A 47,255-nucleotide genomic window follows, 5' to 3' on the forward strand; every position below is an offset into this window, starting at 1 on the left:
TTCCACTCAGGTCGAACAGGGTAAGCGTGGCGTCATTGCGGCCCAGGCGGATGCCGATAGTATTGAAGCCACGGGTTTCGGTGACAATAGAGATAGCGCGGCGGCCGCCGGTAGAGGCCTGCTGATCCACTTCTTTGATCAGGCCGCGCTCTATCATCTGGCGAGTAATTTTGGTGACGCTGGCGGGCGCTAGCTGGCTATGTTCGGCAATCTGAATGCGCGATATAGGGCCTTGCCGATCGATAAGCCGGTAAACGGCCGCGCTATTGAGTTGCTTAACAAGATCGACATTTCCTATTTGAGCCTGGCCGCCAGTGGTCATTCAGTTTCTACTCGCTTAAGACTTCGTCACCATTAACGACAGTCTGGATTATTTGATAGTCACGGGTGAACACCGTCAGGTTCGCGACTTTTCCAGCTTCGACGGAACCTAACTTATCCTCCACACCCATAGCGCGGGCTGGATACAGCGTTGCCATCCTGATCGCCTCATCCAGCGCAATGCCGACATGTTCGACGCTGTTCGCGACAGCTTCAATCATGGTCAGCGCAGAGCCGCTGAGCGTGCCGTTTTCGTCAACGCAGAGTCCATCCCGATAGTATATTGTTTTTCCTGCAAAAATGAACTGGTCAATCTGCGCACCCGCCGGCGCGGTGGCATCGGTGACCAGGATTAGCCTGTCGCCTTTAAGGCGTTTTGCATTACGAATATTAACGTAGTTGACGTGTAAACCGTCGGCGATGATGCCGCAGTAGACGTTTGGCGAATCAAAAAGCGTACCGATTAAGCCCGGCTCACGGCCGGTCAGCGGTGGCATAGCATTATACAGATGGGTGGCGAAACTGATGCCGGCGGCTATACCCTGGCGCGCCTCTTCGCTGGTGGCATAGGAATGACCAGCGGAAACGACGATACCGGCCTGATGCAGCTGGCGGATCACGGCAGAATCAACCTGTTCCGGTGCCAGGGTGATTTTGGCAATAACGTCGCTGTTTTCACACAGATAATCGACCATCGCTTTTTCCGCAGGACGGATCAGTGCCGGATTATGCGTGCCTTTTTTGAGTGGATTTAACCAGGGGCCTTCGAGATGCAGGCCGAGCGCCTGATTAGCATTTTGCGCCAGGTAAGCGCGCATCACTTCCACTGCGCGTTTCATCAGCTCGTCGCTGCTGGTGATCAGTGTCGGCAGGAAGCTGGTACAGCCCGATTTCTCGTTAGCTTTTTGCATAATAGCCAGCGTTTCAACGCTGATAGCGGCGATATCATCATTAAACTGCACGCCGCCGCAGCCGTTAAGCTGCAAATCGATAAAGCCGGGAGCAATCAGGGCGCCGTTTACATCGCGCCGGGTGATATCCGCAGGCAGATCTTCCAGTCTGCAAACACGGTCAATCAGGCCATTGGCGATGACGACGGCATGATTATCCAGTACTTCGTAGCCGGTAAAGATACGGCCATGGGTTAAAGCATACATAATTTTCTCCCGGCCAGCGCCGATAGCCTTGTGCAGATGAGTTACAGATTTTCCATATTTTCCGCTTCCATTTCGCGGAAATATTTAACCGTTTTCACTTTCAGTTCCATCGTCGCTGGCTCGTCGCAAACCACGATCGATTTGGCATGCAGCTGCAGGCAGCTGATGGTCCACATATGATTAACGTTGCCTTCGACGGCAGCCTGTAGCGCCTGGGCTTTAAGGTGTCCCGTCACCAGAATCATCACTTCTTCCGCGTCAAGCAGCGTGCCCACCCCAACGGTCAGCGCATATTTCGGTACCTGGCTGACGTCGCCGTCAAAAAAGCGGGAGTTCGCCAGGCGCGTATCGTGCGTCAGCGTCTTGATACGGGTACGGGAAGCCAGCGATGACGCGGGTTCATTAAAAGCGATATGCCCGTCGTTACCTACGCCGCCCATAAACAGGTGGATTTTACCGTAAGCGCGGATTTTCTCTTCATACTGGCGACATTCTGCGTCAATATCAGGCGCGTTGCCATTAAGAAGATTGATATTTTCACTTTGAATATCAACGTGATTGAAAAAGTTGCGATACATAAAGCTGTGATAGCTCTCCGGATGCTCTTTCGGCAGGCCGACATATTCGTCCATATTGAACGTAACGACATGTTTAAAGCTGACCTGGCCCGCTTTATGCATTTCAATGAGATGACGATAGGCTTCCAGCGGCGTGCCGCCCGTGGGTAAACCCAGCACAAACGGGCGCTCTGCGGTTGGCTGGAACGCGTTGATACGGTTTACAATGTGGCGGGCGGCCCATTTACCGACCTGGTTTGGCGTCGCAAGCGGGATCAATCTCATTTTTTTAACCTCGTTATAAGCAATTTAAGGAAGTATTTTACACCGGTTTCACTGTAATAAGCGTAATCTGCATAATCAGTAACCGGCGCGAAACAGCATCAGGATCATTTTTTTTATCATAAAATAAGTGGGCGGGGTTCGCCAGCATAAACCGTGTCAAAATAGCTTCTTTGGTGATAAATATCACAAATGCTATGGTTTTAATTTGCGCAGCGAATTAATTTTTCCTTACACTGCGTCGAATAATGATTAGTGTCATTCAGAGCAGTCCGCTCAATAAAAACTGCACAACGGGCGCCTGGCGGCTCTCATAGGGGGAATAGTGAATATTTTAGGGTTCTTTCAAAGGCTGGGGCGCTCCTTACAGCTACCGATAGCCGTATTACCAGTGGCGGCGCTGATGTTGCGCTTTGGTCAGCCTGATCTATTGAATATGCCGTTTATTGCGCAGGCTGGCGGGGCGATTTTTGACAATCTGGCGTTAATCTTCGCTATCGGGGTAGCTTCTACATGGTCTAAAGACAACGCAGGCGCAGCCGCGCTGGCAGGGGCCGTAGGCTACTTTATTCTGACTAAAGCCATGATCACCATTAATCCGGCGATCAATATGGGCGTGCTGGCGGGGATCGTCACTGGCCTGGTGGCGGGTGCCACCTATAACCGCTGGGCGGATATCAAACTGCCCGATTTTCTCAGCTTTTTCGGCGGCAAGCGTTTCGTTCCTATCGCAACCGGCTTCTTCTGTTTGATCCTGGCCGCTGTGTTTGGCTACGTCTGGCCGCCCGTGCAAAACGCCATTCATGCGGGCGGCGAGTGGATTGTCTCAGCTGGCGCGTTTGGCGCGGGCGTCTTTGGCTTCGTTAACCGTCTGCTGATCCCAACGGGTTTACATCAGGTACTGAATACCATCGCCTGGTTCCAGATCGGCGATTTCACCAACGCCGCCGGCGCCGTTTTCCATGGCGATATCAACCGTTTCTATGCGGGCGACGGCACGGCGGGCATGTTTATGTCCGGCTTCTTCCCAATCATGATGTTTGGCCTGCCCGGCGCGGCGCTGGCCATGTATATGGCCGCGCCGAAAGCGCGTCGTCCTATGGTTGGCGGTATGCTGCTTTCGGTAGCGGTCACCGCTTTCCTGACCGGCGTGACGGAGCCGCTGGAATTCCTGTTTATGTTCCTGGCGCCGATGCTTTATCTGATCCACGCCATCCTGACGGGCATTAGTCTTTATGTAGCGACGGCGCTGGGTATCCATGCCGGTTTCTCTTTCTCTGCGGGCGCAATCGACTATGTGCTGATGTATAACCTGCCGGCGGCCAGCAGCAATGTCTGGGTACTGCTGGTAATGGGCGCTATCGCATTTGTGGTTTACTTTGCGCTGTTCAGCGCGGTTATCCGCATGATGGATCTGAAAACGCCGGGCCGTGAGGAGGCGACCATGCAGCCGGAGGAAGAGGCTAACAGCAACACGGAAGAGGGGCTGGAACAGCTTTCGCGCCACTATATTGCCGCCGTCGGCGGGTCGGAAAACCTGAACGTTATTGATGCCTGCATTACCCGCCTGCGTCTTTCCGTCAAAGATGCCGCGCAGGTAAACGATGCGGCCTGTAAGCGTCTGGGCGCATCAGGCGTGGTGAAGCTGAACAAGCAAACTATTCAGGTTATTATCGGCGCCAAAGCGGAATCCGTGGCGGAGACGATGAAAAAAATCATTGCCAAAGGGCCGGTCGCGCCGATTGCGGTCAGCGCCGTCGCCGCGACCGTTGCGCCAACCACGCCGCCTGCACCGGCCGCCGCTGCGAAGGGCGTGCTTGAAACGCTGCTGGCGCCGGTAAGCGGAGAAGTTGTGGCGCTGGAGCAGGTGCCGGATGAGGCTTTCGCCAGCAAGGCGGTCGGCGAGGGCGTAGCCATCAGGCCAACCGGCAGTACGGTGGTCTCGCCTGCCAGCGGTACCATACTGAAAATCTTCAACACCAACCATGCCTTCTGTCTGGAAACGGAGAAAGGTCTGGAAGTGGTGGTGCATATGGGCATCGACACCGTCGCGCTGGAAGGAAAGGGCTTTACGCGGCTGGTAGAAGAGGGCGCACAGGTTAAAGCGGGTGAACCGATTCTGGAGATGGATCTGGCCTGGCTTAACAGCCATGCGAAATCGATGATCAGCCCGGTCGTGGTCACCAATATTGAAGATTTTAGCGGCATCAGGCTGGTTGCGGGCGATACCGTCATTGCGGGCGAAAGTCCACTTTGCGAAATTACCGGCTGAGGGCAGCGGTAAAAAAACGAGGGCGGGAAGCGATTCCCGCCCTTTTTTATGCGATACGCTAACAAACGGTTGTTTCCCTGAACGGCTTTGTGGATCATACTCCGTTATTTCACGCACTACAGTATTCCAGAGGATATTAAGATGAGTGAGGCTGAAGCCCGCCCAACTAACTTTATTCGTCAGATCATCGACGAAGATCTGGCGAACGGTAAGCACACTAGCGTGCATACTCGCTTCCCGCCGGAGCCGAACGGCTATTTGCATATTGGTCACGCCAAATCAATCTGCCTGAACTTTGGTATTGCTCAGGATTACCAGGGCGAGTGCAATTTGCGTTTCGACGACACTAACCCGGTCAAAGAAGATCTGGAGTATGTCGAATCAATCAAGCGTGACGTACAGTGGCTGGGCTTCGAGTGGAGCGGCAAGGTCCGTTATTCCTCTGACTATTTTGACCAGCTGCATCATTATGCCGTTGAGTTGATTAATAAAGGTCTGGCCTATGTAGATGAGCTGTCGCCGGAGCAGATCCGTGAGTATCGCGGCACCCTGACCTCGCCGGGTAAAAACAGCCCGTATCGCGATCGCAGCGTAGAAGAAAACCTGGCGCTGTTTGAGAAAATGCGCAACGGCGAATTCGCCGAGGGCAGCGCCTGCCTGCGTGCCAAAATCGATATGGCCTCTAACTTTATCGTTATGCGCGATCCGGTACTCTATCGCATCAAGTTTGCCGAACATCACCAGACCGGCAATAAGTGGTGCATCTACCCGATGTATGACTTCACCCACTGCATTTCCGACGCCCTGGAAGGCATTACGCATTCGCTTTGTACGCTGGAGTTCCAGGACAACCGTCGCCTGTACGATTGGGTGCTGGACAATATCACCATCCCGACGCATCCGCGCCAGTACGAGTTTTCGCGCCTGAATCTTGAATACGCCATCATGTCCAAGCGCAAGCTGAACCTGCTGGTAACCGAAAAAATCGTGGAAGGCTGGGACGATCCGCGCATGCTGACCGTTTCCGGTTTGCGCCGTCGCGGCTATTCGGCCGCCTCGATCCGCGAGTTCTGCCGTCGCATTGGCATTACCAAGCAGGACAACATTGTTGAGATGGCGTCGCTGGAATCCTGTATCCGCGACGATCTCAATGAAAACGCGCCGCGTGCTATGGCCGTTCTCGATCCGGTTAAGCTGGTGATTGAGAATCTGCCGGCCAACCATGAAGAAATCATCACCATGCCGAACCATCCGAACAAGCCGGAGATGGGAACGCGTGAAGTGCCGTTCAGCCGTGAGATTTATATCGATCGTGCGGATTTCCGTGAAGAAGCCAACAAGCACTATAAGCGTCTGGTGCTGGGTAAAGAAGTTCGTCTGCGTAACGCTTACGTCATTAAAGCCGAGCGCGTGGCTAAAGATGAAGAAGGCAACATCACCTGCCTGTTCTGCACCTGCGACGTCGATACGCTGAGTAAAGATCCGGCTGACGGACGCAAGGTGAAAGGCGTGATCCATTGGGTATCCGCCGAGCATGCGCTGCCGGCCGAGTTCCGTCTTTACGATCGTCTGTTCAGCGTGCCGAATCCTGGCGGCGCCGAGGATTTTCTGACCACGATTAACCCGGACTCGCTGGTTATCCGTCAGGGCTTTGTCGAGCCGGGTCTGAAGGCCGCGGAAGCGTCCAGTCCGTTCCAGTTTGAGCGTGAAGGCTATTTCTGCGCGGACAGCGTTTACTCCAGCAGCAGCCATCTGGTGTTTAACCGCACGGTCGGCCTGCGCGATACCTGGGCTAAAAGCGGTGAATAGGTCGTGATTTAACAAAAAAGCAGCCTTTAGGCTGCTTTTTTTTTGGATAATGTATTTAACTGCTTAACGGCTGAAAAACAAATATAAGACAACCTGTTTTACATCATAGTTTACGACGACAATAATTGTTATTAATTGCCAGTCACCTGACCAGTAAATATAATTGGCGCGTGGTCGGTTAATTACTGTTTGTTATTTTTTATATTTTAAGATTATTTATTTTTTTTGTATTTCTTTCGAGAAGGATTTCTAAATGCACTCTGTCAATTTAGCGCGGAAAGCGCTGGCGATAGCTGTCGCCTGCGGATCTACCCTTGTCGGCAGCTTTTATGTTCCTGCTGCTTCCGCCGACGGTTTTATTGATGACTCGACGCTGACCGGCGGGATTTATTACTGGCAGCGGCAACGCGACAGAAAAGAAATGGATCCGGTTCATAATAAGTATGGCCAGTACACGGAAAATCTTCATCATGCCACTTTTAACGGCAGCCTCGATTTCTCTTCAGGCTATGCGGCGGATTTTATCGGTATAGAGCTGGGCGTGCATGGTGCACTGCAGCTCGCGGGAACCGGGCCTGCCGCGCCGAATGAAATCGCTTTCAGCAATGCAAAAAAACGCTGGGACGAAAGATTCGATGGCGACGCCGACGGCGCTTCCTTTTATAAAGCGGCTGTTAAGCTGAAGCATGATAATTATTGGTTAAAAGCAGGTTATATACAGCCTCAGGGACAAACGCTAATTGTGCCGCAATGGGGGTTTGTACCCGGCACCTATCGCGGATTTGAAGTCGGCTCGGTTTATGATTTTGATGATGCGGGCGCGCTTTCCCTCTCATATATGTGGACGGATGAATATAAAGCGCCGTGGTATCGTAAAATGTATAATTTTCGTAAACCCGATTTAAAAACGGAAATAAAATATCTTCACTCCCTCGGCATAAAGTACGATTTTAAAAACAAGCTGGTGCTGGAAGGGGCGCTGGGTCAGGCAGAAAATTATATGGAGCAGTATTTTAGCGAAGTGTCCTGGGCGTTTCCTGTTGCCGGCAACGATCTGCATACCAGCTGGCAATTTTACGGTGCGCGTAATAAGGAACAGGGCGGCGTAAACAATATCAATAATGTTTATGATGGCCTGGCCTGGCTGCAGGCCGTGACGCTGAACTACAAAACCGGCCCGTTTGATTTTCGCGTTGAGGGCACCATGGTAAAAGCCCACGGCAACCAGGGCTTTTTTCTGGCGCGCATGACGCCGGTAGGGGCGACCTCCAACGGGCGTAACGACGTCTGGTGGGATTCCCGCAGCGACTTTAACGCCAACGGGCAGAAGGCGCTGTATGGCGGCGTGATGTACGACCTGAAAGGCTGGCAAATGCCGGGCTGGGCGGTAGGCACTTCTTATGCTTACGGCTGGGATGCCCGTCCATCCACGGATCCGATTTACGATCAAAGCATGCGCCGCAGCGAGTCTGCCTGGAATATGGATCTGCGCTACACGGTACAGCATGGTCGCGCCAAAGATACGCAGGTCAACCTGCACTATACCCGTTACAAAAACCATTCTGATATTCCCAGCTTCAGCAACGGCTACGGCAATATGTTTCAGGACGAAAAGGACGTGAGGCTGACCGTGATCGCGCCTTTCACCGTGTTTTGATGCCCTGTGCTGCCAGACCCGGCCGCGGCAAAAGCGCATCGGACGGGGAAGACGCTTTTTTCTGCTGACGGCAGAAAAACTTAAATAGCGGACGAGGAAAGAAATGAAAAAATTGAGAGTAACACTTGTGGCGACAGCACTGATGATGGCCAGCGGCAGCGCCGTTGCGGATCAACGCGTCGTCGATCAAATCAGCCGGTTTGGCGTAAAGTATACCGTTAACGATAACCATGCCGCGCTGCACGGCGTTGATTGTGCGGCGCTGGGGGCTGACTGGGCTTCCTGCAACAGGGCAACGATTACCTTAACTAACCCCGGCGAAGCGCTAACCAGTAAAAACTGGGCTATCTGGCTGCCCAATATTCGTCAGACGCTGCGGGTGGACAACGACCAGTTCCGCATGGTGCACGTGGTAGGGGATCTGACGCGGCTGGAGCCAACCGAAAAGTTTACCGGTTTCGCCGCCGGCGAATCGGTGGATATTCCCATCGTTAACGAATACTGGCAGCTGTTTATCACGGACGTGATGCCGCGCTGGTACGTTACTTCCGAAAACGCGCAGCCTAAAATCATCGCCAGCACGGATACGGAGGATCTGACCTCGTTTGTCTCGCCGATGGATAACCACTGGAAGCGGACGGCCGACGATCGCAACGTGCTGATGACGCCCGTCAGCCGCTTTGAAAAAAACAGCGATACGCCACAGCTCGCTGCCGAAGCGCTGCGCGGACAGATCCTGCCGACGCCGCTGCATATTACTCTCCATGCGGAGGATGCCGATTTAAGCCGGGGCGTGCAGTTCGAGCTGACCGGGCTTAACGCCGATTCCGCAGAAGCGGTAAGGGATCGTTTTGCGCTGCTTGGCCTGGCAGAAAATGGGCAGGGTTATGTTATCAAAAGCAAGCTTGCGCCCGCCGTTTTCACGGGCAACGAGGCGGTTTCCGGCGCCTACAGGCTGAGCGTCCGCGCGCAGGAAGCGCGGGTGGAAGGTTTTGACGAGGCGGGGATCTATTACGGCATGATGTCCATTCTGTCGCTGCTGCCGGCCAGCGGCGAACAGAAGATCGCTACTCTGGACGTCACCGATGCACCACGCATGGCGTATCGCGGTATTTTTCTCGATATCGGCCGTAACTTCCACAGCAAAGAGGCGGTGCTGCGCCTGTTGGATCAGATGGCGGCGGTTAAACTCAATAAATTCCATTTTCATCTGAGCGATGATGAAGGCTGGCGTATTGAGATCCCCGGCCTGCCGGAGCTGACCGGGATCGGGGCCAGACGCTGCCACGATCTGACGGAGCAGCGCTGTCTGCTGCCGCAGCTGGGATCCGGGCCTTTCGCTGACGCCCAGGGCAATGGCTATCTGACCCGCGACGACTACATTACTATTCTACGCTATGCCAAAGCGCGCGGCATCGAAGTCATCCCGGAAATCGATATGCCCGCTCATGCCAGGGCGGCGGTTATTGCTATGGAAGCCCGCTACAACCGGCTGATGAAAGAAGGTAAGGCCAAAGAGGCAAACGAGTACCGTCTGGTCGATCCGACTGATACTTCAAACACGACTTCCGTGCAGTTTTACGATCGTACCAGCTATCTGAATCCCTGCCTGGATTCCTCCATGCGTTTTGTTGATAAGGTGATTAGCGAAATCCAGGCAATGCATCAGGCGGCCGGCGTGCCGTTAACCACCTGGCACTTTGGCGGCGACGAGGCGAAAAATATCCGCCTGGGCGCTGGCTATACCGATGCGGCCAATCCCGAAGTGGGCAAGGGCAGGATCGATTTGAGCAAGGAAGATAAACCCTGGTCGAAATCGCAGGTTTGTCAGGCACTGGTGAAATCGGGCAAGGTCGCGGATATGGATCATCTGCCCAGCTACTTTGGCAAAAAGGTCAGCGAGCGGGTAAACGCGCACGGTATAGAAAAGATGCAGGCGTGGCAGGATGGCCTGAAGGACGCGAAGGGCGCTAAAGACTTTGCGACCAAACGCATGGGGGTTAATTTCTGGGACACGCTTTTCTGGGGCGGCTTTGACAGCGTTAACGACTGGGCTAACAAAGGCTATGAGGTCACCGTCTCCAGCCCGGACTATCTCTATATGGATTTCCCTTATGAGGTTAATCCGCTGGAAAGGGGCTATTACTGGGGTACCCGCTTCAACGACGAGCGTAAAATGTTCAGCTTCGCGCCGGACAATATGCCGCAGAATGCAGAGACATCGGTGGATCGCGACGGTAACTTCTTTGATGCTAAATCCGATAAGCCCTGGCCGGGCGTGTATGGGATTTCAGCCCAGCTCTGGAGCGAAACCGTACGTACCGACGAGCAGATGGAGTGGATGATTTTCCCACGCGCTCTGGCCGTGGCGGAGCGCGGCTGGCATCGTGCCGCCTGGGAGCAGACTTACCAGGCCGGACATGAGTATAAAGGCGGCGAAACAAGGCATGTCGATCGGGCGACGTTGAACAGGGACTGGCAGCGTTATGCAAACCTGCTGGGCCAGCGCGAGCTGCCGAAAATGGATAAAGCCGGGATCAACTATCGTCTGCCGCAGCCGGGTGCACGTATTGTCGCGGGCAGGCTGGAGGCCAATATTGCACTGCCTGGCGTGGCTATCGACTACTCGCTGGACGGTGGCAACAGCTGGCAGCGCTATCATGACAGCGCCCGTCCGTCGGTTTCCGGTGAGGTCTTGATCCGCGCCGTCAGTAGCGACGGCAAGCGCTTCAGCCGCGTGGAGAGCCTGAAATAGTCGGGGCGCAGGCAAAAAAAACCGGTGAGCGATCGCCGGTTTTTTATTGAAATCGATTACTTATCGTGCAGCGTGTCGTCTTCACGACAGTCGCCGGTAGCGCAGTGGCCGTAAAGATAGAGGCTGTGGTTGCTGAGCTTGATACCGTGCTTCGTCGCAATATCACGCTGACGGGATTCAATAGACTCGTCGCTGAATTCAATTACTTTGCCGCAGTCCAGGCAGATAAGGTGATCGTGGTGCTGCTGCTGGGTCAGTTCAAACACGGACTTGCCGCCTTCGAAGTTATGACGGGTCACGATCCCCGCATCGTCAAACTGGTTCAGAACGCGGTAAACCGTCGCCAGGCCAATCTCTTCGCCCATGTCGATCAGGCGTTTATACAAATCTTCCGCACTGACGTGATGGCTCTCTGGTTCCTGAAGCACTTCCAGAATTTTCAGTCGAGGAAGCGTGACTTTCAGGCCGGCCTTCTTTAATGCGGTGTTATTGTCAGTCATGCGGATATTGTCCTGTTACTTTGCTGGTCACTAAGTGGCTGAAAAGCCGCGAGCATCGGTCGACGCAAAAGCTGAGCGTCTCATTATAGAACCGATGCCTTGAAGAAACCACAGCGGAGATGCAAAACCATCAGGGGATGTAAGGATAAGAAGTCGTTACGTCCGGAAAAGCAAGCACCCATTTACGCTGGGTTGTCAGTTCGCTCTGCCTGATTTTCGGCGCCGCAGAAGCGGAGGCGGAGCAGTGCTATTGTACCGTTTTGACGGTAAAAGTTACAAATATGTATCTATCACTTCTATAGAAAAAACCATTGGCCCGCTGTGGATACGTACCGCGGGCCAATGCTATCACGCTTCGAGAATATCCTGGAGCTGAAGCTCGTCAGAAATCTGTTTGACCCACTTTTCAACGCGTTCGTTGGTCAGCTCCGGCTGGCGATCTTCGTCAATGGCCAGGCCAAGGAAATGGGTATCGTCCGCCAGGCCTTTAGAAGCCTCGAAATCATAGCCTTCCGTCGGCCAGTGGCCGACGATCACCGCGCCGTTAGGCTCGATAATGTCGCGAATGGTGCCCATCGCGTCGCAGAAATATTCCGCATAGTCTTCCTGATCGCCGCAGCCAAACAGCGCGACCAGCTTGCCGTTGAAGTCGATCTCTTCCAGCGTAGGGAAGAAATCATCCCAGTCACACTGCGCTTCACCATAGTACCAGGTCGGGATGCCCAGCAGCAAAATATCAAAGGCTTCAAGGTCTTCTTTGCTGCTTTTAGCGATATCATGAACTTCAGCCACCTCTTTACCGAGCTGCTTCTGGATCATTTTTGCAATGTTTTCCGTATTGCCCGTATCGCTGCCAAAGAAAATGCCTACGATTGCCATGAGTTTAATAACCTCTTGAAACTTAATGATATGCGGCGGCTAGCCTGAAAATGTTAAGGGCAATAATAGCAGACAGCAACAGGGGGATAAACGGCTAATCCGCCTGCATTTGTCGCTTTGTGCTTTACCGTAGCGCGTGCTTTAGCGCTCAGGCCTGGCTAACTGCGCCATGACCATCTCTTCTATCAGTTCGCTGCGGCTCATATTACGCTGCTCGGCGAGCTGGTTCAGGGCGTCAACCGCGTCACTGTTCATTTTCAGTTCTACGCGCTTCAGCCCGCGCACTTTATCACGCTTAAGCTGGTTGCGTTTGTTAATGCGCAACTGCTCATCACGTGCCAGTGGATTGGTTTTGGGTCGTCCCGGTCGACGCTCGTCTGCGAACAGATCGATCGTGGTGCGGTCCGTGTTTTCTTTTGCCATAGAATCGTGATACTGAAGGCTGGAGTTCTGATGGATTGAGCCGTTAGCGTTTGCGGCCGGTGCCGTCGACAAATTTTAGCGCGCCATCATACCCCAGTGAAAGTCGCGACGACAATTATTTAGCCTTTTACTGAAACATTTGTTTTCACAGGGCAAAAAAACGGCGGATGGCGCGCAAAACGGCATCAGGTTTCTCAGCATGCGCCCAGTGACCCGCGCCGGTAATCACGTGCGCGCGGGCGGCAGGGAACTGGGCCAGCAGCGCATCACGATACGCTTCCTGGAGATAAGGCGAATGTTCGCCCCGAATAAACAGCGTAGGATGCGGCCAGGCGGGCAGCGTTTCCCAGCCGATAATCCGATCGTAGTGCTGCCAGAGCGCCGGCACGTTGAAACGCCATTCGCCGTCCTGAAACGATTTAAGCAGAAACTGGATGACGCCTTCTTCTTTTATGGTCTGCTGCATCAGCGCGGCGGCTTCGCTACGGCGGGTGATGCCCGCTTTGCTAACGGCGGCCAGCGCGGCGAAAATCGCGTCGTGATGGCGCTCCCGATAGGCCACCGGCGCAATATCGATAACCACCAGCTGCCTGACACGGTTCGGCGCAAGGGAAGCCAGCGTCATGGCGATTTTTCCGCCCATGGAATGACCTATAATATCAAACCGGTCTGCATCAAGCTCATCCAGCGTTTCCAGCACGTCGCGTGCCATCGCGGCATAGCTTATTTCATCCGACCGGGGCGAAAGGCCATGGTTTCGTACGTCCACCTGAATAATGCGGCGATCCGCCTTCAGGTCGCGCGCCAGCACGCCAAGGTTATCCAGGTTGCCGAAAAGGCCGTGAATAAGCACCACGGGCGCGTCAGAAACGGTCGATTGTTCAGATTGCAGGCGGAAATTCAATTTCATGGCAAACTTCTTACGGAGGAAACGAGGGGTTAGGTTATCATAAAACAGCGATTTTCTGCCGCGGCGACAGACCCGATCTTTTACGGCATATTCCGACTTTTGTCCGCAATTGGGGCTGGCGCTACAACCCGGCAGGATTTAACTTTATAATCCTCGTGTTAGAGCTGGTCCGTCCGCGCCTGGGTAAAACAGGTCGCTAACCGGCTCTTATCAGCAATAATCGTACTGGATCAAGATGAAAACTATTGAAGTCGACGAAGAGCTCTACCGTTATATCGCCAGCCACACTCAGCATATTGGTGAAAGCGCCTCCGACATTTTACGTCGTATGCTGAAATTTTCCGCTGGTCAGGCAGCGCCGAAGGTGCCTGCTGTTACGGCTGCGCCCGCGCCTGTCGCCAGCGTACAGGAAACCGTGGTGAAAGAGACGTCTCGCCCGCAGGACCGCGTTCGCGCCGTGCGCGAGCTGCTGCTGTCGGACGAGTACGCGGAGCAGAAAAAAGCGGTAAACCGTTTTATGCTGATCCTGTCGACTTTATACAATCTGGATCCCAAAGCATTTGCCGCGGCGACCGAATCACTGCATGGTCGTACGCGCGTCTACTTTGCAGGCAATCAGCAAACCCTGGTACAGAACGGCACCCATACCAAGCCGCAGCATATTCCCGGCACGCCGTATTGGGTGATCACCAACACCAACACAGGCCGTAAACGCAGCATGATTGAACATATCATGTCGTCCATGCAGTTCCCGACGGAACTGGCGGACAAGGTTTGCGGTACACTCTAAACACAGCGTCAGGGAGAAGCGCCAATGGCCAGTCACCCCCGTGCCGGGCAGCCAGCACAGCAGAGCGATTTGATTAACGTTGCACAATTGACCTCGCAGTATTATGTCCTGCAGCCGGAAACAGGCAACGCGGAACACGCGGTGAAATTCGGCACGTCCGGCCATCGCGGTAGCGCAGGCCGACAGAGCTTCAATGAGACGCACATTCTGGCTATCGCGCAGGCGATTGCGGAAGAGCGCAAAAAGAACGGCGTTACCGGCCCTTGCTACGTGGGTAAAGATACGCACGCGCTGTCCGAACCGGCGATTATTTCCGTACTGGAAGTGCTGGCGGCGAACGGCGTGGATGTGATTGTACAGCAGGACAACGGCTATACGCCGACCCCTGCCATCTCTAACGCTATCCTTGAGCACAACAAAGCTGGCGGCGCACAGGCTGACGGCATCGTTATCACGCCTTCGCACAATCCACCGGAAGATGGCGGCATCAAGTACAATCCGCCAAACGGTGGTCCGGCCGATACTAACGTCACTAAAGTGGTGGAAGATCGCGCTAACCAGCTGATTAAAGACGGCCTGAAAGATGTTAAGCGCATGGCGCTGGACGAAGCCTGGGCAAGCGGCCATCTGCAGGAAAAAGATCTGATCCAACCCTATATCGAAGGTCTGTCACAGATCATCGATATTCCGGCTATTCAGAAAGCGGGCCTGAAAATCGGCGTCGATCCGCTTGGCGGCTCCGGCATCGCCTACTGGCAGCGTATCGCAGAATATTACAACCTGGATCTGACTATCGTTAACGATTCGGTCGACCAGACGTTCCGCTTTATGCACCTGGATAAAGACGGTGTGATCCGTATGGACTGCTCATCCGAAAGCGCGATGGCGGGCCTGCTGGCACTGCGTGATAAGTTCGATCTGGCATTTGCCAACGACCCGGACTATGACCGTCACGGCATCGTTACGCCTGCGGGCCTGATGAACCCAAACCACTACCTGGCCGTTGCAATTAACTATCTGTTCCAGCATCGTCCGCAGTGGGGCAAAGAAGTTGCCGTCGGTAAAACGCTGGTTTCCAGCGCGATGATCGACCGCGTGGTCAACGACATCGGCCGTAAGCTGGTGGAAGTGCCGGTAGGGTTCAAATGGTTCGTTGACGGCCTGTTTGACGGCAGCTTCGGCTTCGGCGGCGAAGAGAGCGCGGGCGCTTCCTTCCTGCGCTTTGACGGCACGCCGTGGTCGACGGACAAAGACGGTATTATCATGTGCCTGCTGGCCGCCGAGATCACGGCGGTAACCGGTAAAAATCCGCAGCAGCACTATGACGAGCTGGCGGAGCGCTTTGGTGCGCCAAGCTATAACCGTCTGCAGGCTTCTGCGACCTCCGCGCAAAAAGCGGCGCTGTCGAAGCTGTCGCCGGAAATGGTCAGCGCCGATACGCTGGCGGGCGATCCTATCACCGCTCGCCTGACGGCAGCGCCAGGAAACGGTGCATCAATCGGTGGCCTTAAGGTAATGACCGAGAACGGCTGGTTCGCGGCGCGTCCGTCCGGTACGGAAGACGCCTACAAGATCTATTGCGAAAGCTTCCTGGGTGCCGAGCACCGCGAGAAGATTGAAAAAGAAGCGGTAGAAATTGTTAGCGAAGTACTGAAAAACGCCTGATATCAGGGCTGAAAATAAAAGGCGCTAATTTATTAGCGCCTTTTTTATTTTCAAATTTTGCTTTTTTCGCAATGTCCCGAATAATTTAGCCGATTTTAAAGCTGCTAACCGCCTTTAACCATATACCCGGGCCGTCTGTTCAGAGAGTGAGGCAACAAACAGGGTGCAACAGCACCAGCTTTAAACAGTTGTACAATAATGCCTTTACTCTGTACAAAACTGATTAATCTCCCTTCAGGTCGACGCCATGCGGCTACAGGCGTGCTGCAATAGCGTGGCGCGAGGTTGTGGTTTCATTTAAACAGCTGCAATGTAGCCCAATTGTTATTCATTTAATTTAAATTAACGTTAATTTAACTTGTTGCCTTAATCTGAATAATTTTTAATTTAATCTGGTCGGATGAGTGGTAAATATATCGCCAGAACGGTATTATTTTAGCCAGAACTTTATCTTTCCGGAGGGCGTATGAATCTCTATCATCAATACTCGCTGCCTCATCTTCTGCTGCGTCGGCTGGCAACGCTTGTGGTCGGTCTTGTCGCGTTACCTTTTATGCTTTTTTATCGCGACCGCTCGCGCTTCTATAGCTACCTGCATCGCTGCTGGTGTAAAACCAGCACGCAGCCCGTGTGGCTGGCACAGGCGGAAAGGGCCGCTGCCGATTTTTATTAATCGCGTCCGCACGCTTTAGCGCCGCCTTATCCTCTTGCCGCCGCCTTTTCTTCGTGCTGTGGTGTCGGTGCATGTTTCTTTTCTTTCCGCCGCCTTTAGATAGCTGTTAATGCCCCGTTTCAGGGGCATTTTTCTTTTCTTCCTGTCGTTTTGCCTTGTTCCGTAAGGCTTTTCGTCGATCGGCTTTTTTCGATAAATCACCGGTAGCAATTCTTTTTGCAAAGTTGTACAACTTGTTTTGTCTTGTACAGATTTAACCGCTACACTTAATGATGAAAGTAGCAAAGGGGAGAAAGGTATGAGTGAGAAAATTCCGGTAGGCATCAGTGCCTGCCTGCTTGGCGACAGTGTCCGTTTTGATGGCGGCCACAAACGTTGCGCCTTTGCCGCCGAAGATCTGGCGCCTTTTATGCGTTATGAACCGGTTTGCCCGGAAATGGCGATTGGCCTGTCCACGCCACGCCCGGCTTTGCGCCTGACCGAAACGGCTGAAAATAACGTTGAGCTTTGCTTCAGCAACGGGAAAGGCGAGCCGCTGACTCAGGAAATGCAAAGCTTTTCCGAAAAAAAAATCGCCAGCCTGCACCACCTGTGCGGCTACATTGTCTGTGCCAAATCGCCCAGCTGTGGCATGGAGCGGGTGCGCGTTTACCAGCCAGAAAATAACAACAACCGTAAAGAAGGCGTTGGCATCTTTACGCGTGAACTGATGAAGCAAATGCCGTGGCTGCCGGTCGAAGAAGACGGCAGGCTGCACGATCCCGTGCTGCGCGAGAATTTTGTCGAGCGCATTTACACCCTGCACGAATTTAACCAGCTGTGGCGCAGCGGCCTGACGCGCGGCAAGCTTATTGCTTTCCACAGCCGCTATAAACTGACGCTGCTGGCGCATTCACAGCCGGCGTATCGCGAGATAGGTCGCTTTGTGGCGGCTATCGAGCAGTGGTCTTCCCTGGAAGCCTTTGCCTTTGAGTACCGTCAGCGCCTGATGGATCTGCTGAGGCATAAAGCCACGCGCGGCAACCACACTAATGTGATGATGCACGTACAGGGCTATTTCCGACCGCAGCTGAATGCTAAACAGCGCGAGGAGCTGACCTCGCTGATCGAACACTATCGCCAGGGCTTACAACCGTTGCTGGCGCCGATGACGCTGCTTAAACACTATATGTCGGAATATCCCGATCCTTACCTGACCCAGCAACGCTATTTTGAGCCTTATCCGGAAGCGCTTCGTCTGCGTTACGGCCATTAATTACAGGGAAAGCTATGGCCACCCACCTGGTCTGGATGCGCAACGATCTGCGCATCCATGATAACTACGCGCTTTATGCAGCCTGCAGTGATGACAATGCGGAAGTGCTCGCCCTCTATATTGCCACGCCAAAACAGTGGCAATCTCACGATATGTCACCGAAGCAGGCCGCTTTTATTTATCAAAGCCTGCAGGATGTGCAGGGCACTTTGGCAGAGAAAGGCATCCCGCTGCACTATTTGCAGTGCGATGACTTTTCCGCTTCGGTTGAAGCGTTGAAAGATTTCTGCCGTGAGCATCATGTCGACAGCCTGTTTTATAACTATCAGCACGAAGTCAACGAGCGCCAGCGCGATGCGCAGGCGGAACGCGAACTGAGCGAGCTGGATATAGTCGTACAGGGCTTCGATGATGGTCTACTGCCGCCCGGCAGCGTGCTGACGGGCAATCGGGAAATGTTTAAAGTCTTTACGCCATTCAGCAAGGCTTTTGTACGCCGACTGCATGAAGGTATGCCGGAATGCGCGCCCGCGCCGAAACCGCGTGCTCAGGCACCGCTGAAAAAAATACCGCCTTTGACGCCTTTTGATTATCCGCAGGAAGATTTTAATACCGACTTTTTTCCCGTGGGTGAAAAAACGGCTATTCAGCGTCTACGCGATTTTTGTCAGCAGCCGGTCGTGGAATATGCGGCTAAGCGAGATACGCCGGCCGTTGACGGCACAAGCCGCCTGTCCGTTTATCTGGTGACCGGGGTTCTGTCGCCGCGCCAGTGCCTGCATCGGCTGCTGCGCGAGCATCCCGACGCATTAGAAAACGACAAAATATTCAGCTGGTTTAACGAGCTTATCTGGCGCGAGTTCTATCGGCACCTGATTGTCGCCTGGCCCGCGCTCTGTAAACATCAGCCCTTTATCAGCTGGACAAAAAAGGTGCAATGGCAGCGTAATGATGACCAGCTGGCCGCCTGGCAGCAGGGTGAAACCGGTTATCCGATAGTGGATGCCGCTATGCGGCAGCTGAACAGCCTCGGCTGGATGCACAATCGCCTGCGGATGATTACCGCCAGCTTCCTGATTAAAGATCTGCTGATCGACTGGCGGATCGGTGAACGCTATTTTATGTCGCAGCTGATCGACGGCGATCTGGCGGCGAACAATGGCGGCTGGCAGTGGGCCGCTTCCAGCGGCAATGACGCGGCGCCTTACTTTCGCATCTTCAATCCCACTACGCAGGGCGAACGCTTTGATAAAGAAGGCGAGTTCATTCGGCAGTGGCTACCGGAACTGAAGGCGGTGCCCGCTCAGCATATTCATCAGCCGCATGAATGGGCGCGGAAAAACGGCGTTCAGCTCGATTATCCTTACCCCATCGTTGACCACAAAGAGGCCCGCAAACGTGCGCTGGCGGCCTACGAGGCGGCAAGGAAGTAGCCGCGCGTTTTGTCTGTCCGGCGCTCTCTGCTAAAGTTGCCGCATCGAGAACGGCAAAAGAGTGTACGCCCTATGCAAAACAGCGAATTAGAAAACATCGTTAACCAGCAGCTGAATACCGCGAGCTTCAGCGACTATGCGCCGAACGGTCTTCAGGTAGAAGGGCGCGAGCAGGTACAGAAAATCGTTACCGGCGTCACCGCCTGTCAGGCGCTGCTGGATGAGGCGGTACGTTTACAGGCGGACGCGGTGCTGGTGCATCACGGCTATTTCTGGAAAAGCGAAGCGCCGGTGATTAAGGGCATGAAGCGCAACCGGCTGAAAACGCTGCTGGCGAACGATATCAACCTTTACGGCTGGCATCTGCCGCTCGACGCGCATCCTGAGCTGGGCAATAACGCGCAGCTGGCGAGACTGTTTGGGATTGAGGTCAAAGGCGAAGTGATGCCGCTGGTGTTCTGGGGCGAGCTGCCGGAGCCGCTGACGGGCGAGCAGCTTGCCTCACGCATTGGTCAGACTCTGAATCGCGACCCGCTGCACTGCGGCGATAACGCGCCAGCGCTGATCCGCAAAGTGGCGTGGTGCTCCGGCGGCGGCCAGGGTTTTATCGACGCGGCGGCGGCTTTCGGCGTGGACGCGTTTATCTCCGGCGAGGTTTCCGAGCAGACCATTCACAGCGCGCGTGAGCAGGGCCTGCACTTTTTTGCGGCCGGCCATCATGCTACCGAGCGTGGCGGTATCAAGGCGCTGGGGGAATGGCTGGCGGCACAGCATGGCCTGGACGTCACCTTTATCGATATCGACAACCCCGCCTGACGGCAGACAGGCGGTCTTTTGGGCCGCCTGTTAATCTCGCCTGATTAAGGGTTAAGGGTAGGGCGCGACTGAGATTACCGTAAAATCTGCTGTGCCGTGATGCTTCGCAATATGCTGGCGCACAGCGTCCTGCACGGCCGCCTCTGTTGGCTCGCCCTCGCTCTCCAACAGCACTTCTTCGGAATGCAGATGGCCTTCGGCCTGATGCTCATAATGAATTTTGAATGTCGTGCTCATCGCTACCTCCGTTATGCAGAAACCGTAATAGTAGCTACTGCGTCGCGCCTGGCCGGAATTTTTAAATCTTTTTCCAACGGTTAAAAACTTAAGGCAGCGAAAAAGCGAATAATAACGGGCGGCGGCAGGAAGCGCGCATTACCTGCTAATCGATTATTGACACTTCTCTGACATTTCCGCATAACTACTTCTTCTTTCTGGAAAACGATGGCCTTATCGACGGGCCGGGAGAGTGTTTTGCAACGAGCACGTTGTTACCTTTCAGGTGAGCGCGCGGTAGTGCTTGAGCTGGAACCCCCTGTCTCTCTCAGCAGCCAGCAGCGTATCTGGGGCCTGTCAGCGCGCCTGACCGGCCGGCCGGAAGTCACGGAAGTCATTCCCGGCATGAACAATATCACGGTAATTTTAAGCAACCCGCAACAGCACGCGCCGGACGCCATCGAGTGGCTCCAGGGCTGGTGGGAAACAAGCGAAGCGCTGGTGCTGGAAACGCGGGATATCGCCATTCCCGTTATCTACGGCGGCGCAGCAGGGCCGGATCTGGACGAGGTGGCGCGTCAAAGCGGACTGACGCCGCAGCAGGTAGTAGAAGCCCATGCGGCGGGGCGCTATACCGTTTATTTTATCGGCTTCCAGCCCGGTTTCCCTTACCTGGCGGGCCTGGATGAGCGGCTGCATACGCCCCGGCGAGCGGAGCCGCGCCTGAGGGTGCCGGCCGGATCCGTGGGCATCGGCGGTAGCCAGACCGGCGTTTATCCGCTTGCCGCACCGGGCGGCTGGCAGCTAATTGGCCAGACGAGTATCGCTCTGTTTACGCCTGAACAGCAGCCGCCGACGCTTTTGCGTCCCGGCGACCAGGTTCGCTTTATTCCGCAAAAGGAGGGCCTGTGCTGAATATTATTCGGGCTGGCATGAGTACCACCTTACAGGACGCGGGCCGTATCGGCTGGCGTCAGTTCGGCGTCAGCAGCGGCGGCGCGCTGGACTATCCGGCAATGGCGACGGCCAACCTGCTGGTCGGCAACGAGCAAAACAGCCCGGTGCTGGAAATCACGCTCGGCCAGTTCTGCGCGGAGTTTACCCGGGACGGCTGGATGGCGCTGACGGGGGCGGGCTGTAGCGCCGAGCTGGACGGCAAGCCGGTGTGGACGGGCTGGCGCCTTGCCGTACGCAAAGGATCGCGCCTGACGTTGAAAATGCCGCAGCGCGGGATGCGCAGCTACCTGGCGCTGTCTGGCGGTTTTGCCGCCGTGCCCGTGCTCGGCTCCTGCAGCACCGATTTGAAAACGGGCCTGGGCGGCTTTGCGGGACGGCAGATTGAAGACGGCGACAGGCTGCCGCTGGGTGAACCCGTGCGCACATTCAGTAAACCGGCGGGCGTGCGCCAGCTGCTGTTTGGCAATCGCGTTCGCGCGATGGCTGGCCCGGAATACCACGAATTCAGCCGCGAAAGCCGGGAGCTGTTCTGGCGGACGGGATGGCAGCTCAGCCCGCAGAGCAACCGTATGGGTTATCGCTTACAGGGCCGCGCGCTGGCGCGCGAAGCCGGGCGCGACATGCTGTCGCACGGGCTGATCCCCGGTGTGGTGCAGGTGCCGCCTGGCGGCCAGCCGATTGTGCTGATGGCGGATGCGCAAACCACCGGCGGCTACCCGCGTATCGCCTGCGTGATCGAAGCCGACCTCCATCATCTGGCGCAGATCCGTCTGGGCGAGCCGATCCATTTTGTGCACTGCACACTGGAAGAAGCACTGCAGGCGAAGCGCGAGCGAGATTGGGTACTGGAACAAATGGCATGGGGACTGGCACATGAAAATTGATTTAAACGCCGATCTGGGAGAAGGCTGCGGCAACGATCGCGCCTTATTACAGCTGGTTTCCTCAGCCAATATCGCCTGCGGTTTTCACGCGGGCGATGCGCAAACCATGCGGCAGTGCGTGCGCTGGGCGCTGGAGTATGGCGTGGCGATCGGGGCACATCCTGGCTTTCCCGATCGGGAAAACTTTGGCCGCACGCGTATGGCGCTGCCTGCTGAAACGGTTTATGCGCAGACGCTTTATCAGATTGGCGCGCTCCAGGCTATCGCCCGCGGCGAAGGCGGCAGGGTGACGCACGTGAAGCCGCACGGCATGCTTTACAACCAGGCCGCTGAGGACATCTCGCTGGCGGAAGCTATCGCGCAGGCGGTCAGGGCTGCCGATCCGCAACTGATCCTGGTCGGGCTGGCGGGCAGCGAATCTGTTCGTGCCGCTAAATCAGCGGGCCTGACCACCAGAGAAGAGGTTTTTGCCGATCGCGGCTATCAGGCGGACGGTTCGCTGGTGCCTCGCTCGCAGCCCGGCGCGCTGATAGAGAGCGACGAGCAGGCTATTGCACAAACGCTCGCGATGGTGCAGCGAGGGGAGGTGCGGGCCGTCAGCGGCGAATGGGTGAGCGTCAATGCCGAAACCGTGTGCCTGCACGGCGACGGTGCCCATGCGCTGGCCTTTGCCCGCCAGCTCCGTGAGGCGTTCGCCGCACGAGATATTGCAGTCAGCTACGGCTGACGTATCGCTACGGACGGCCCGCTTGCCTGGTCGTCTCCCTTATTGCTCCTGCACGCAGCGGGAAGCTTCTGCCTTTATCAGGAGGATAAATGGATCCTGTCGTTAATCTCTGGCCGCTGGCCGGCATCGCTGCCATCGTGGTTGGGTTTCTACTGCGCTTTAACCCGGTGCTGGTGGTGCTGATCGCCGGTTTAATCACCGGCTTCGCGGCAAAAATGCCGATCGGCGATATTCTGGAAAAGCTGGGTTCGGGCTTTCTCAATACCCGCAACCTGCCGCTGATCCTGCTGTTGCCTTTAGTGGTGACAGGCCTGCTGGAGCGCCACGGGCTGAAAGAGCGCGCTCAGGCCTGGATTGCGCAGATCAAAAGCGCTACGGCGGGAAGATTGCTGATTGTCTACCTGCTGGCGCGTGAGCTGACTGCAGCGATGGGGCTGACCAGCCTGGGCGGCCATCCGCAAATGGTGCGCCCGCTGCTGGCGCCGATGGCGGAAGGCGCTACCGAAAATCGTTATGGCGAGCTGCCGCCGGAAGTGCGTCATCGCCTGCGCGCTATGTCGGCGGCGACCGATAACGTCGGGCTGTTTTTCGGCGAGGATATCTTTGTCGCGTTTGGCGCCATTATCTTTATGCATAATTTTATGCAGCAATCGGCGGGCATCCAGACCGATCCGCTACAGATAGCGGTCTGGGGCATCCCGACCGCCGTTTGCGCTTTTCTGATCCATGCCTTTCGCCTGCGTCGCCTGGATAAAACCCTGGCCGCAGAGCTGGCGGCGCTGAATGCGCAGGCGCAGCAAATCAAAGGGGGGCGCTGATGTTTCAGCAACAGTATCTTTACTGGCTGGCCGGTTTGATCCTGCTGGTGGTCGCCGTCATGTCCTGGCGAGACAAAGCTAATCCGCGTCGTCTGACTACCGGTCTGTTCTGGGCGCTCTACGGCCTGGTTTTTCTGGTCAGCGACGGGGCATCGGCATGGTTTGGAGAGCGTTCGCTCCATATTGCTATCGGCGTGGTGGTGGTGATTATGGCGCTGATTGCCGGACTGGGCGGCGTAAAGCTGGGCGCCTACCATCAGCGCAGCCATCAGGAGCGCGAGGCGAGCGCCAAACGCCTGCGCAACCGGCTGTTTTTGCCTGCGCTGGCTATCCCGGTGGTTACGGTTGTCGGCGTGCTGCTGTTTAATAATTTGCCGGGCGCACGGGTGGCGCTGTTTGGGGAAGGCAATCAGGCCACGCTGGTCACGCTTTTCTCCATGATGGTTGGCTGCGTGGTGGGCTGGCTGATCGCGCTGAAAATGACGCATGAAGCGCCCGCGCAGTCCGTACAGGAAGCGCGTCGCCTGCTTGATGCTATCGGCTGGGCCTTTATTCTGCCGCAGATCCTCGCCACGCTGGGCCTGCTGTTTACTACCGCCGGGGTGGGCACGGCGATTGCGCATCTGACGGAAACTTACCTTGCCGTGGACAACCGTTTTATCGCCGTAGCGGCCTACGCTACAGGCATGGCGCTGCTGACCATGATTATGGGCAACGCCTTTGCCGCTTTCCCTGTCGTCACTGCCGGTATCGGCATCCCGATCCTGGTCCTGCAGCACCACGGCAACCCGGCCGTGATGGCGGCGATCGGCATGTTCTCCGGCTATTGCGGCTCGCTGATGACGCCGATGGCCGCCAACTTCAATATCGTACCCGCCCGGCTGCTGGAGCTGCCCGATCGTAATGCGGTGATCAAGGCTCAGATACCGACCGGCGTGCTATTGTTAATAACCAATATTTTTCTTCTCTGGTTTCTGATGTTTCGGTGAGGCGGCAATGAAAACAGTATTAATGGCGGCGTTTGAGCCATTCGAGGGCGAGCTGGTCAACGCCTCCTGGGAAGCGGTCAGCCAGCTGCATGAAAGAATGATCTGCGGCGCGCACGTGGTGGCGAAACAGTTGCCTTGCGTCTTTGGTGAATCGCTTCAGGTATTAAACGACGCGATGGATGAGCTGGAGCCGGAGCTGGTGATCGTGGTCGGCCAGGCGAACGGCCGGCCCAATATCACGGTCGAGCGCGTGGCAATTAATATTGACGACGCGCGCATTCCCGATAATGCGGGCAGACAGCCGATTGATGAACGCATCGTTGCGGACGGCCCGGCCGCTTATTTCGCCACGCTGCCGATTAAGGCGATCGTCGAAGGTATCCGCGAGGCGGATATCCCCGCAGCCGTATCCCAAACGGCCGGGACTTTCGTTTGCAATCATGTGTTTTACGGTTTGTTGCATCGCCAGGCGCAGCAGAGCGGTCGCGGCGGGTTTATCCACGTGCCGTATTTGCCGCAGCAGGCGGTGAGGCATCCGGGTGCGGCCAGTATGCCGCTCCAGACGGTAGTGCTGGCGCTGGAAATGGCGCTGAGCATCGCGCTGACCGTGGAAGAGGACAAAAAGCTGGAAGGCGGCGCCACACAATAACAAGGAGTCACCATGCCGGAAGGGCCTGAGATCCGCCGCGCGGCGGACAAGCTGGAAAAAGCCATCAAGGGTAAAACGCTGACCGAGGTCTGGTTTGCTTTTCCCCAACTGAAAACCTACGAGTCCTCGCTGATTGGCGAAAGGGTAGAGGCGATCGAGACGCGCGGCAAAGCGATACTGACGCATTTCTCCAACGGATTGATCCTCTACAGCCATAACCAGCTTTACGGCGTCTGGCGCGTGATTAAAAGCGGCGCCGATCCGCAGAGCAATCGGATACTGCGCGTGAAGCTGGCGGCAGAGGACAAAACGCTGTTGCTGTATAGCGCCTCTGATATTGAGTTGCTGACGCAGGACACGCTGGCGGCTCATCCTTTTTTGCTGCGCGTCGGCCCGGACGTGCTGGATATGACGCTGACGGTGGAAGAGGTCAGGGCGCGCCTGCTGTCACCGCGCTTCCGGCGGCGCCAGTTCAGCGGCCTGCTGCTGGATCAGGCTTTCCTGGCGGGTTTAGGCAATTATCTGCGGGTGGAGATCCTCTGGCACGCCGGGCTGGCGCCGCAGCATAAGGCACAGGATTTGGACGAGGCGCAGCTGGACAAGCTGGCGGAAGCGCTGCTGGCCATCCCCCGGCTTTCTTACCAGACGCGCGGCGTGGCAAAAGAAAACAAGCATCACGGCGCGCTGTTTAGTTTTAAAGTTTTTCATCGGGCGGGCAAGCCGTGCGAGCGCTGCGGCGGCATCATTGAGAAAACCTCGCTCTCTTCACGGCCTTTTTACTGGTGTCCGGGCTGTCAGACATAAAAAAAGCGCCGCATTGCGGCGCTTCTCATATTAACCTGAGTCTTACCTGGTCAACGAGTTAAAGTCACGCTGATCGTAGCCGGTGTAAAGCTGACGCGGACGGGCAATTTTAATGCCGTCGTCGTGCATCTCTTTCCAGTGAGCGATCCAGCCTACCGTACGCGCCATGGCGAAGATAACGGTAAACATAGAGGAAGGGATACCCATCGCTTTCAGGATCAGGCCTGAATAGAAATCGACGTTCGGATAGAGTTTGCGCTCGATAAAGTACGGGTCGTTCAGCGCAATATGCTCCAGCTCCATGGCCACTTCCAGCAGATCGTCCTTCATGCCCAGCTCTTTCAGCACTTCGTGACAGGTTTCACGCATCACCGTGGCGCGCGGATCGTAGTTCTTATACACGCGATGGCCGAAGCCCATCAGGCGGAACGAGTCGTTCTTGTCTTTCGCACGACGCAGGAATTCCGGGATATGCTCAACCGTTTTGATCTCTTCCAGCATACGCAGACAGGCTTCGTTGGCGCCGCCGTGCGCCGGCCCCCAAAGGGAAGCGATGCCCGCAGCGATACAGGCGAACGGGTTAGCGCCGGAAGAACCAGCTGTACGCACGGTAGAAGTGGAAGCGTTCTGCTCATGATCCGCGTGCAGGATCAGAATACGATCCATGGCGCGTTCCAGCACCGGGTTGACCACGTACTCTTCGCAAGGCGTAGAGAACATCATGTTCAGGAAGTTGCCGGCATAGGAAAGATCGTTGCGCGGATAGACGAACGGCTGGCCGATGGAATACTTGTAACACATGGCGGCCACGGTCGGCATCTTGGACAGCAGACGGAAAGCGGCGATTTCGCGGTGACGCTCGATATTCACGTCCATCGCATCGTGATAGAAAGCCGCCAGCGCGCCGGTCACGCCACACATGACCGCCATCGGATGGGAATCACGACGGAAGCCGCGGAACAGATGGTGGATCTGCTCGTGGATCATGGTGTGACGGGTAACGATAGTGCGGAACTCTTCAAACTGCTCTTTGGTTGGCGCTTCGCCATTCAGCAGGATGTAGCACACTTCCAGGTAGTTAGAGTGCAGCGCCAGCTGGTCAATAGGGTATCCACGGTGCAGCAGAACGCCTTCGTCGCCGTCGATATAGGTAATTTTGGATTCGCAAGAGGCGGTGGAGGTAAAGCCCGGGTCAAAAGTAAAATAACCTTTAGAACCGAGGCTACGGACATCGATCTCTTCCTGGCCTAGCGTGCCGCTCAGTACGTCGAGTTCGATAGCGTCTTCGCCGGGCAGGTTAAGCGTTGCTTTTTTATCAGCCATTTAAGTCTCCTTAGCGCCTTGTCGATGAATCTATGACATCTGAAACGCCGTTATGTCCACCGCTGCGGGTAAGCAGTATCAACTCTGTGGCATCTTATTACGTGCAGGGTACAGAGTGACGGCGCCTATGGGCCGGAAGGGCACAATCAGGCTTTGTTTAGCAGTTGTTAAAGATTCGGTATGGTCGTAACTTGTTAACCTGATGCTTAATAAGTTTAGCTCACCAATGTTACATAACTTGTGCTTAGGGGAAAGTGTATCCCCATAACTTTTGTGCATCATAGAACTTTTCGCGCTCAGTTTGTAACAAAAATGTTGAACTTTTGTCAAATCAGATAATTAAATTTGTACGATTTGTGAAAAACGTGAGTGAGATCACTGTTCCATCTATTTTTCACCAAGATGTTTGTAGGGGAATTGTAATGAGATTGTGATCGACCTATACTGCCGCCAGGTCTCCGGAATACCCTGACACCAGGAGCCACCCAGCGTTTTAGCGCCACAATTAACACTGGATGTTGCTGTTTTGGTGCCGGCTCACAGTCCGAATGCTTATGTATTTGGCTGTCACCTTCAGGACCGGAGGAAGCAAAATAAGAAAGGCTCTGTGGGCAAAACCGTGAAAAAACAAAGACCTGTCAACCTGGATCTCTCAACGATCCGGTTTCCCGTTACCGCAATCGCGTCCATTCTCCACCGCGTGTCCGGCGTCATTACGTTTGTTGCCTTGGGCATACTGCTTTGGTTATTGGGCCTGTCGCTGTCGTCGCCCGAAGGCTTTTTGCAGGCGTCTGCCGTTATGCAAAGCTTCTTCGCAAAATTCATCATGTGGGGCATTCTCACCGCGCTGGCGTACCATACCGTCGGCGGGATACGTCATATGCTGATGGATTTTGGCTACCTGGCAGAGACGCAGGTGGTGGGAACGCGTTCGGCGCAAATCTGCTTTGGTATCACCGTCGTGCTTTCAATTCTGGCTGGAGTCCTCGTATGTTAAGCAACGCTTCCGCATTAGGACGCAACGGCGTTCACGACTGGCTGCTGGTGCGCGCCACATCTATTGTGATGACGCTCTACATCCTTTACATCCTCGGCTTTATCGTAATGACGGACACGCTGACTTACGACATCTGGCGCGGTTTTTTTGCCTCCTCCGTAACGAAAGTGTTCACGCTGCTGACGCTGTTCTCCATTCTGATGCATGGCTGGATAGGGATGTGGCAGGTGCTGACAGACTACATCAAACATCTGGCGACGCGTCTGCTGTTGCAGATGGCGATTGTGGTAGTGCTGTTTGTCTATGCGATTTATGGAACCGTCGTTGTGTGGGGTGTGTAAAAAATGAAGTTGCCAGTCAGAGAGTTTGACGCCGTCGTAGTCGGCGCGGGTGGTGCAGGTATGCGTGCCGCACTGCAAATTTCCCAATCGGGCCAGACCTGTGCCCTGTTATCTAAAGTATTCCCGACCCGTTCCCACACCGTGTCCGCGCAGGGCGGTATCACCGTCGCGCTGGGCAACAGTCATGAAGACAACTGGGAATGGCATATGTACGACACGGTGAAAGGTTCCGACTATATCGGTGACCAGGACGCCATTGAATATATGTGCAAAACCGGCCCGGAAGCGATTCTGGAGCTGGAGCATATGGGCCTGCCGTTCTCCCGTCTGGACGATGGCCGCATCTATCAGCGTCCGTTCGGCGGCCAGTCGAAAAATTTTGGCGGCGAGCAGGCGGCACGTACCGCAGCAGCGGCTGACCGTACCGGCCACGCGCTGCTGCATACGCTCTATCAGCAGAACCTGAAAAACAAGACCACTATCTTCTCCGAATGGTATGCGCTGGATCTGGTGAAAAACGCCGACGGCGCGGTGGTCGGCTGTACCGCCCTGAATATCGAAGATGGCGAAGTCGTCTACTTTAAAGCGAAAGCCACCGTGCTGGCGACCGGCGGCGCAGGCCGTATCTATCAGTCCACCACCAACGCGCATATCAATACCGGCGACGGCGTGGGCATGGCGCTGCGCGCCGGCGTGCCGGTGCAGGATATGGAAATGTGGCAGTTCCACCCGACCGGCATTGCTGGCGCGGGCGTGCTGGTGACGGAAGGTTGTCGCGGCGAAGGCGGCTACCTGCTGAACAAACACGGCGAGCGCTTTATGGAACGCTACGCGCCTAATGCCAAAGATTTGGCAGGCCGCGACGTGGTTGCCCGCTCAATGATGATCGAAATTCGCGAAGGCCGCGGCTGCGAAGGCCCGTGGGGCCCGCATATCAAGCTGAAGCTCGACCATCTGGGTAAAGATGTGCTGGAAGCGCGTCTGCCGGGTATCCTGGAGCTTTCCCGCACCTTTGCCCACGTCGATCCGGTCAAAGAGCCTATTCCGGTTATCCCGACCTGTCACTATATGATGGGCGGCATTCCGACCAAAGTGACCGGTCAGGCGATAACGCTTAACGAGCAGGGCGAAGATGTCGTGGTGCCGGGTCTGTTTGCCGTAGGCGAAATCGCCTGCGTATCCGTACACGGTTCCAACCGTCTCGGCGGCAACTCGCTGCTGGATCTGGTGGTATTTGGCCGCGCGGCTGGCCTGCACTTACAGCAGTCGATGCTGGAGCAGGGCGAGTTGCTGGACGCCACCGATGAAGAGATCGATGCCTCGCTGGTGCGTCTGAACCGCTGGAACAATAACGAAACCGGCGAAGATCCTGCTGAACTGCGTAAAGCGCTGCAAACCTGCATGCAGAACAATTTCTCGGTATTCCGCGAAGGCGACGCGATGGCAAAAGGTCTGGAAGAGCTGAAAGTCCTGCGCGAGCGGCTGAAAAGCGCCCGCCTGGATGACCGTTCGCCTGACTTCAACACGCAGCGTATTGAGTGTCTGGAGCTGGATAACCTGATGGAAACGGCTTACGCCACCGCGGTTGCAGCCAACTACCGCACGGAAAGCCGCGGCGCGCACAGCCGCTTCGATTACCCGGAACGTGACGACGCAAACTGGCTGTGCCATAGCGTCTATCTGCCGCAGAGCGAAAGCATGACTCGCCGTGAGGTGAACATGGAGCCGAAACTGCGCGCGGCTTTCCCGCCGAAAGCCCGTACCTACTAGTTCGCGGAGCATATGATGAAAATCGAATTTTCAGTTTATCGTTATAACCCGGACGTCGATGACGCGCCGCGGATGCAGGACTACAGCCTGGAGTCGGAAGAAGGGCGCGATATGATGCTGCTGGACGCGCTAATCCGTCTGAAAGAGAAAGATCCGACGCTGGCTTTCCGTCGCTCCTGTCGCGAAGGCGTCTGCGGCTCCGACGGCATCAATATGAACGGTAAGAACGGCCTGGCCTGCATTACGCCGGTTTCCGCGCTCGGCGCAGGAAAACGTAAAATTGTGATCCGTCCCCTGCCTGGATTGCCGGTCATCCGCGATTTGGTAGTAGACATGGGCCAGTTCTACACTCAATATGAGAAAATTAAGCCTTACCTGTTGAATAATGGGCAAAATCCACCGGCTCGCGAGCACCTGCAGCAGCCGGAACAGCGGGAAAAACTGGACGGCCTGTACGAATGTATTCTCTGTGCGTGCTGTTCCACTTCCTGTCCGTCGTTCTGGTGGAATCCGGACAAGTTTATCGGTCCTGCAGGGCTGCTGGCGGCCTACCGTTTCCTGATCGACAGTCGCGATACGGAAACCGGTGCACGCCTGGATGACCTCAACGATGCGTTCAGCGTATTCCGCTGCCACAGCATCATGAACTGCGTCAGCGTTTGTCCGAAAGGGCTGAACCCGACGCGCGCCATCGGCCATATCAAGTCGATGCTGCTGGCGCGAAGCGCGTAGGCGCCCCGGGAGCCTGGCTCCCGGTTGTTTTATCAGGCTGGGTTTTGCTTAAGCGGAACACGGCCGAGGGCAAGCCGCTGACGCGGCGCGGGGCTTAGCTGTTCCGTTAAATAATCACGGCAACAAAAAAGCATAATGCTTTAAGGGATCACAATGCAGAACAGCGCGATGAAACCCTGGCTGGACTCCTCCTGGCTGGCCGGCGCGAATCAGACCTATATAGAGCAGCTCTATGAGGACTATCTGACCGATCCTGACTCTGTCGATGCGGCCTGGAAAACGCTGTTTCAGCAGCTTCCGGGTCACGGAGTCAGGCCAGAGCAATTCCACTCCACCACTCGCGAATATTTCAAGCGTCTGGCGAAAGATGCCTCTCGCTACACGTCTTCCGTCAGCGATCCCGACACCAACGCCAAGCAGGTGAAGGTGCTCCAGCTGATTAACGCCTTCCGCTTCCGTGGTCATCAGCAGGCCAATCTCGATCCGCTGGGCCTGTGGAAACAGGAGCCGGTGCCGGATCTGGATCCTGCGTTTCACGATCTGACCGAAGCCGATTTCCAGGAGACCTTTAACGTAGGTTCCTTCGCCTTCGGCAAAGATACGATGAAGCTGGCCGATCTGTTCAGCCTGCTGCAGCAAACCTACTGCGGCTCGATCGGCGCGGAATATATGCATATCACCAACACCGAAGAGAAACGCTGGATCCAGCAGCGGATCGAATCGGTGGCGGGCCAGGCCTCTTTCTCTACCGATGAGAAAAAAGGCTTCCTGAAACAGCTGACCGCTGCGGAAGGGCTGGAGCGCTATCTGGGGGCGAAATTCCCCGGCGCGAAACGCTTCTCGCTGGAAGGCGGCGATGCGTTGGTGCCGATGCTGAACGAGATGATCCGGCACGCGGGTAAAAGCGGCACGCGCGAAGTGGTGCTGGGCATGGCGCACCGTGGTCGTCTGAACGTGCTGATCAACGTGCTGGGCAAAAAGCCGCAGGACCTGTTCGACGAGTTCTCCGGCAAGCATAAAGAGCATCTTGGCACGGGCGACGTGAAATACCATATGGGCTTCTCGTCCGACGTAGAAACCGAAGGCGGCATGGTTCACCTGGCGCTGGCGTTTAACCCGTCGCACCTGGAAATCGTCAGTCCGGTAGTCATGGGATCGGTTCGCGCCCGTCTGGATCGTCTGGACGAGCCGCGCAGCAGCAAAGTGCTGCCGATCACCATCCACGGCGACGCGGCCGTCACCGGCCAGGGCGTGGTGCAGGAAACGCTGAACATGTCGCAGGCGCGCGGCTATGAAGTTGGCGGCACCGTGCGCATTGTCATCAACAACCAGATTGGTTTCACCACGTCTAATCCGCAGGATGCGCGCTCCACGCAGTACTGTACCGACATCGGCAAAATGGTGCTGGCGCCGATCTTCCACGTCAACGCTGACGATCCGGAAGCGGTGGCGTTTGTTACCCGCCTGGCGCTTGATTTCCGTAACACCTTTAAGCGCGACGTCTTTATCGATTTGGTTTGCTACCGCCGCCACGGCCACAACGAAGCCGATGAGCCAAGCGCAACGCAGCCGGTGATGTACCAGAAAATCAAAAAGCATCCGACGCCGCGTAAGCTTTACGCCGACCGTCTGGAAGCGGAACAGGTCACCAGCCTGGAAGACGCGACGGAGATGGTCAATCTCTATCGCGACGCGCTGGACGCCGGTGAATGCGTGGTGCCGGAATGGCGTCCGATGAGCCTGCACTCCTTTACCTGGTCGCCTTACCTGAACCACGAGTGGGATGAAAGCTATCCGGCGACGCTGGAGCTGCAACGCCTGCAGGCGCTGGCCAGACGTATCAGCACCGTGCCGGAAGCGATTGAAATGCAGTCGCGCGTGGCCAAGATTTACAACGACCGCGCTGCGATGGCCGCAGGCGAGAAGCCATTTGACTGGGGCGCAGCGGAAAACCTGGCCTACGCCACGCTGGTAGACGAAGGCATTCCTTGCCGTCTGTCCGGCGAAGATATGGGCCGCGGCACCTTCTTCCATCGTCACGCGGTGATCCATAATCAGGCCAACGGCTCTACCTATACGCCGTTACAGCATATTCATAACGGTCAGGGCACGTTCCGCGTCTGGGATTCCGTCCTCTCTGAAGAAGCGGTGCTGGCGTTTGAATACGGTTACGCCACGGCGGAACCGCGCACGCTGACTATCTGGGAAGCGCAGTTCGGCGACTTCGCCAACGGTGCGCAGGTGGTGATCGACCAGTTCATCAGCTCCGGCGAGCAGAAATGGGGCCGCATGTGCGGTCTGGTGATGCTGCTGCCGCACGGCTATGAAGGGCAGGGGCCGGAGCACTCCTCCGCGCGTCTGGAACGCTATCTGCAACTCTGCGCCGAGCAGAACATGCAGGTTTGCGTGCCTTCTACGCCGGCGCAGGTTTACCACATGCTGCGTCGTCAGGCGCTGCGCGGAATGCGTCGTCCGCTGGTGGTGATGTCACCGAAATCGCTGCTGCGTCATCCGCTGGCGGTCTCTTCGCTGGAAGAGTTGGCTAACGGCAGCTTCCAGCCGGCGATTGGCGAAATCGACGATCTCGATCCAAAAGGCGTCAAGCGCGTGGTGCTCTGCTCCGGAAAAGTCTATTACGATCTGCTGGAAAAGCGGCGTAAAAACGAGCAGACCGACGTGGCTATCGTCCGCATTGAACAGCTCTATCCGTTCCCGCACAAAGCGGTGCAGGAAAAACTCCAGCAGTACGCGCACGTGCATGATTTTGTCTGGTGTCAGGAAGAGCCGCTGAATCAGGGTGCCTGGTACTGTAGCCAGCATCATTTCCGTGAGGTAGTGCCGTTTGGCGCTTCATTACGTTACGCCGGTCGTCCCGCTTCGGCCTCGCCGGCAGTTGGCTATATGTCCGTTCACCAGCAGCAGCAGCAAGATCTGGTTAATGACGCGCTGAACGTTAATTAATTAAAGGAAAAATAATGAGTAGCGTAGATATTCTCGTTCCCGACCTGCCTGAATCCGTCGCCGACGCCACCGTAGCGACCTGGCACAAAAAACCTGGCGACGCGGTCAGCCGTGACGAAGTGCTGGTAGAAATCGAAACCGACAAAGTGGTGCTGGAAGTGCCTGCTTCCGCCGACGGCGTGCTGGAAGCGATTCTGGAAGACGAAGGCGCCACCGTGACGTCTCGTCAGGCGCTGGGGCGCCTGAAAGAAGGCAACAGCGGCGGCAAAGAAAGCTCCGCCAAAGCGGAAGAGAAAGAGTCTACTCCGGCGGAGCGCCAGAGCGCCTCGCTGTCCGATTCAAGCAACGACGCGCTCAGCCCGGCTATTCGTCGCCTGATTGCTGAACATGGTCTGGAGCCGTCGGCGATCAAAGGTACCGGCGTGGGCGGACGTCTGACCCGTGAAGACGTAGAGAAGCACCTGGCGAAAGCGCCAGCTGCCAGGGCCGACGAGCCGAAAGCGGCTGAAGCCGCGCCTTCGCTGGCTGGCCGCAGTGAAAAACGCGTGCCGATGACTCGTCTGCGTAAGCGTATCGCCGAGCGTCTGCTGGAAGCGAAAAACAGCACCGCGATGCTGACCACGTTTAACGAAGTCAACATGCAGCCGATCATGAATCTGCGCAAGCAGTACGGCGAAGCCTTCGAGAAGCGCCACGGTATCCGTCTGGGCTTTATGTCCTTCTACCTGAAAGCGGTGGTGGAAGCCCTGAAGCGCTTCCCGGAAGTTAACGCCTCTATCGACGGCGAAGATGTGGTTTACCACAACTACTTTGACGTCAGCATCGCGGTATCCACGCCACGCGGCCTGGTGACGCCGGTACTGAAAGATATCGACGCGCTGGGCATGGCGGATATCGAGAAAAAAATCAAAGAGCTGGCGATCAAAGGCCGTGACGGCAAGCTGACCGTAGACGAACTGACCGGCGGTAACTTCACCATTACCAACGGCGGCGTCTTCGGCTCGCTGATGTCCACGCCGATCATCAACCCACCACAGAGCGCCATTCTGGGGATGCACGCGATCAAAGATCGCCCGATGGCGGTCAATGGTCAGGTGGTGATCCTGCCAATGATGTATCTGGCGCTCTCTTACGATCATCGCCTGATCGACGGCAAAGAGTCCGTGAGCTTCCTGGTAGCGATCAAAGAGCTGCTGGAAGATCCGTCTCGTCTGCTGCTGGACGTTTAATTCCTGTCGGGCGCGGTGAAAACCGCGCTCAACCCTATGTGTGGCCAAAGCGCTGGCATACTGCCGCATTTGGCCAAGTCTTTTCCGAACTGGATGGATTAACAACATGAACTTACATGAATATCAGGCAAAACAGCTGTTCGGCCGGTATGGTTTACCGGCACCTGTCGGCTATGCCTGCACCACTCCACGCGAAGCAGAAGAAGCCGCTTCTAAAATTGGCGCTGGCCCGTGGGTCGTGAAATGTCAGGTTCATGCCGGAGGCCGTGGTAAAGCGGGCGGCGTGAAGGTAGTAAAAAGCAAAGAAGAGATCCGCGCGTTTGCCGAGCACTGGCTGGGCAAGCGTCTGACCACTTACCAGACCGACGCTAACGGTCAGCCGGTCAACCAGATCCTGGTGGAAGCGGCGACCGATATCGATCAGGAACTTTACCTGGGCGCGGTCGTGGATCGCGGCACCCGTCGCGTAGTGTTTATGGCTTCGACCGAAGGCGGCGTGGAAATCGAAAAAGTGGCGGAAGAGACGCCGCACCTGATCCATAAAATGGCGCTGGATCCGTTAACCGGCCCACAGCCTTACCAGGGCCGCGAGCTGGCGTTCAAACTGGGCCTGACCGGCAAACAGGTTGGTCAGTTCACCAAAATCTTTATGGGTCTGGCAACCATGTTCCTGGAGCGCGATCTGGCGCTGGTCGAAATTAACCCGCTGGTGATCACTAAGCAGGGCGATCTGATCTGCCTGGACGGCAAGCTGGGCGCAGACGGCAACGCGCTGTTCCGCCAGCCGGAGCTGCGTGAAATGCGCGATCCAAGCCAGGAAGACTCCCGCGAAGCGCACGCTGCGCAGTGGGAACTGAACTACGTGGCGCTGGAAGGCAACATCGGCTGTATGGTTAACGGCGCAGGCCTGGCGATGGGCACCATGGACATCGTCAAGCTGAGCGGCGGCCAGCCTGCTAACTTCCTGGACGTTGGCGGCGGTGCCACCAAAGAGCGCGTGACCGAAGCGTTCAAAATCATCCTTTCCGACGACGCGGTGAAGGCCGTCTTCGTCAACATCTTCGGCGGCATCGTCCGCTGCGACCTGATTGCTGACGGCATCATCGGCGCGGTAGCGGAAGTGGGCGTTAACGTACCGGTCGTGGTGCGTCTGGAAGGAAACAATGCCGAGCTGGGCGCGCAGAAACTGGCGGACAGCGGCCTGAATATTATTGCAGCAACCAGCCTGAGCGACGCGGCGCAGCGCGTTGTTGCCGCAGCGGAGGGTAAATAATGTCCATTCTGATCGATAAAAACACCAAGGTAATCTGCCAGGGCTTCACCGGCGGACAGGGCACTTTCCACTCCGAGCAGGCGCTGGCTTACGGCACGCAGCTGGTTGGCGGCGTGACCCCGGGCAAAGGCGGCACCGAGCATCTGGGCCTGCCGGTGTTTAATACCGTGCGTGAAGCGGTAGAAGCCACTGGCGCAACCGCCTCCGTCATTTACGTTCCGGCGCCGTTCTGTAAAGACGGCATTCTGGAAGCGATTGACGCTGGCATCAAACTGATTATCACCATCACCGAAGGTATCCCTACGCTGGATATGCTGACCGTGAAGGTGAAGCTGGATGAAGCGGGCGTGCGTATGATTGGCCCGAACTGCCCTGGCGTCATCACCCCGGGCGAATGCAAAATCGGCATCATGCCGGGTCACATTCATAAGCCAGGCCGTATCGGTATCGTCTCCCGCTCCGGCACGCTGACCTATGAAGCCGTGAAGCAGACTACCGATATCGGTTACGGCCAGTCTACCTGTGTGGGCATCGGTGGCGATCCGATCCCTGGCTCTAACTTTATCGATATTCTGAAACTGTTCCAGGACGATCCGCAGACTGAAGCGATCGTCATGATCGGCGAAATCGGCGGCAGTGCGGAAGAAGAAGCCGCCGCCTTTATTAAAGAGCACGTGACCAAGCCGGTTGTCGGCTATATCGCAGGCGTTACCGCGCCGAAAGGCAAGCGTATGGGCCACGCGGGCGCGATTATCGCAGGCGGTAAAGGCACGGCGGACGAGAAATTCGCTGCGCTGGAAGCGGCCGGGGTGAAAACCGTTCGCAGCCTGGCCGATATCGGCGACGCGGTGAAAGCGGTTCTGCCGCAGTAAGCCGGATCCGTCTCCTCATCAGGGCTGCCTCAGGGCAGCCTTTTTTATTTTTGCATGCGTTCCGGAATATTGGTTAAGCTTTCTTATTAATAGACTAATATACCGCAAGGGTTTCTGAAAAATAGCGCGGGATAATTAATCTGGCCGGTATATATTACACAATTGTTTCCTGTATTGAATATTGATTAAATTAAGTTCTCATCTTTGTTAAAATAAAAAATCCCATATTTACTTTATCGTAATTAATTAATCGCGATCAAAGAAACGCAAGTTATTTACTCTTCCGGGGCTGGCTAAAAACCAGCTTTGGGATTAAATTGCCCTGCATCATAAAATCAGCTTTACGCTTTTAATTATAAAAAGGGACTTCCTGCGTCGATCGCAAATTTTCACGATCTCTATCCTGCAAAAACAGCAACGGCGCGGGCCCGCTGATTTTTTCTCATTAAGATTGTTCACTTACCTACAGGGTTACGTCATCCCAATAAGGAGCGATCCTGTTGCGCCATACGCTGGCCGCCCGGCGCATGGACAAAACTGAGCACGGAGCAAGGAGTCAACATGTTAGATGTGGTCGAACTGTCGCGTTTACAGTTTGCGCTAACGGCGATGTACCATTTTCTGTTTGTACCTTTAACGCTGGGAATGGCGTTTTTACTGGCAATAATGGAAACGGTTTATGTGCTGTCAGGCAAACAAATCTATAAAGATATGACGAAATTTTGGGGGAAACTCTTCGGTATTAACTTTGCGCTTGGCGTGGCCACCGGCCTGACGATGGAATTCCAGTTCGGCACCAACTGGTCTTATTATTCCCATTATGTCGGCGATATATTCGGAGCGCCGCTGGCTATTGAAGGCCTGATGGCTTTTTTCCTTGAATCCACCTTTGTCGGCATGTTCTTTTTCGGCTGGGATCGGCTGAGTAAAATACAGCACCTGACGTGCACCTGGCTGCTGGCGTTAGGCTCTAACCTGTCGGCGCTGTGGATCCTGGTGGCGAACGGCTGGATGCAGAATCCCGTCGGCTCAGAATTCAATTTTGAAACCATGCGCATGGAGATGGTCAGCTTTTCTGAACTGATCCTCAATCCGGTGGCGCAGGTCAAATTCGTGCATACCGTTGCGGCAGGCTACACCTGCGGCGCCATGTTCATTATGGGCATCAGCGCCTTTTATCTGTTGCGCGGTCGCGATATTGCTTTTGCCAGGCGCTCTTTTGCTATTGCCGCCAGCTTCGGCATGGCGGCGGTGCTGGCCGTGATCCTGCTGGGCGACGAATCGGGCTATGTGGTCGGCGACGTGCAGAAAACCAAGCTTGCCGCTATCGAAGCGGAATGGGAAACGCAGCCCGCGCCGGCGGCCTTTACGCTGTTCGGCCTGCCCGACCAGCAGGCGCAGCAGAACCGGTACGCCATTCAGGTCCCCTGGGCGCTGGGGCTGATCGCTACCCGCTCTGTGGATCAACAGGTTACCGGCATCAAAGATCTGATGGCGCAGCATGAGATCCGCATCCGCAACGGGATGCGCGCTTACCAGCTGCTGGAACAGCTACGGGAAGGCAACAGCGATCCGGCTGTGCGCGCCGCCTTTAACCAGGCTAAGCAGGATTTGGGCTACGGGCTGCTGCTGAAACGCTATACGCCAAACGTAGCCGACGCCAGCGAGGCGCAGATCCGTCAGGCCACGCAGGATTCTATCCCACGCGTCGCGCCGCTTTACTTCGCGTTTCGCATCATGGTGGCGTGCGGCGTGCTGATGCTGCTGGTTACCCTCTGCTGTTTCTGGAGCGTTATTCGCAACCGCATCGGCCAGAGCCGCTTCCTGCTGAAATGCGCGCTGTACGGTATCCCGCTGCCGTGGATTGCGGCGGAAGCCGGCTGGTTTGTCGCCGAGTACGGCCGCCAGCCGTGGGCGATTGGCGAAGTGCTGCCGACGGCCGTTGCCAACTCATCGCTGACCACGGGGCAAATCCTGTTTTCGCTGCTGCTTATCTGCGGGCTTTACACGCTGTTTTTGATTGCCGAGATGTACCTGATGTTTAAGTTCGGCAGGCGTGGGCCGAGCAGCCTGAAAACAGGGCGTTATCACTTTGAACAGGCTACCGGAACAGGAGTTTAACCATGATCACCTATGAACTGTTGCGTTTCGTCTGGTGGGTGCTGATTGGCGTGCTGCTGATCGGCTTTGCGGTTACCGACGGGTTTGATATGGGCGTTGGAATGCTTGGCCGCCTGATTGGCCGCAACGACGTTGAGCGCCGTATTATGATCAATACCATCGCGCCGCACTGGGACGGTAACCAGGTATGGCTTATCACCGCCGGCGGCGCGCTGTTTGCCGCCTGGCCAATGGTCTACGCCGCCGCCTTTTCCGGCTTTTATGTGGCGATGATGCTGGTGCTGGCCGCGCTGTTTTTCCGGCCGGTAGGATTCGACTACCGTTCCAAAATAGAAAATCCGCGCTGGCGCGGCATGTGGGACTGGGGCATTTTTATCGGCAGCTTCGTGCCGCCGCTGGTTATCGGCGTGGCGTTTGGCAACCTGCTGCAGGGCGTGCCTTTCTATGCCGATGAATACCTGCGCCTGTTTTACACCGGCAGCTTCTTTCGGCTGCTGAACCCGTTTGCGCTGCTGGCAGGCGTGGTCAGCGTCGCCATGATCCTGACCCAGGGCGCCACTTACCTGCAAATGCGCACCACGGGTGAATTACACCTGAGATCCAAAACGATCGCGCAGATCGCTACGCTGGTGATGATGGCAGGCTTCGCGCTGGCTGGTGTTTGGGTGAAGTACGGCATTGAAGGCTATCAGCTGGTGTCCACGCTGGATCACAATGCGGCTTCCAATCCGCTGGCGAAGGAGGTTACCCGCGTAGCGGGCGGCTGGCTGATGAATTTTACCCACCAACCGCTGCTGTGGGCTATCCCGGCGCTGGGCGTGCTGCTGCCGCTGTTCACCGTTATCTGCTCGCGAATGAATAAAGGCGGCTGGGCGTTTCTTTGCTCTTCGCTGACGGTAGCCTGCGTGATCCTGACGGCAGGCGTGGCGATGTTCCCGTTTGTGATGCCTTCCAGCAGCATGATGAACCATAGCCTGACCATGTGGGACGCAACTTCCAGCCTGCTGACGCTGAAAATCATGACCGTTACGGCCGCGATCTTTGTGCCGCTCATTCTGATCTACAGCAGCTGGTGCTACTACAAAATGTTTGGCCGCATCACGCGCGCGCAGATCGAAGCCAACACGCATTCGCTTTATTGATTAAGGAGCAGAACGATGTGGTATTTTGCCTGGATCCTCGGCACGCTGCTGGCCTGTGCCATCGGTGTGATTACCGCGCTGGCTATCGAACATGTCGATAAGAGCGCATAAAAAAATTTGCTGCCTGCCGTAAAAAAAGCGGGATAAAAACGGGCTGGTTTGCCGGTCCGTTTTTGCTGCTCGTCTTCGCTGCTCTCTTCCGTTAACCGCGCTTTTTTCAGCCCTGGGTTATGTCAGTAAACGTTTAAGATTTCTCCCTAAATCCACATAATTGTTTCCGGAAGATAATTATTTTGTTTAGCCTCTGGCAATCCATTCCAAAGGCGTATGCTCTTGCGTATAGTAGCAACGTTTAAAAAGTTATACCGGGATGTAGAGTGAGTACAATGCTTTTTCGATGGCCGGTGCGTGTCTACTATGAAGACACCGACGCCGGTGGTGTGGTTTACCATGCCAGCTATGTCGCTTTTTATGAACGGGCACGAACCGAGATGCTGCGCCAGCACCATTTCAGTCAACAGACGCTGCTGGAACAGCAGGTCGGTTTTGTCGTGCGTCGTCTCACGGTTGATTACCTGGCCGCCGCGCGTCTCGATGAACTTCTTGAGGTGCAGAGCGAGGTCGTCAAAATGACCAGAACGACCATGACATTCGCACAACGTATTGTTAATGCAGAAGGCCGGACGCTGAATGAAGCCGAAGTTCTGATCGCCTGCATCAATCCACATCTGATGAAGCCCATTGCGCTTCCCAAGTCTATTGTCGCGGAGTTCAAGCAGTGACTGACATGAACGTTCTTGATTTGTTCCTGAAGGCGAGCCTTCTGGTCAAACTTATCATGTTGATTTTGATTGGCTTTTCTATTGCCTCCTGGGCAATCATTATTCAGCGCACCCGTATTCTGAATGCGGCGGGCCGTGAAGCCGACGCGTTTGAAGACAAATTCTGGTCGGGCATTGAACTGTCGCGCCTGTATCAGGAAAGCCAGGCGCGCCGTGATGAGCTGGCCGGAACTGAACAAATTTTCTACGCCGGCTTTAAAGAATTCGCCCGGTTGCATCGTGCCAATAACCACGCGCCGGAAGCGGTGGTGGAGGGCGCAACGCGCGCCATGCGCATCTCGCTGAACCGTGAGCTGGAAGCGCTGGAAAACCATATTCCGTTCCTGGGCACGGTTGGCTCGATCAGTCCTTACATCGGCCTGTTCGGTACGGTCTGGGGCATTATGCACGCCTTTATCGCGCTGGGCGCGGTCAAACAGGCCACGCTGCAGATGGTGGCGCCGGGGATTGCCGAAGCGCTGATCGCAACCGCTATCGGTCTGTTTGCCGCTATTCCGGCGGTTATGGCGTATAACCGCCTCAACCAGCGCGTGAACAAGCTGGAGCAGAATTACGATAACTTTATGGAAGAGTTCACCGCTATTCTGCACCGTCAGGCTTTCTCCAGCGAGAACAGCAGGTAGGAGTGACCTATGGCCAGAACGCGCGGTCGTCGTAAACGCGACCTGAAGTCCGAAATCAACATTGTTCCGCTGCTCGACGTTCTGCTGGTACTGCTGCTGATCTTTATGGCGACGGCACCGATCATCACCCAGAGCGTGGAGGTGGATCTGCCGGACGCCACGGATTCCAAAACGGTTTCCAGCGACGATAATCCGCCGGTGATTGTCGAAGTGGCGGGCGTTGGACAATACACCCTGGTGGTCGATCACGATCGCATGGAACAGCTGCCGCCGGAGCAGGTCGTCGCTGAAGCGCAGCGCCGTATCGAAGCGAATCCGAAGACGGTGTTTCTGATCGGCGGCGCGAAAGAGGTGCCTTACGATGAGATCATCAAGGCGCTGAACCTGCTGCATCAGGCGGGCGTGAAGTCGGTTGGATTAATGACGCAGCCGATTTAATTTCGGACCGTTTTTGGGAATCGAAAGTGTCGAAGGTAACCGAACAGAACGATAAGTTAAAACGCGCCATCATCATTTCAGTGATCCTGCATATCTTTCTGATTGCGTTGCTGATCTGGAGCTCGTTTGACGAACATATCGACGCCAGCAGCGGCGGCGGCGGCGGGAGCGATATTGATGCCGTCATGGTCGATCCTGGCGCTATCGTCGAGCAGTACAACCGCCAGCAGAATCAGCAGAGCGACAGCCAGCGCGCCGAGCAGCAGCGTCAAAAGCAGGCGAAGCAGCAGGCTGAAGAGCTACAGCAGAAGCAGGCGGCGGAACAGCAGCGTCTGAAAGCGCTGGAAAAAGAGCGGCTGGAGGCGAAGCAGGAAGCGGCGCAGGCGGCGGAACAGAAGAAAGCGGAAGAGGCCGCGAAGCAGGCCGCGGAACAGCAAAAAGCTGAGGAAGCGGCGAAGCAGGCGGCCGAACAGCAGGCTGCGGCGAAGGCAGAGGCGAAAGCCAAAGCGCAGGCGGATGCCAAAGCGCAGGCCGATACGCAGGCGAAAGCAGCGGCGGACGCGCAGAAGAAAGCGGAAGCCGAAGCGAAAAAAGCCGCGGCGGATGCGAAAAAAGAAGCGGAAGAAAAAGCGGCCGCGGCGGCGCAGGCGGCTAAAGTGAAGGCGGCGCAGGAGGCGAAAGCCAAAGCGCAGGCCGATGCAAAAGCCCAGGCTGCCGCCGAAGCGAAGGCGGCGAAAGAGAAAGCCGCCGAAGAAGCCAAAGAAAAAGCGGCGCAGCAGGCGAAAGAAGCGAAAGAAAAAGCGGCCGAGGCGGCAAAGGCAAAAGCGGCTGAGGAAGCAAAAGAGAAAGCCGAAGCGGCGGCGAAAGCGAAGGCAGACGCTGCAGCAAAAGCCAAAGCGGACGCGGTGGCAAAAGCGAAAGCGGCGGCCGATGCTAAGAAGAAAGCCGCGGCGGAAGCGGCTAAAGAGAGCAGCGACGTCGACGACCTGCTGGGCGGTCTGACCTCCGGCAAGAACGCGCCAAAAGAGGGTAAAACCGGTGGCGCGGGCGCGGCAGGGCAGGGCAACCAGAAGAAATCGGGCGCTTCCGGTGCCGCTATCGACAGCTACCTTGGCCAGGTACAGAGCGCTATCCAGAGCAAGTTTTATGACGCGGATACGTTTAAAGGACGCACCTGTAACGTGCATATCAAGCTGGCGCCGGACGGGCTGTTGATTTCAGCCACCCCGGCAGGCGGCGATCCGGCGCTGTGTCAGGCGGCTATTAATGCAGCCCGCATGGCGAGGATCCCGAAACCGCCAAGCACGGACGTGTATCAGGCGGTAAAAGAGGCGACGTTAATCTTCAAACCGTAAGATTAGCTGTAAGAAGATGCCAGGACGCGTCAGGTTGAACTATGGTCAACTTGCCGTACTCTATAAATGCACCATTGGTTTGTTGAAACACTGCTAATTATCGTGGACGTAGCGTTCAGGTAAGGGAGAGAAGATGAAGCAGGCATTACGAGTAGCACTAAGTTTCCTGATGCTGTTTGTCGCTATGGCGCATGCAGAAGTTCGCATCGAGATTACCCAGGGCGTTAACACCGCACGCCCTATCGGCGTAGTCCCGTTTAAATGGGCTGGTCCAGGCGCAGCCCCGGAAGATATTGGCGGCATCGTGGCGGCGGATTTACGCAACAGCGGCAAATTCAATCCGCTGGATCGCGCTCGTCTGCCACAGCAGCCGGGCACCGCAGCGGAAGTGCAGCCTGCTGCATGGACCGCGCTGGGTATTGATGCAGTGGTGGTCGGGCAGATCCAGCCTGGCGCCGACGGCAGCTATACCGTTTCTTATCAGCTGGTGGATACCTCCGGTAATCCTGGCGCCGTGCTGGCGCAGAACCAGTATAAGGTGACCAAACAGTGGTTGCGCTATGCGGCGCATACGGCCAGCGACGAAACCTTTGAAAAGCTGACCGGTATCAAAGGCGCGTTCCGTACCCGAATCGCCTATGTGGTACAGACCAACGGCGGCCAGTTCCCCTATGAGCTGCGCGTATCCGACTATGACGGCTATAACCAGTTTGTGGTGCACCGTTCGCCTGAGCCGCTGATGTCTCCGGCCTGGTCGAAAGATGGCAGTAAGCTGGCCTATGTGACCTTTGAAAGCGGCAAATCGGCGCTGGTGATCCAGACGCTGGCCAACGGCGCTATCCGCCAGGTCGCTTCTTTCCCTCGTCATAACGGCGCGCCTGCCTTCTCGCCTGATGGCAGCAAGCTGGCTTTCACCCTGTCGAAATCCGGCAGCATGAATCTTTACGTGATGGACTTAGGTTCAGGCCAGATGCGTCAGATCACCGACGGCCGCTATAACAGCACTGAACCTACCTGGTTCCCGGACAGCCAGACGCTGGCCTATACCTCGGATCAGGCTGGTCGTCCACAAATCTATAAAATTGGTGTAAACGGCGGCGCGCCGCAGCGTCTGACCTGGGAAGGCTCTCAGAACCAGAACGCCGATGTCAGCACCGATGGAAAATCTCTGGTGATGGTTAGCACCAACGGCGGTGCGCAACATATCGCCAGACAAGATCTGGAAACGGGAGCCGTTCAACAATTAACGGACACGTTCCTGGATGAAACACCGAGCCTCGCGCCAAACGGCACTATGGTTATCTACAGCGCTACTCAGGGCATGGGATCCGTACTGCAGCTGGTGTCGACCGACGGTCGTTTCAAAGCGCGTCTTCCGGCTACTGATGGACAGGTAAAATCACCTGCCTGGTCGCCGTATCTGTGATGCATATAAATATGTATGGCAAACAATAATAGGATTGTAGAAATGCAACTGAATAAAGTGCTGAAAGGCTTAATGCTGGCACTGCCAGTTATCGCAGTGGCTGCATGTAGCTCACACAAAAACAACAACAACGACCAGACCAACGGTATGGGTATGGGCGATGACGCAAACGGCGGCATGAACAGCGGCATGAACGGCGGCAATATGTCCTCCGACGAGCAGGCGCGCCTGCAGATGCAGCAGCTGCAACGTAACAACATCGTGTACTTCGGTCTGGACAAGTATGACATCCAGTCTGAGTTCGCTCAGATGCTGGACGCGCACGCTACTTTCCTGCGTAACAACCCGTCTTACAAAGTGACTGTAGAAGGTCATGCGGATGAGCGCGGTACGCCAGAGTACAACATCGCCCTGGGCGAGCGTCGTGCTACTGCCGTTAAAATGTATCTGCAGGGCAAAGGCGTTTCCGCTGACCAGATCTCTATCGTTTCTTACGGTAAAGAGAAGCCAGCCGTACTGGGTCACGACGAATCGGCCTACGCCAAAAACCGTCGTGCCGTACTGGTATACTAAGAGAATCATATGATTAGTAACTTCAGACTTCACCTGCTGGGTCTGTCGTTACTGGTTGGCGTAGCGGCCCCCTGGGCCGCTAATGCCCAGGCGTCAATCAGTAACGTAGGTTCAGGCTCGGTCGAAGACCGCGTCACCTCGCTTGAGCGTATCTCTAACGCGCAGGCACAGCTTCTTCAGCAATTCCAGCAGCAGCTTGCCGACAACCAGCGTGACATTGACTCGCTGCGTGGTCAGATTCAGGAAAACCAGTATCAGCTTAACCAGATCACCGAACGCCAGAAGACTCTCTATCAGCAGATAGATACGCTGAGCAGCGGCGCGTCTGCGCAGCCTCAGGCGGCTTCAGGCGATACGGCTCCGGCAGCGGCCGCAGAGGGCGCTACAGCCAGCGACAACGCTTCTGCTGCGCCGACGCAGGGCGGTGACGCCAACAGTGACTACAACGCGGCTGTGGCGCTGGTATTAGAGAAAAAGCAGAACGAGCAGGCTATCGCTGCGTTCCAGGCTTTTATCAAGAAGTATCCGGATTCAACCTACCAGCCTAATGCTAACTACTGGCTGGGACAGCTGAATTACAACAAGGGTAAAAAAGACGACGCGGCCTACTATTTTGCCACCGTGGTGAAAAATTACCCTAAATCGCCGAAAAGCGCGGACGCGCTGTATAAAGTGGGTGTGATCATGCAGGAGAAGGGTGACAGCGCGAAAGCGAAAGCCGTCTACCAGCAGGTGATCAAACAGTATCCAAACACAGACGTGGCGAAACAAGCGCAAAAACGTGCGGCTGCGCTGTAATTAACCGCTTGCGAACGGGTTTAGCCTAATTTATGGCCCGGTCGGGTGAAACTCAGGCAGTTGAACAAGTTATCTGAAAATAGTGGTTGCGCTGAAACGGTAAATCAGTAATATATGCCGCCGTTGCCGGGACATATGTTAAAACGTTCTGACAGCGTAAAAGTGGGTCGTTAGCTCAGTTGGTAGAGCAGTTGACTTTTAATCAATTGGTCGCAGGTTCGAATCCTGCACGACCCACCAC

General features: G+C 55.9%; 45 protein-coding genes and 1 tRNA gene (1 of these 46 cut by a window edge). 36 read left to right on the forward strand and 10 right to left on the reverse strand.

The window, feature by feature from the left end:
* The 3 genes in view from EGK14_RS08120 to nagB are tightly spaced (at most 41 nt apart) and all read right to left on the reverse strand, a layout consistent with a single transcriptional unit that may run on beyond the window.
* On the reverse strand, positions 1 to 322 hold the 5' portion of the coding sequence (locus EGK14_RS08120; protein ID WP_125288577.1) for an N-acetylglucosamine repressor. It extends 899 nt beyond the left edge of the window; the window shows 322 of its 1,221 coding nt (coding positions 1–322); it begins with the start codon at positions 320 to 322; its stop codon lies beyond the left edge, outside the window.
* Between the two features lie 7 nt (positions 323 to 329).
* Positions 330 to 1,478 carry an N-acetylglucosamine-6-phosphate deacetylase gene (gene nagA / locus EGK14_RS08125; protein ID WP_125288578.1) on the reverse strand — a complete coding sequence of 383 codons (1,149 nt, stop codon included), beginning with the start codon at positions 1,476 to 1,478 and terminating at the stop codon, positions 330 to 332.
* A 41-nt stretch (positions 1,479 to 1,519) separates the two neighbouring features.
* Positions 1,520 to 2,320: a glucosamine-6-phosphate deaminase gene (gene nagB / locus EGK14_RS08130; RefSeq protein WP_125288579.1), complete on the reverse strand. Its 801-nt coding sequence runs from the start codon at positions 2,318 to 2,320 to the stop codon at positions 1,520 to 1,522.
* A gap of 322 nt (positions 2,321 to 2,642) precedes the next feature.
* Between nagB and nagE the strand changes: the two genes are divergently transcribed.
* The 4 genes from nagE (at position 2,643) to EGK14_RS08150 (ending at position 10,810) form a co-directional block, all read left to right on the forward strand.
* A complete protein-coding gene (gene nagE / locus EGK14_RS08135) occupies positions 2,643 to 4,589 on the forward strand; it encodes a PTS N-acetyl glucosamine transporter subunit IIABC (RefSeq protein ID WP_125288580.1) in 1,947 nt (648 codons plus the stop codon).
* Positions 4,590 to 4,730: 141 nt separating this feature from the next.
* Complete coding sequence (gene glnS / locus EGK14_RS08140) at positions 4,731 to 6,398, forward strand: glutamine--tRNA ligase (protein ID WP_125288581.1); 1,668 nt, start codon at positions 4,731 to 4,733, stop codon at positions 6,396 to 6,398.
* Positions 6,399 to 6,651: 253 nt separating this feature from the next.
* Positions 6,652 to 8,055, forward strand: a complete 1,404-nt coding sequence (locus EGK14_RS08145; RefSeq protein ID WP_125288582.1) for an OprD family outer membrane porin — start codon at positions 6,652 to 6,654, stop codon at positions 8,053 to 8,055.
* Between the two features lie 103 nt (positions 8,056 to 8,158).
* Entirely contained in the window at positions 8,159 to 10,810 is a 2,652-nt protein-coding gene (locus EGK14_RS08150) for a beta-N-acetylhexosaminidase (protein WP_125288583.1), read from the forward strand.
* 56 nt (positions 10,811 to 10,866) lie between these two features.
* Here the strand turns inward: EGK14_RS08150 and fur are convergent, their stop codons facing one another.
* The 4 genes from fur to ybfF all read right to left on the reverse strand — a co-directional run bounded on the left by fur (position 10,867) and on the right by ybfF (position 13,522).
* Positions 10,867 to 11,310, reverse strand: coding sequence for a ferric iron uptake transcriptional regulator (gene fur / locus EGK14_RS08155; RefSeq protein WP_125288584.1), 444 nt, complete (start codon positions 11,308 to 11,310; stop codon positions 10,867 to 10,869).
* A gap of 348 nt (positions 11,311 to 11,658) precedes the next feature.
* On the reverse strand, positions 11,659 to 12,189 hold the full coding sequence (gene fldA / locus EGK14_RS08160; RefSeq protein WP_125288585.1) for a flavodoxin FldA: 531 nt from the start codon (positions 12,187 to 12,189) through the stop codon (positions 11,659 to 11,661).
* A 141-nt stretch (positions 12,190 to 12,330) separates the two neighbouring features.
* Complete coding sequence (gene ybfE, locus EGK14_RS08165; RefSeq protein ID WP_125288637.1) at positions 12,331 to 12,612, reverse strand: LexA regulated protein; 282 nt, start codon at positions 12,610 to 12,612, stop codon at positions 12,331 to 12,333.
* A gap of 145 nt (positions 12,613 to 12,757) precedes the next feature.
* The gene (gene ybfF / locus EGK14_RS08170; RefSeq protein ID WP_125288586.1) at positions 12,758 to 13,522 is read right to left on the reverse strand and encodes an esterase; all 765 of its coding nucleotides are present in this window, start codon (positions 13,520 to 13,522) and stop codon (positions 12,758 to 12,760) included.
* 235 nt (positions 13,523 to 13,757) lie between these two features.
* On the opposite strand from ybfF, the gene seqA reads away from it, so the two are divergent.
* From seqA to EGK14_RS08185, 3 genes are all read left to right on the forward strand, one after another.
* Entirely contained in the window at positions 13,758 to 14,312 is a 555-nt protein-coding gene (gene seqA, locus EGK14_RS08175) for a replication initiation negative regulator SeqA (protein ID WP_125288587.1), read from the forward strand.
* A 24-nt stretch (positions 14,313 to 14,336) separates the two neighbouring features.
* The gene (gene pgm, locus EGK14_RS08180; RefSeq protein ID WP_125288588.1) at positions 14,337 to 15,977 is read left to right on the forward strand and encodes a phosphoglucomutase (alpha-D-glucose-1,6-bisphosphate-dependent); all 1,641 of its coding nucleotides are present in this window, start codon (positions 14,337 to 14,339) and stop codon (positions 15,975 to 15,977) included.
* A gap of 466 nt (positions 15,978 to 16,443) precedes the next feature.
* Entirely contained in the window at positions 16,444 to 16,650 is a 207-nt protein-coding gene (locus tag EGK14_RS08185; RefSeq protein WP_125288589.1) for a YbfA family protein, read from the forward strand.
* A 15-nt stretch (positions 16,651 to 16,665) separates the two neighbouring features.
* Here EGK14_RS08185 and EGK14_RS08190 read toward each other — a convergent pair whose 3' ends face one another.
* A complete protein-coding gene (locus EGK14_RS08190) occupies positions 16,666 to 16,974 on the reverse strand; it encodes a hypothetical protein (protein ID WP_125288590.1) in 309 nt (102 codons plus the stop codon).
* Here EGK14_RS08190 and EGK14_RS08195 point away from each other — a divergent pair.
* The 3 genes from EGK14_RS08195 (at position 16,949) to EGK14_RS08205 (ending at position 20,154) form a co-directional block, all read left to right on the forward strand.
* Positions 16,949 to 17,905: a 2-thiouracil desulfurase family protein gene (locus EGK14_RS08195; protein WP_125288591.1), complete on the forward strand. Its 957-nt coding sequence runs from the start codon at positions 16,949 to 16,951 to the stop codon at positions 17,903 to 17,905. The genes EGK14_RS08190 and EGK14_RS08195 overlap by 26 nt on opposite strands.
* Before the next feature lie 14 nt (positions 17,906 to 17,919).
* Positions 17,920 to 19,338 carry a deoxyribodipyrimidine photo-lyase gene (gene phrB, locus EGK14_RS08200; RefSeq protein WP_125288592.1) on the forward strand — a complete coding sequence of 473 codons (1,419 nt, stop codon included), beginning with the start codon at positions 17,920 to 17,922 and terminating at the stop codon, positions 19,336 to 19,338.
* A gap of 72 nt (positions 19,339 to 19,410) precedes the next feature.
* Positions 19,411 to 20,154, forward strand: a complete 744-nt coding sequence (locus tag EGK14_RS08205; protein WP_125288593.1) for a type 2 GTP cyclohydrolase I — start codon at positions 19,411 to 19,413, stop codon at positions 20,152 to 20,154.
* Positions 20,155 to 20,205: 51 nt separating this feature from the next.
* Here EGK14_RS08205 and EGK14_RS08210 read toward each other — a convergent pair whose 3' ends face one another.
* Positions 20,206 to 20,391, reverse strand: coding sequence for a hypothetical protein (locus EGK14_RS08210; protein ID WP_125288594.1), 186 nt, complete (start codon positions 20,389 to 20,391; stop codon positions 20,206 to 20,208).
* A gap of 237 nt (positions 20,392 to 20,628) precedes the next feature.
* Between EGK14_RS08210 and pxpB the strand changes: the two genes are divergently transcribed.
* The 7 genes from pxpB to nei all read left to right on the forward strand — a co-directional run bounded on the left by pxpB (position 20,629) and on the right by nei (position 26,198).
* Positions 20,629 to 21,285 carry a 5-oxoprolinase subunit PxpB gene (gene pxpB / locus EGK14_RS08215; RefSeq protein ID WP_125288595.1) on the forward strand — a complete coding sequence of 219 codons (657 nt, stop codon included), beginning with the start codon at positions 20,629 to 20,631 and terminating at the stop codon, positions 21,283 to 21,285.
* Positions 21,279 to 22,211 (forward strand): 5-oxoprolinase subunit PxpC, encoded by a 933-nt coding sequence (gene pxpC, locus EGK14_RS08220; RefSeq protein WP_125288596.1) that lies wholly within the window; start codon positions 21,279 to 21,281, stop codon positions 22,209 to 22,211. The genes pxpB and pxpC overlap by 7 nt, the downstream gene beginning before the upstream one ends.
* Complete coding sequence (gene pxpA, locus EGK14_RS08225; protein ID WP_125288597.1) at positions 22,201 to 22,938, forward strand: 5-oxoprolinase subunit PxpA; 738 nt, start codon at positions 22,201 to 22,203, stop codon at positions 22,936 to 22,938. The genes pxpC and pxpA overlap by 11 nt, the downstream gene beginning before the upstream one ends.
* An 89-nt stretch (positions 22,939 to 23,027) precedes the next feature.
* On the forward strand, positions 23,028 to 23,756 hold the full coding sequence (locus EGK14_RS08230) for a DUF969 domain-containing protein (RefSeq protein ID WP_125288598.1): 729 nt from the start codon (positions 23,028 to 23,030) through the stop codon (positions 23,754 to 23,756).
* Positions 23,753 to 24,745, forward strand: coding sequence for a DUF979 domain-containing protein (locus EGK14_RS08235; protein WP_125288599.1), 993 nt, complete (start codon positions 23,753 to 23,755; stop codon positions 24,743 to 24,745). Before EGK14_RS08230 ends, EGK14_RS08235 begins: the two co-directional genes overlap by 4 nt.
* Positions 24,746 to 24,752: 7 nt before the next feature.
* Positions 24,753 to 25,394 (forward strand): pyroglutamyl-peptidase I, encoded by a 642-nt coding sequence (gene pcp / locus EGK14_RS08240; RefSeq protein ID WP_125288600.1) that lies wholly within the window; start codon positions 24,753 to 24,755, stop codon positions 25,392 to 25,394.
* 12 nt (positions 25,395 to 25,406) lie between these two features.
* Positions 25,407 to 26,198, forward strand: a complete 792-nt coding sequence (gene nei / locus EGK14_RS08245; protein ID WP_125288601.1) for an endonuclease VIII — start codon at positions 25,407 to 25,409, stop codon at positions 26,196 to 26,198.
* Between the two features lie 42 nt (positions 26,199 to 26,240).
* On the opposite strand, the gene EGK14_RS08250 is transcribed toward nei, so the two are convergent.
* The gene (locus tag EGK14_RS08250; protein WP_125288602.1) at positions 26,241 to 27,521 is read right to left on the reverse strand and encodes a citrate synthase; all 1,281 of its coding nucleotides are present in this window, start codon (positions 27,519 to 27,521) and stop codon (positions 26,241 to 26,243) included.
* Between the two features lie 607 nt (positions 27,522 to 28,128).
* Here EGK14_RS08250 and sdhC point away from each other — a divergent pair.
* From sdhC to EGK14_RS08350, 19 genes are all read left to right on the forward strand, one after another.
* On the forward strand, positions 28,129 to 28,518 hold the full coding sequence (gene sdhC / locus EGK14_RS08260; protein WP_125288604.1) for a succinate dehydrogenase cytochrome b556 subunit: 390 nt from the start codon (positions 28,129 to 28,131) through the stop codon (positions 28,516 to 28,518).
* Positions 28,512 to 28,859, forward strand: coding sequence for a succinate dehydrogenase membrane anchor subunit (sdhD, locus tag EGK14_RS08265; RefSeq protein WP_125288605.1), 348 nt, complete (start codon positions 28,512 to 28,514; stop codon positions 28,857 to 28,859). The genes sdhC and sdhD overlap by 7 nt, the downstream gene beginning before the upstream one ends.
* A gap of 3 nt (positions 28,860 to 28,862) precedes the next feature.
* A complete protein-coding gene (gene sdhA, locus EGK14_RS08270; protein ID WP_125288606.1) occupies positions 28,863 to 30,629 on the forward strand; it encodes a succinate dehydrogenase flavoprotein subunit in 1,767 nt (588 codons plus the stop codon).
* A 15-nt stretch (positions 30,630 to 30,644) separates the two neighbouring features.
* Positions 30,645 to 31,361, forward strand: coding sequence for a succinate dehydrogenase iron-sulfur subunit (locus EGK14_RS08275; RefSeq protein ID WP_125288638.1), 717 nt, complete (start codon positions 30,645 to 30,647; stop codon positions 31,359 to 31,361).
* 153 nt (positions 31,362 to 31,514) lie between these two features.
* Positions 31,515 to 34,322: a 2-oxoglutarate dehydrogenase E1 component gene (sucA, locus tag EGK14_RS08280; protein ID WP_125288607.1), complete on the forward strand. Its 2,808-nt coding sequence runs from the start codon at positions 31,515 to 31,517 to the stop codon at positions 34,320 to 34,322.
* A 14-nt stretch (positions 34,323 to 34,336) separates the two neighbouring features.
* Positions 34,337 to 35,551 carry a 2-oxoglutarate dehydrogenase complex dihydrolipoyllysine-residue succinyltransferase gene (odhB, locus tag EGK14_RS08285; protein ID WP_125288608.1) on the forward strand — a complete coding sequence of 405 codons (1,215 nt, stop codon included), beginning with the start codon at positions 34,337 to 34,339 and terminating at the stop codon, positions 35,549 to 35,551.
* 106 nt (positions 35,552 to 35,657) lie between these two features.
* Positions 35,658 to 36,824, forward strand: coding sequence for an ADP-forming succinate--CoA ligase subunit beta (gene sucC, locus EGK14_RS08290; RefSeq protein ID WP_125288609.1), 1,167 nt, complete (start codon positions 35,658 to 35,660; stop codon positions 36,822 to 36,824).
* The gene (gene sucD / locus EGK14_RS08295; protein WP_125288610.1) at positions 36,824 to 37,696 is read left to right on the forward strand and encodes a succinate--CoA ligase subunit alpha; all 873 of its coding nucleotides are present in this window, start codon (positions 36,824 to 36,826) and stop codon (positions 37,694 to 37,696) included. The genes sucC and sucD overlap by 1 nt, the downstream gene beginning before the upstream one ends.
* A 561-nt stretch (positions 37,697 to 38,257) precedes the next feature.
* The gene (gene cydA, locus EGK14_RS08300) at positions 38,258 to 39,817 is read left to right on the forward strand and encodes a cytochrome ubiquinol oxidase subunit I (protein ID WP_125288611.1); all 1,560 of its coding nucleotides are present in this window, start codon (positions 38,258 to 38,260) and stop codon (positions 39,815 to 39,817) included.
* Positions 39,818 to 39,819: 2 nt separating this feature from the next.
* Entirely contained in the window at positions 39,820 to 40,959 is a 1,140-nt protein-coding gene (cydB, locus tag EGK14_RS08305; RefSeq protein WP_125288612.1) for a cytochrome d ubiquinol oxidase subunit II, read from the forward strand.
* A 15-nt stretch (positions 40,960 to 40,974) separates the two neighbouring features.
* On the forward strand, positions 40,975 to 41,070 hold the full coding sequence (gene cydX / locus EGK14_RS08310; protein WP_125288613.1) for a cytochrome bd-I oxidase subunit CydX: 96 nt from the start codon (positions 40,975 to 40,977) through the stop codon (positions 41,068 to 41,070).
* A gap of 275 nt (positions 41,071 to 41,345) precedes the next feature.
* Positions 41,346 to 41,741: a tol-pal system-associated acyl-CoA thioesterase gene (gene ybgC, locus EGK14_RS08315; protein ID WP_370256146.1), complete on the forward strand. Its 396-nt coding sequence runs from the start codon at positions 41,346 to 41,348 to the stop codon at positions 41,739 to 41,741.
* Positions 41,738 to 42,424 carry a Tol-Pal system protein TolQ gene (gene tolQ / locus EGK14_RS08320; protein WP_125288615.1) on the forward strand — a complete coding sequence of 229 codons (687 nt, stop codon included), beginning with the start codon at positions 41,738 to 41,740 and terminating at the stop codon, positions 42,422 to 42,424. The genes ybgC and tolQ overlap by 4 nt, the downstream gene beginning before the upstream one ends.
* 9 nt (positions 42,425 to 42,433) lie before the next feature.
* The gene (tolR, locus tag EGK14_RS08325) at positions 42,434 to 42,862 is read left to right on the forward strand and encodes a colicin uptake protein TolR (RefSeq protein WP_125288616.1); all 429 of its coding nucleotides are present in this window, start codon (positions 42,434 to 42,436) and stop codon (positions 42,860 to 42,862) included.
* Between the two features lie 26 nt (positions 42,863 to 42,888).
* The gene (tolA, locus tag EGK14_RS08330; protein WP_125288617.1) at positions 42,889 to 44,217 is read left to right on the forward strand and encodes a cell envelope integrity protein TolA; all 1,329 of its coding nucleotides are present in this window, start codon (positions 42,889 to 42,891) and stop codon (positions 44,215 to 44,217) included.
* Positions 44,218 to 44,350: 133 nt separating this feature from the next.
* Positions 44,351 to 45,643, forward strand: coding sequence for a Tol-Pal system beta propeller repeat protein TolB (gene tolB / locus EGK14_RS08335; RefSeq protein ID WP_125288618.1), 1,293 nt, complete (start codon positions 44,351 to 44,353; stop codon positions 45,641 to 45,643).
* 42 nt (positions 45,644 to 45,685) lie between these two features.
* On the forward strand, positions 45,686 to 46,216 hold the full coding sequence (pal, locus tag EGK14_RS08340; protein WP_125288619.1) for a peptidoglycan-associated lipoprotein Pal: 531 nt from the start codon (positions 45,686 to 45,688) through the stop codon (positions 46,214 to 46,216).
* Between the two features lie 9 nt (positions 46,217 to 46,225).
* A complete protein-coding gene (gene cpoB, locus EGK14_RS08345; protein ID WP_125288620.1) occupies positions 46,226 to 47,014 on the forward strand; it encodes a cell division protein CpoB in 789 nt (262 codons plus the stop codon).
* Positions 47,015 to 47,178: 164 nt separating this feature from the next.
* Positions 47,179 to 47,254, forward strand: a tRNA-Lys gene (locus EGK14_RS08350).
* Position 47,255 lies beyond the last annotated feature (1 nt).

The sequence above is a fragment of the Erwinia sp. 198 genome (genome assembly GCF_003937915.1).
GTDB lineage: Bacteria > Pseudomonadota > Gammaproteobacteria > Enterobacterales > Enterobacteriaceae > Erwinia > Erwinia aeris.

What these genes read in the sequence shown, in the direction of transcription:
- cydX (WP_125288613.1), top strand. Translation starts at nt 40,975, where the DNA reads ATGTGGTATTTTGCCTGGATCCTCGGCACGCTGCTGGCCTGTGCCATC.
- sucA (WP_125288607.1), top strand. Translation starts at nt 31,515, where the DNA reads ATGCAGAACAGCGCGATGAAACCCTGGCTGGACTCCTCCTGGCTGGCC.
- EGK14_RS08185 (WP_125288589.1), top strand. Translation starts at nt 16,444, where the DNA reads ATGAATCTCTATCATCAATACTCGCTGCCTCATCTTCTGCTGCGTCGG.
- cydA (WP_125288611.1), top strand. Translation starts at nt 38,258, where the DNA reads ATGTTAGATGTGGTCGAACTGTCGCGTTTACAGTTTGCGCTAACGGCG.
- EGK14_RS08210 (WP_125288594.1), bottom strand. Translation starts at nt 20,391, where the DNA reads ATGAGCACGACATTCAAAATTCATTATGAGCATCAGGCCGAAGGCCAT.
- ybfE (WP_125288637.1), bottom strand. Translation starts at nt 12,612, where the DNA reads ATGGCAAAAGAAAACACGGACCGCACCACGATCGATCTGTTCGCAGAC.
- EGK14_RS08250 (WP_125288602.1), bottom strand. Translation starts at nt 27,521, where the DNA reads ATGGCTGATAAAAAAGCAACGCTTAACCTGCCCGGCGAAGACGCTATC.
- pcp (WP_125288600.1), top strand. Translation starts at nt 24,753, where the DNA reads ATGAAAACAGTATTAATGGCGGCGTTTGAGCCATTCGAGGGCGAGCTG.
- sucD (WP_125288610.1), top strand. Translation starts at nt 36,824, where the DNA reads ATGTCCATTCTGATCGATAAAAACACCAAGGTAATCTGCCAGGGCTTC.
- nagB (WP_125288579.1), bottom strand. Translation starts at nt 2,320, where the DNA reads ATGAGATTGATCCCGCTTGCGACGCCAAACCAGGTCGGTAAATGGGCC.
- pxpA (WP_125288597.1), top strand. Translation starts at nt 22,201, where the DNA reads ATGAAAATTGATTTAAACGCCGATCTGGGAGAAGGCTGCGGCAACGAT.
- ybgC (WP_370256146.1), top strand. Translation starts at nt 41,346, where the DNA reads ATGCTTTTTCGATGGCCGGTGCGTGTCTACTATGAAGACACCGACGCC.
- cpoB (WP_125288620.1), top strand. Translation starts at nt 46,226, where the DNA reads ATGATTAGTAACTTCAGACTTCACCTGCTGGGTCTGTCGTTACTGGTT.
- nei (WP_125288601.1), top strand. Translation starts at nt 25,407, where the DNA reads ATGCCGGAAGGGCCTGAGATCCGCCGCGCGGCGGACAAGCTGGAAAAA.
- tolB (WP_125288618.1), top strand. Translation starts at nt 44,351, where the DNA reads ATGAAGCAGGCATTACGAGTAGCACTAAGTTTCCTGATGCTGTTTGTC.
- EGK14_RS08190 (WP_125288590.1), bottom strand. Translation starts at nt 16,974, where the DNA reads ATGCCTACCGGAATTTTCTCACTCATACCTTTCTCCCCTTTGCTACTT.
- EGK14_RS08230 (WP_125288598.1), top strand. Translation starts at nt 23,028, where the DNA reads ATGGATCCTGTCGTTAATCTCTGGCCGCTGGCCGGCATCGCTGCCATC.
- odhB (WP_125288608.1), top strand. Translation starts at nt 34,337, where the DNA reads ATGAGTAGCGTAGATATTCTCGTTCCCGACCTGCCTGAATCCGTCGCC.
- pal (WP_125288619.1), top strand. Translation starts at nt 45,686, where the DNA reads ATGCAACTGAATAAAGTGCTGAAAGGCTTAATGCTGGCACTGCCAGTT.
- EGK14_RS08150 (WP_125288583.1), top strand. Translation starts at nt 8,159, where the DNA reads ATGAAAAAATTGAGAGTAACACTTGTGGCGACAGCACTGATGATGGCC.
- seqA (WP_125288587.1), top strand. Translation starts at nt 13,758, where the DNA reads ATGAAAACTATTGAAGTCGACGAAGAGCTCTACCGTTATATCGCCAGC.
- cydB (WP_125288612.1), top strand. Translation starts at nt 39,820, where the DNA reads ATGATCACCTATGAACTGTTGCGTTTCGTCTGGTGGGTGCTGATTGGC.
- phrB (WP_125288592.1), top strand. Translation starts at nt 17,920, where the DNA reads ATGGCCACCCACCTGGTCTGGATGCGCAACGATCTGCGCATCCATGAT.
- glnS (WP_125288581.1), top strand. Translation starts at nt 4,731, where the DNA reads ATGAGTGAGGCTGAAGCCCGCCCAACTAACTTTATTCGTCAGATCATC.
- sdhA (WP_125288606.1), top strand. Translation starts at nt 28,863, where the DNA reads ATGAAGTTGCCAGTCAGAGAGTTTGACGCCGTCGTAGTCGGCGCGGGT.
- ybfF (WP_125288586.1), bottom strand. Translation starts at nt 13,522, where the DNA reads ATGAAATTGAATTTCCGCCTGCAATCTGAACAATCGACCGTTTCTGAC.
- fldA (WP_125288585.1), bottom strand. Translation starts at nt 12,189, where the DNA reads ATGGCAATCGTAGGCATTTTCTTTGGCAGCGATACGGGCAATACGGAA.
- EGK14_RS08205 (WP_125288593.1), top strand. Translation starts at nt 19,411, where the DNA reads ATGCAAAACAGCGAATTAGAAAACATCGTTAACCAGCAGCTGAATACC.
- EGK14_RS08145 (WP_125288582.1), top strand. Translation starts at nt 6,652, where the DNA reads ATGCACTCTGTCAATTTAGCGCGGAAAGCGCTGGCGATAGCTGTCGCC.
- tolR (WP_125288616.1), top strand. Translation starts at nt 42,434, where the DNA reads ATGGCCAGAACGCGCGGTCGTCGTAAACGCGACCTGAAGTCCGAAATC.
- nagA (WP_125288578.1), bottom strand. Translation starts at nt 1,478, where the DNA reads ATGTATGCTTTAACCCATGGCCGTATCTTTACCGGCTACGAAGTACTG.
- fur (WP_125288584.1), bottom strand. Translation starts at nt 11,310, where the DNA reads ATGACTGACAATAACACCGCATTAAAGAAGGCCGGCCTGAAAGTCACG.
- sucC (WP_125288609.1), top strand. Translation starts at nt 35,658, where the DNA reads ATGAACTTACATGAATATCAGGCAAAACAGCTGTTCGGCCGGTATGGT.
- EGK14_RS08195 (WP_125288591.1), top strand. Translation starts at nt 16,949, where the DNA reads ATGAGTGAGAAAATTCCGGTAGGCATCAGTGCCTGCCTGCTTGGCGAC.
- EGK14_RS08275 (WP_125288638.1), top strand. Translation starts at nt 30,645, where the DNA reads ATGAAAATCGAATTTTCAGTTTATCGTTATAACCCGGACGTCGATGAC.
- sdhD (WP_125288605.1), top strand. Translation starts at nt 28,512, where the DNA reads ATGTTAAGCAACGCTTCCGCATTAGGACGCAACGGCGTTCACGACTGG.
- pgm (WP_125288588.1), top strand. Translation starts at nt 14,337, where the DNA reads ATGGCCAGTCACCCCCGTGCCGGGCAGCCAGCACAGCAGAGCGATTTG.